The sequence below is a fragment of the Streptomyces sp. NPDC020983 genome (assembly GCF_044333485.1).
GTDB lineage: Bacteria > Actinomycetota > Actinomycetes > Streptomycetales > Streptomycetaceae > Actinacidiphila.
Genome location: NZ_JBIRRA010000002.1, coordinates 1 through 56,713 on the forward strand (window position 1 = coordinate 1; position 56,713 = coordinate 56,713).

Sequence of the window (56,713 nt, forward strand, 5' to 3'; positions counted from 1 at the left end):
CACCGCCCTCATCGCCGGCGCAGCAGCCCTCCTCGCCATCGGCGGCGGAGCGGTCTACTTCACCCGCCGCCGCAAGACCGGCAACCACAGCTAACCCGCACCACCCAGCACCACCCAGCACCACGACAGCGGCCGCCCGCACCGGACCACCGGAACGGGCGGCCGCCGCCGTACCGGCCCGAGCCGGCCGCGGACGTCAGTTGCGCCAGGTGTCGTTGAGCGTGACGCTGCCGGAAGCGGGCACGGTGGCCGTGCGGTTGGCGCCGGACTCCCACGTCACATTGCCGCTGCCGTCCTTGCGGAGGTACTTGTACTGGAAGGACGTCCCGGCCGGGAGGCTCACGTCGAGCTTCCAGACGGGGTAGGCGGAGGAGGACATCGGCAGCGCGGCGGAGGTGCTCCAGCCGCCGAGCGCGGGGACGTCGCCGACGACGTAGACGTTCTGCCCCCACGTGGTGGTGGCGTTCACCGCGAAGGACGCCCCGGCCGCCGGGTTCGTGCCCCCGGTGGTGCTCCCGGTCGTGCCCCCGGTGGTCGACTGGCCGCCCGAACCCGCGCCTGCCGCGCAGGAACCGGCGTAGAGGGCCACGGCGTCGTCCGCACCGACCGTCGCCGTGAAGGTGCCGTTCGAGGCGACGGTGTACGGGGCGCCGCCGTGCTGGACGTCGCAGTACGTGCCCGCGGGCAGCGACGTGCTGAAGGTGCGCGTCAGGGCGCTGCCCTCGTGGTTGATCGCGACGAAGCCCTTGCTGCCGCGGCCGAAGGCGATCGCGTTGTTGCCGTTGTCCCACCAGTTGGTGACGGCCGTGCCCGAGACCGCGTTGCGGAAGCCGACCATGTTCGCGATCTGCGGCCAGGCGTGCTGGCACTTCCAGCCGTCGGTGTAGCAGGAGTTGACCTGGCCGCCGTTGGGCGGGCCCGCGTCGTTGTCGGAGAACTCGTAGCCGGAGTAGACGTTCGGTGAACCGTACGGCCAGGACAGCACGAAGACGTTGGCAAGCGTGTAGGCCGCGTTGCTCTTGTAGGTGAGGGTGGAGCCGTTGCGCTCGGTGTCCCAGTTGTCGACGAAGGTGCGGGCCTTGTCGCCGGCGAGGTAGCCCGCGCCCCACGAGGCGCCCCACTGGCTGAGGGAGGACAGCTTCCCGCCGCCGAAGATCCGCTTGAGGTCGAACGCGCCCTGGAACTCGTCGACATCGCCCGTGCCGGTGTACTCGCCCGGCTGCACGGCCTCGCCGGAGCCGTAGATCACCTCCTGCGCCCAGTAGACGCCCGGGTTGCTCAGCTTGGACTTGATCGCGGCCAGGTCGCTCGCCGCGATGTGCTTGGCGGCGTCGATGCGGAAGCCGTCGACCCCGAGCGCCAGCAGGTGGTTCAGGTAGGCGGCGACGGTGGAGCGGACGTAGTCGCTGCCGGTGTCGAGGTCGGCCAGGCCGACGAGCTCGCAGTTCTGGACGTTGGAACGGTCGGCGTAGTTGGAGATGTTCGTCCGGCAGGTGTGGAAGTCCTGGTCCTGGTAGTAACCCGGGTAGGTGTACTTGCTGTACGCCGTGCCGCCGGTGCCCGTGCCGGAGCCCGAGGACATGTGGTTGATCACCGCGTCGGCGACGACCTTCACGCCCGCGCTGTGGCAGGTGCCGACCATGGACCGGAACTCGGCCTCACTGCCGAGGCGGTTCTGCAGCTTGTAGCTGACCGGCTGGTAGGACGTCCACCACTGCGCGCCCTGGATGTTCTCGGTGGCCGGCGAGACCTCGACGTAGCCGTAACCGGCCGGGCCGAGCTGGTCGGTGCAGGCCTTGGCGACCGAGTTCCAGTTCCACTGGAACAGCGTGGCGGTGACGTCCCTGCTGCCGGGCGGTGTCGCGCCCGCCTGCTGCTGCGAGGCGGCGGCGACCAGTCCCGCGGCGGCGACCACCGCGGCGACGGCGCCGTTGAGGACCCTTGATCTCATGGGCGGCTCCTTCAGTCGAGGGCGTCGGTGGGCGCACCGGTGCCCTGTGAAGGCGGCCACGCGCCAGGCCGCCGTACGAGAGCGGAACCCGGTCCCGTCGGGTTCCGGCAGGAGCTTCCTGCCGCGCTGGTGGACACGTCAATCACTCGGACAAAAAAACTTTCTGTGAGTTGCTGAAAGAACTTGCAGTCGGCTTCCCCGGGAACTGCCTCACGGACGCGCCCACGGGACGCACAATGCAGGCATGCCGAACGACGACGCGGCGCCGGTCGCCGCCGTACGGGCCCGCGACGTGGACGCCGCGGAGGCGCTGCTGGCCGCGGGGGCGGCGCCCGACGCGCGGGACGGGGACGGGTACACGCTGCTCGGTATCGCCGCTGTCCAGGCCGACACCGCGATGTGCGAGCTGCTCGTCCGCAGCGGCGCGCACCCCGACCTGCGGTGCCCCGGCGGGCGGACGCCGGTGATGCCGGCGGCCGACGGCGGCGCGCTCGGGGCCTTTCATGCGCTGCTCAAGGGCAAGCCGGATCTCCTGCTCCGCGACGAGCAGGGCCGGGACGCGGCCGGCCTCGCCCGCGCCTGGCTCGGCGCCGACCCGGCCGCCGAGCTGCTCCGGCGGCTGGGCGCGGCCGACGGCGACGGCGCCGTGATCACCCGCGGCATCGCACCGTACGAGGACCTCGGCCCCTACGAGACCGTCCGCGTCACCACGCCGGCCGGTACGGCGAGCGTGCAGACCGGCCACGCCGCGATCCTGACCTGCGTGGAAGAGATGCTGGGCATACGCGTCCCCTACGGCGAACTGGCCGACCGCGCCCTCGCGTTCGCCCCCGGCCACGCGTGCCGCTTCACCGTCTCCCACACCCTCTGCGCGCGCATGGACGACGAGACGCTCGCGCTGGCCGCGCAGGACCTGGAGGGCGCCGCCGACCCCGGGCGGCGCAGGTTCGCCGCGGAGGTGCTGCAGCTGTACGGCATGCCCGTGCTGCCCGGTGAGGACGGCGAGGACGGTGAGGGCGGCGAGGCGGCCGATCGGCTGGAGGCCGCGGCCACCGAGGTGCTGTCCCGCCGGGTGACGGTGGAGGAGGACCCGGGGGCGCTCGCCGGGATCGTCCACGCCCTCGGGCTGCACTACGCACCAGGCGCCGTCCCCGACATCGTGCGGCACGCCGGCCATCCGGACCGTGAGGTCCGGCTCGGCGTCGCCGGCGCCCTGCAGGGGATGATCGAGCCCGGCGACACGGCCGCGCTGCGAGCGATCAGCGCCCTGGCGCAGGACGCGGATCCGGAGGTGCGCACCCTCGCCACGATCACCCTCTCGGACGTCCAGGCCGACACGCCCGCCGTCCGCGTCCTGCTGGTCCACGCGATGGCCGACGCCGATCCGGACATCGCCGTGCAGGGCGCCCGCGGCCTCGGCCTGCTGGGCGACCCGCGCGCCGACATCCCCCTCGTCCGGTCCTTCCTCGGCCGCGGCGAGGACGCCATCGCCGAGTGCCACCCCGCGTACGACGCGATCCGGCGGATGTCCGGGGAGCGGTTCGCCGCGGCCCGCGCCGCCGTCGAGGGCCGGGACGCCGCCGCCGCGCGACCCGGCTGAAGCACGCTGTCCCGCCCCCGCGGGAGGCGGCGGGCTGGGACCATGGGGGCGGCGCAACCGTCTGCCGGCAGGGCGGCCCGGCGGACGCGGAAGAGCGCACGAGCGGAAGAGGGGACGGGGGCGGGCGTATGGGCGAGGTCAGGGTCGAGACGGTGGCGCTGGACGCCGCGGGGGGCCGGCAGATCGCGTCGCGGACGCGGACGTCCGCGGTGCTGGGGGACCGGGCCGCGGAGGTGGAGGAGGCCATCGTGCAGGCCTCGGCGATCGCGCAGCAGTCGCTGGCGCAGGTGCCGGAGCGGGACGGCTGGCAGGTGACGTCCATGGAGGTCACCTTCAATCTGACGCTCGCCGCCGAGGCCGGCGTCATCCTCTCCAAGGCCTCAGCGGAGGCCTCCTTCGAGGTGACCCTCACCGTGGAGCGCTCCCCGGAGCGGCAGTCGGACCGGTCGTGACCGCCGGTGCGGGCACGGGCGCGGACTACTGGGTCGAGCTGTTCCAGGGGGAGCGGCGGCTCGGCGCGGGCTTCCTGCTGACCCGGCGGTTCGCCGTCACCGCGCTGCACTGCCTGCGCGGCACGGCCGACGGTGGGGCCGAGGTGACCTTGTCGCTGGCGGACGGCACGCGCGTGCCGGGGCGGGTGAGCCGCCAGGACAAGGAGGCGGATCTCGCGCTGATCGAGATCTCCGCGGCACACCGCGTCGCGCAGCCCGTGCCCGTGGCCGGGGTCGCGCGGGGCGGCGAACGCTGGCGCGGGCCCTACCGGCCCACCGCGAACGACGTCGAGCTGACCGGCCGGGTCGCCGGTGGGGCGATCCCGTACGACTGTGAGGGCGGCGGCCGCATCGAGGCCCTGCAACTCACCGCGGACCAGCTGCTCGGCGACTACTCCGGCTACTCGGGCGGCCCGGTCGAGGGCGCCGACGAAGGGCGGGAGCCGGCGGTCGTCGGCATCCTGCTGGAGCAGGCGCCGGACCGCGCGGACGCGGGCCGCAGCGCCAACGTGCTCTTCGCCGCGACCATCCGCGAGGTGATGCGGCGCTTCGACCACTTCGACGTCGGCCACCTCGTGGACGTCCTGCGTCCGCCGCCGCAGCCGGAGCCGGAGTTGGTGCAGGCGGCGCCCCGGCCGAGCCCGGCCGCCCGCGTCGACACGCTGCTCGGTTTCTTCCAGCAGATGGCCGACCAGGCCGTCCTGGACCCCGCCGACGTCTCCGAGTTGCGCTACCTCGCCCTCAAGCGGGTCTTCGAGGCGCAGGAGCGCGGCAGGGGCGGGGGCGGCGTGTGAGCGAGGCCTGGGAGGAGGCGGTCGCAGCCGCCCGGAGCGCTCTGCGCGATCCGGACGGGCCGCGGTCCAGCTGGCTGCTGTCGGCCGTCGAAGCTCTGTGCGCGGAGGGGGAGTTGCCGTACCGCCCGGAGCTGGGCCGGGACATCCCGGAGCTGGTCGCGCTGCTCGACGGGCTCGGCCTGCCCGAGACCGCCGACACGCTGCTGGAGCACGTGGCCGCGTGCCTGCGGCGGCAGCCCGGCCTGCTGGTCACGCTCGCACCCGCGCTCGACCGGCTCGCCGTCGCGCTCGCCGCGCACGGCCGGTACGAGGCCGCGGCGCAGGTCACCGCCGCGTCGGTGGAAAGCGCCACGGAACGTGCGGCGGCCCCGGCCAACTTCGCCCGCCTGGCGCTGCGCCGGGGCGACACCGTCGGCGCGGCCGAGCTCGCGGTGGAGGCGCGCCGGCTCGCGGCCCGTTCGCCCGGTGAGCGGGAGGCGCTGGACGTCGCGGTCCTGGAGACGGCGGTCTTCGCCGAAGTGGCCCGCCGGGAGGGCCTGCACGCCGAGGCCGACGAGCTGGTCGACGAACTCGCCGGGTACGTACGGCGCCTGGCCCGGCTGGCCGGCGACGACGACCCCGCCACCCAGTCGGCCCTGGCCGCCCTCGCCTGGGCCGAGTTCGCGTCGGCCGAGGCTGCGGGCGACCGGGCGCGCATGGAGCGGGCCGTCGACGTCCTCGCTGTCGTCGCCCAGCGGATGTCCGCGACGCTGGGTGGCCGGCACCCGCGGGCGCTCTCCGTGCTGCGGAGCCTCGCGACCGCGGAGTACGCAGCCGCCCGGACGTCCGGCGACCGGCGCCGGCTCGCGGGTGCGGAGACGCTGGTGGCGGCGGTCGTACGGCGGACGGAAGGCCGGCAGGCCGGGTTCGGGCGGCGCGGACCGGACGGCACCGCTCTGGCGGAGTCGCTGATCAGCCACCTGGAACCCCTCCTGGCCGGGGAGCAGTCCAGGCCCGCCGTTCCGCTCGACGCCAGGCGGCAACTGCATGCCCTTCAGGCGCAGTTGAGCCGTGCCCGGGCCTGCGTGGACGACCGGCCGGGCACCGCGTACGCGCTCGCCCTCGACGCCCTCCACCAGCTGGACGAGCTGGCCCGCGCGCTGGACCAGGCCGAGGAGCGGCCCTGATCCCGCGGAGGCTCAACTCCCCCCGGCGGCCATCTCCGTGACCGCCTCCGCCAGCCGTTCGGCGTAGGCGGCGGTCAGGGACGGGGGGTCGAAGAGCAGCCGGTACCACATGGGGCCGTAGACCAGGTCGACGAGGAAGTCGGCCTCGGCGTCGCCGAGTTCGCGGGGGGCGCGGGCGCGGGTGAGGATCGTGCGGACGGCCTCGCGGCGGGGGAGGATCAGCCGTTCCCACACCGTGCGGGCGAAGTCGTCGTCGCCGATGGACTCGGCGACCAGTGCGCGGTTGAGCGCGCCGCGGATGCCCTGCTGGGCCGCGAAGGTCGCGGTGAGCAGCTGGGCGAGGTCGCGGCGTGGGGACGCCGTGTCGGGGGCGGGTAGGTTGCCCGCCGCGTAGGCGGCGAGGGCGTCGAGGATCACCTCGCCCTTGCTGCGGTAGCGCCGGTAGACGGTCTGCTTCGAGACGCCGGCGCGGGCCGCGATGCCCTCGATGCTGGCCGCCCGGTAGCCCTTCTCCTCGACGAGTTCCATGGTCGCGCGCAGGATCGCGTCGTCGACGCCGGGGTCTCTGGGTCGTCCGCTCATGGGGTCCTCCTCATGGGCCCACCCTACCCCACTTGACATACGGACCGGACCGTATTTGAATGCCATTACGAACCGCACCGCACCGTATTGAAAGTGAGGGTCCGATGATCTCTCGTCGCCCCGGACCGGCCCTGTGGGCCCTGGCCCTCGGTTACTTCTCCTTCGGCACGTCGTCGCTGGCCGTCGTCGGCCTCGGCCACCCGATCGGCGCCGACCTGCACGTCAGCCAGTCGCAGGTGGGCCTGCTGGTCACCGTGTTCGCCCTGACCTTCGCGCTCACCGCGCCGCTCGCCCCGGTGCTGCTCGGCCGCCTCGGGCGCAAGACCGTGTTGCTGTCCGGGCTCGCGGTCATGGCCGCCGGCGGGGTCGCCGCCGCGCTGGCCCCCACCTACGGGGCGCTGTCCGCCGCCCGGGTGCTCACCGCGCTCGGCGGGGCCGCCTTCGGGCCGGCCGCCTCGGTCGCCGGCTCGCTGCTGGTGCCCGCCGAGCGCCGGGCCCGCGCCCTGGCGACCGTCTTCGCCGGCATGACGGCCGCGGCCGTCCTCGGCGTACCGCTCAGCACCAGCCTCGGCCAGAGCATCGGATGGCGCTGGACCACCGTCGGCATCGCGGGGCTGACGCTGCTCGCCCTCGGTCTCGTCGCCGCCTTCGTGCCGGCCCTGGAGCGCGGCGCCCCGGCCACCCTCGCCGCCTTCCGGCCGGTCCTGCGCACCGCGGGGGTCGTTCCGGCCGTCACCACCACCTTCGCCTTCATGGCCGCGCAGTTCACCGTCTACGGCGTGATGGGCGCCTACCTCGCCGACCGCTTCGGCTCCGGCACCGGGCAGGTCGCCGCGCTGCTGCTGGTCTTCGGCGTCGCCGGTGTCGTGGGCAACGGGCTCGCCGGGCGGGTCTTCGAGCGGCTCGGCGGCCCGGCCACCATCACCGTCTCCATGGCCGGGTTCGGCGTCGCCTTCGCGGCCCTGCTGCTCGCCCCCGCCGATCCCGCCGCGGCGGTCGCCGCCATCGTCGTCTGGGCCGTCTTCAGCCAGCTCTTCCAGGCCCCGCAGCAGGCCCGCCTGGTGGCCCTCGTGCCCGACCAGCGCGCGCTGGGGCTCGCGCTCAACGCCTCGTCGCTCTACCTCGGGATGAGCCTCGGCAGCCTGCTCGGCAGCAGCCTGCTCCCCGCGCTCGGCGCCTCGTGGCTGCCGGCCGCCGGGCTCGCCCCGCTGGCCCTCGGGGCCGCCGCGCACCGCGCCTCGGGCCGGCACCACGCCCTACGGGAGACCGCGGCCACCGCCGCCCCCGCGCCGGCCGCGCCCGCCGCTCCCGCACACAGCCACTGACATGACGCACCACACCGCACCCCGACCGCACCGATCCGCAGCATCGAAGGAGCTCACCATGACCGTTCAGAACGCCACCGCCGCCCCCACCACCGCCGAGCAGAACACCGCCCTCGTCCGGGACTTCATGGAGACCGTCTGGAACGAGGGGCGCACGCAGGCCGCCGCCCGCTTCGTCGCCGCCGGTCTCGCGCAGCACAACCCCGCCCTCCCCGACGGCCTCGCCGCCCTGACCGCGCTGGTCGACAGCCTGCACGCCCAGCTGCCGGAGCTGCGCTTCGACATCCGGCGCACCGTCGCCGAGGGTGAACTGGTCGTCGTGCACAGCCTGTTCACCCCGGCGCCCGGGGCGGACGCGCAGGCCGTCGTCGACATCTTCCGGATCGAGGACGGGCTGATCGCCGAGCACTGGGACGTCCACCAGGAGCTGCCCGCCACCACGGCGAGCGGGCGCCCCGCCGTCTGACCCGCCGGGCCGCCCGGGCCCGGACACCGCGGTCCACCGCCGGCACGTCGCCGGCGGTGGCCGCGGGCGTCCCTCCCCGGCACGTCCAGGACCGGGGCGGCGCCCACCGGTCCTTCACCGCCCTGCCGGGCGTGCCCGAGGGCGGCAACCCCTCCTGCTGACCCCCCGCCCCACCCCGCGGCAGGGCGGGGCGCCTTCCCTTCCGGCACCCCTGTCCGCCGGAGGAGCGGCCTGCCGGACGTCCGGCGCCGGTGACCCGGCCCTAGGGCGTGTCCGCAAAGTCCCGCCTGGCACACGGCGCCTGGCATGCACGCTCGCTACGTTGCCGGGCTCGTCCGAGTAGGCCCACTACGAGGACGACCCTCCGCCTTGCGATCGCACGCACCAGACACCGTCTGCCCCGCCCTCCGGGCGGACGACGGGACTTTGCGGACACGCCCTAGTATGTGTACGCGCCAACGTGTTCTCGGGCACGCCCTCCCACTGGCCGCCGACCCGCTCCGTCCGACCCACCGCCCGAAGGACCACCCGTGGCCGTTCCCGCCTCCCCGTCACCGGCGCGTTTCCGCGCCCTCCTCGCAGCCGCCGGAACCGCGGGGGCGCTCCTGCTGGCCGTCGGCTGCGGCGCGTCGGGCGGCGACGCGGCGGGTACGGGCGGGACCACGGCGCAGTCCACCGCGGACACCGCCGCGCCGGAGGCCGTGGCCTCGACGTCCGTGCCCGCCTCACCTTCCGCCCCGGCCAGCGCGTCCGCCTCCGCCTCCGCGTCGGCCACCCCGACGCCGTCGCATACGGCGTCCGCGTCGCCGGGCAGGAGCACGGGCACGAAGGCGCCCTCCGCCTCCCCGTCCGGCACGAAGGCGGCCGGCTCCTCCGGGACGGGGAGCGGCTCCTCCGCCGGCGCGACCGCGCCGCACTTCCCCGTTCCCGTCCAGATCGGCGACGCCACGCAGGTGATCACCGTCGAGGCGCGCGGCTCGTACGCCACCGTGACGGCGTGGGCGAAGGGACCGGCGGGCTGGAAGGCGGAGTTCAGCACCACCGCGGGCCGGGTCGGCTCCGCCGGGGTCGTCGACGGGTCGACGCGCAGGCAGAACACGTCCACCACCCCCTCGGGGACGTACACCCTCACCGAAGGCTTCGGTGTCGCCGCGAGCGGCACCGCGATGCCCTACCACCGGGTCGTCGCCGACGACTGGTGGGTCGAGGACCCCGAGTCCGCGTACTACAACTCCCGCCACAGCGCCCAGGGAGCGGACTTCCCCCTCACCGAGGCGGGCGACCGCGGCAGCGAGCACCTGATCGACCACCCGACGCAGTACGCCGAGGCGCTCGTCATCGACTACAACCGCCGGCCCGCGGTCCCCGGCCGCGGTGCGGGCATCTTCCTGCACGTCAACGGCTCCGGGGCGACGGCCGGTTGCGTGTCCGTGCCGCGCGCGACGATGGACCGCGTCATGAGCTGGGCCAAGCCCTCCGCCCACCCCCGTATCGCCATCGCCGCCGCCTGAAGCGGGCCGGGCGCAGGAAATCCGCTGTCGCCCCGCGCCGCCCACGGCTAGCCTCGCCACGGAGCGACGCACCAGGCGAGGAGCGAGGACATGGTCGGTCGTACGAGCACGCGTTGACGTCCCAGGCCGCCACCGGCCCGTCATCGCGTGCCGCCCTTGAGGTTGTTGCGGCACAGCGAGCTTCCCAGCCCTGCCCGGACCGCCGGCCGCACGTCCGCGTGCCCGGCGGCGGGCCTCGCCGCCGCACCCCCAGGGACCGCCGTGCCGTGCGCAGCCACCCCCGCCCCGCCCGACGCCGAACACCCCGCCGCCCCGCGGCTGTTGCGGGACCCCGACTTCCGCCGGCTGTGGGCGGGGCAGACCGCCTCCCAGCTCGGCGAGCACGCGACGCTCGTCGTCCTCCCCCTCTTCGCCGTCCTGGCGCTGCGCGCCGGCCCCGCCGAACTGGGCGTCCTGCGCGCGGTGGGGCAGGCCCCGGCACTGCTGCTCTCGCTCCTCGCCGGGGCGTGGACGGACCGGTGGCGGACGCGGACGGTGATGGTGCTCGCGGACGCCGGCCGTGCCCTGCTGCTGGGCGCCGCCGCCCTGGCGGCCCTGCTGGGCGGGCCCGGCCTTCCGGCCCTCCTCGTGCTCGCCTTCGCGGTCGGCGCGCTGTCCGTCCTCTTCGACGTCGCCTACCAGACCTCGCTCGTCCGGCTGGTGGAACGCGATCTGCTGGTGCGCGGCAACAGCGCGCTGGAGGCGAGCCGTTCGGCGGCGCAGACCGGCGGTCCCGCGCTCGGCGGGGCCCTGGTGTCCGCGGTGTCCGCGCCCGTCGCCGCGGCCTGCGGCGGGCTGCTGTTCGCGCTCTCCTTCCTGTCGATCCGGCGCATCCGGCGGTCCGAGCACGTCGCTCCGCGCCCGGCCGACGGGCCCGGTGCCCGGCGGCAGATCCGCGAGGGCGTGCGGTTCGTGGCCGGCCAGCCGTGGCTGCGGGCCGTGTGCCTGGCCTCGGCCGCCTTCCAGCTCTCCTTCGCGGCCATGACGACCGTCTACCTGCTCTTCCTGCCGCAGGAGCTGCACCTGTCCGGCGCCGCCGTCGGTGGCGCCCTCGCCGTGGCGGGCCCGGGCGCGCTGCTCGGCTCGGTGCTGGCCGCGCGCCTGCCGCGCCGCTTCGGCTACGGCGCGGTCATCGTGGCCGCGGCGGCCCTGGGCGACGGGGCGTTCCTGTGCGTGCCCGCGCTGCACGGCCCCCCGCGGGTGACCGTTCCCGTCCTCCTCGCGGCCGGCCTGCTGTTCGGCTGCGGCGGCCAGCTGGTCAACGTCGCCGTCACGGCCGTCCGGCAGGCCGTCACCCCGGCCGCGATGCAGGGCCGCGCGGCCGCGACGATCACCTTCGCGGGCATGGGCACCGCCCCGCTCGGCTCCCTCCTCGGCGGCGTCCTCGCGGACGGACTCGGCCTGCGCGCGGGCCTGTTCGCCACGGCCGCCGCGATGCTGCTGTCCCCGGCGGTCCTGGCCCTCTCCCCGCTGGGACGGCTGGGCCGGGAGCTGCCGGAGGCCGCACCGGAGCGCAATCCGTAGCCGTCACCGGCAGGAACCCCCCTACGCTCGCGGCATGTGCTTCTACGCCGTCGCCCACTACAAGACGCACTTCGTGTGCGTCCGCTGCCGGGTGAGCTTCAAGCGGCACTGGTCCGGGGAGCGCGAGCAGCACTGCCCGAACTGCGGGCGGCCGATGGCCTGCGCCGGGCACGACTTCGCCGCGCCGCGCCGCCGGGACGTACGCGGCTGGTCCGTGGTGGAGGTGGTGCTGCGCGCGGGGCTGCGGTACGAGGGGCTGTCGGGCTGCGGGTGCAGCAAGGAGCCGGAGTACCGGCCGCGGACGCGGGCGCAGGTGCGGGCGCGCAGGGCCGTCGCCGCCCGTGAGGGGGCGCCGCTCGCGGAGGTCCTGGCCCGCCCGGAGCCGGGTGTGCCGGTGCCGCCGCGGCCCCGCTGACCGCGCGGCGGGGGTACGGTCGTCCGGCGGGCCGGGGGAGGGCGGGCGGATGCGCGGGCGGGTGTGGGTGCTGGGACTGGCCGGCGCGGCCGGGGTCGCCGGCGGGGTGCTGCTGATCCTCGGGCCGCTGTCGTGGCTGGTCGCCGGGGGCAGTGTGCGGGGCCTGCACGGCAAGGACCGGGCCGACGCGCTGAACGCCGTACGGCAGACGGTGCTCGCGGCCTTCGCCGGGGCCACCGTCCTCGCGAGCCTCGCGTACACCGCGCGCACGTACGTCCTGACCCGGCGCGGTCAGGTGACCGAGCGCTTCCGGGCCGCCGTCGAGCAGCTCGCCTCCCCGCACACCGAGGTGCGGCTCGGCGGCATCTACAGCCTGGAGCACGTACTCGCCGAGTCGGAGCAGGACCACGACGCGGTGGTGGGCGTGCTCGCCGCGTACGTACGCAACCGCGCCGGCGCGGCGTTCGACCCGTCGACCGATCTGCCCGCCGTGCGCAACGCCGGGCGGCCCGTGCCGGAGTGGGGGACGCAGCCCGCGCAGGACGTGCAGGCCGCGGTCGACGTGCTGGCGCGCCGCCCGCGGCGCCCGGAGGTCCGCCGGGTGGACCTGCGGGGGGCGGTGCTGGCGGGGCTGAGCCTGCGCGCCTTCGAATTCGCCGCGCCGCCGCGGCTGTCGCCGGCGTTCCTGACCTCCGCGGACCTGCGGCGGGCCGATCTGCGGGGGGCGGACTTCCACCGCTCGATCCTGAACCACGCCGATCTGCGCCTGGCCGTGCTCGCCGGCGCCCGGCTCGCGGGCGTGCCCCTGGCGGGCGCCGACCTGCGCGACGCGCACCTGGCGGGCGCGGACCTGCGCGGCGCCGACCTCGGCCGGGCGGACCTGCGCGGCGCCGACCTCGGCCGGGCGGACCTGCGCGGCGCCTCCGGGCTCACCGCCGAGCAGCTCGCCGGCGCCCGCCTCGACGTGGAGACCGTGCTGCCACCCGGGCTGGCCGCCGACCCGTGGGTGGCCGCGAGGCTGGCCGACTGCGCCGCCTGGGCGCCGTCCGGCGCGGTGGACGGCCCGCCGCCCACGCCCCGCCCGCGGTGACTACTCCGGCGGCGCCGGCGGGGCGTCCGGTACGGACTCGCGCAGTTTCGCGAGCAGTTCCAGGAGCAGCGCGCGCTGTTCCCGGCCCAGGCTCGCGGTCGCCGTCGCGAGCGCGGCGCGGTCGATGTCCTCGGCCCGCGCGTGCGTCGTACGCCCGAGGTCGGTGAGCTTCAGCAGGAAGGCGCGCCGGTCGGTGGGGTGTCGGCGGCGCTCGACCAGGCCCTCCCGCTCCAGGGCGTCGACCAGCGAGGTCACGGTGCGGGCGGCGACCCCGAGCGCGTCGCCGAGGTCGCGCATGCGCAGCGGCTCCTCGGTGGTGGACAGGGCTCTGAGCAGCCGCAGCCGGGACACGGACAGGCCGTGGCAGTGCAGTTGCGCGTCGACGTACGTGCGCAGCCGCACGGTCGTCCTGAAGAGGTCGTCGACCAGTACGTCGCTGCTCCGGATGTCCACCACTGGGTCCCGTCTCGCTCCTTCCGCGCCCCGGGCGAAGGGCGCGTCCGTGTGTTGTGTGTCGACTCATAGTGAGTAGACTCAGCATATCGGGCGCGGCTCGATCCGCTCGTGCGCCCGCACAGGCCCGCACCCCTACGTACACCCGTAAGCGGTTACGGTTCACCTCGCCGTTCCGCTGCCCCTGCCGTCTTTCCGCGGCCACCGACCCACCCCGCACGCACGCCCCGGGCCCCCGGGGGAGGAGGACCATGCCCGGCCGACGCCTCAACCAGCGCCTGGTCGTACCCACCATGTTCGTCGCCACGTTCTTCCTCGTGGTGATGGACGGGGCGATCACGACCGTCGCGCTGCCCTCGATCGCCCGCCAGTTCGGCGTGACGGCGGCCGGGGCGGACAGCGTCGCCGTGGTCTACCCGGTGTGCGTCGGCATCACCATCCCCGTCTCCGGCTGGCTCGGCGACCGCTTCGGCGGCAAGCCCGTGCTGCTGTCGGCGATGGGCCTGTTCACGGTGGCCAGCGCGCTGTGCGGGATGGCCGACAGCCTCGGCCAGCTCGTCGTCTTCCGGGGCCTGCAGGGCATGTCGGGCGGCCTGCTCACCCCGGTCGCGGCGGCGATGCTCTTCCGCACCTTCAGCCCCGCCGAGCGGGTCCGCGCTTCCCGCGTCATGATCATCCCGCAGCAGATGGCCCCCGCGATCGCACCCATGCTCGGCGGCGTCCTCGTCGACAGCATCTCCTGGCGCTGGGTCTTCTACGTCAACCTCCCCTTCGGCATCGCCGCCCTCCTCTTCGGCCTGCTCTTCCTCGACAACCCGCGGCACGGCGACCCCGGACGCCTCGACGTGCCCGGCCTGCTGCTGTCCGCGGGCGCGCTGTCGCTGGTCATGTACGGGGTCTCCGAGGGCGCCGAGCGCGGCTGGGGCAGCCCCCTCATCGCCGGCAGCCTCGCCGCCGGCGCGGCCCTGCTCGTCGCGACCGTCGTCGTCGAACTCCGCAAGCCCGCCCCCGCGCTGCGGCTGCGGCTGTTCAAGGACGCCCTCTTCCGCGACACCAAGATCCTCGGCCTCATCGGCGTCATCCCCTTCATGGGCGCGATGTACGCGGCGCCGCTCTTCCTCCAGGAGGCACGCGGCGCGAGCGCCCTGGAGTCGGGCAGCGCGACCTTCACCGAGGCCTTCGGCGTGCTGCTGACCGTGCAGCTCGCCGCGCGCGTCTTCGACCGCTTCGGGCCGCGGCTGATCATCGCGGGCGGCCTCTCCTGCGTCGCCGCCGTCCTGGCCGTGATGACGGCGACGGTCGGCCCGGACACCGGGCCCTGGTCCTTCCGGATCTACATGTTCCTGCTGGGCCTGGGCATGGGCGCGGTCTTCATGCCGCTCACCGTCGCCTCCTTCGCGACGATCGGCAAGGAGGACATGGGCCAGGCGTCGACGCTCGGCAGCGTCATCAGCCAGCTGTCCATGGCCCTGGCCCCGGCCCTGGTCGCCACCCTGCTCATCACCAACACCGCCACCGCCGGGCACGTCGCCCCGCCCTCCGCCTACCACACCGTCTACCTCGTGCTGACGGTCATGGCGTTCGCGTCCGTCCTGTTCACCCTCACCATCCGCGACGCCCCGGCACGCCACTCCCCCCCGCCGCCGCGCGGTGCGCGGGCCCCGCGCCCGGCCTTCCGCCGCCGCGCGGGTGTTACCTCCGGCGGCGGCTCCTCGTCGAAGGAGTGAACGTCACTTCCGACGAGGACAGGGAGGGCCCATGGGACCCCGGATCAACGCACTCGCCACGGAGACCGGCCAGAAGCTCGTGAAGCACATGGTGGGCTGCGACCGCGCCCTGCGGGGCACGGAGCTGCCCGCCCACCTGCGCGACCTGGTGAACATCCGCGCGAGCCAGCTCAACGGCTGCGGCGGCTGCCTCGACATGCACGTCAAGGAGGCCGTGGCGGCGGGCGAGACGGCCGTGCGCCTCAGCCTCGTCGCCGCCTGGCGCGAGACCACCGTCTTCACCGAGGCCGAACGCGCCGCTCTCGAACTGACCGAGTACGGCACCCGCCTCGCCGACTCGGCAGGCGTCCCGGACGAGGTGTGGGCGGCGGTGGCCAAGCACTTCGACGAGGAGCAGCTGACCGCGCTGGTCGGCCAGATCGCCCTGATCAACGCCTTCAACCGGCTGAACGTGATCATCCGCCAGCCGGGCGGCGACTACGTGGCGGGCCAGGTGCCGCACTGAGCCCTGCGGGGCTTCGGTGGGGCGGGATTCCGTGCCGCCGGTGGGGGGGTGCCCGTGTGCGGGCGCCGGGGCGGGTGGTGTGCCCCGGTTGCGCCCGCTGCGGGCGGCGGGTGGGCGGGTGGGCTGCGGTGTACGGCGGCGGGCCGTGGTGCGTGGCGGGCCAGGTGCCGGGCTGAGCCCTGCGGGGCTTCGGTGGGGCGGGATTCCGTGCCGCCGGTGGCGGGCTGCCCCGGGTACGCGCAGGGGCGGGCGAGCGGGGCGCTGCCGGGTGGGCAACGCCCGCTCGCCGGGCGGCGTTACGGGCGGCAGACCGCGAACTGCGTGGCACCGTTGCCGCTGTGGGCCGCCGGATCCGTCGTGACGGTCACGCCGATGTACGGGTGCTTGGTGTCGGTCCTGAAGCTGTAGTTACCGGTGAAGGTGTAACTGCCCACCCCTGCCGGGAGCTTCGCCGTCTGGGACGGGGCCGTCGGGGAACCGCTCCGCGGCCGGACCGCATCGCTGCGCCACCACGTCAGCTTCAGCGTGCCGGACGCGCTGCCGTCGTAGGTGACGACGACCTTCGCGGACGCCTGGCTCGCGGCGCCGCCCTGGCCGAGGGCGCATGTGAGCCCCTCCACCCGCACGCTCGCGACCTGGGGGCCGTCCGGCTTCGCCGGGGCGGCGGGTGCGTGGGTGCTCGGCTCGGGCCTGGCCGGCGCCTTGGTCGCGTGCGGCCTCGGACTCGCGGTGGTGGGCGCGGCGGTGGGGCTCGACGTCGGGCTGCCGGAGGGCGAGGCCGTGGTGGGCGCCGCCGAGGGAGAGGCGCTCGCCGAGGACGGTGCGGGCGCGGTCGTCGGGTCGGCCGACGCGGCGCCGGGGTCGTCGCTGCCGCTGCTGCTCACCACCGCGGTGAGCGCGATCGCACCCGCGACGACGACCGCCGCGGCCGCGATGAGCAGCACGCGTGCCCGCCGCCCGAGCCGTCGCCGACCGGGCTCGCCGCCGTCGCCGTCCGCATCGACGCTGCCGAAGCCCTGCTGCTGAAGGTAGCCGGGCAGGGCGGCGTCGGCAGCGTCGGGAGCGGGGGCTTCCTGCTGTCCGGGGGCGCCGGCGCCGGGCTGCTCCTGGGCGGCTGCCTCAGGCGCGTCGGGCGCGTCGGGCGTGGGGGGCGCCGGCTCCTGGGCGGGGGCGCCGGTGGCCTGCGGGGGCGTCTGCTGGGCGGCCGCTTCCGCGGCGGGGGCGCCGGCCGCATCCGGACCGGGCTGCGGCGCGCCGGTCTGCGCGGCGGCGGCCGCGGCTCCGGCCTCCGCGGCGGGAGCCGCCTTCTTCGCCGCCGTCCGGCGCGCGGGCGCGGACTTCTGCGCGCCGGTCTTCGCCGCTGCCGCCGTACCGGCCGCCGCGGCGGCCTTGCGCGCGGGTGCCTTCTTCGCGCTCTTCGCCGCCTTCGCGGGTGCCGCCTTCGCCGGTGCCGTCTTCTGCGGCCCGCTCCCGTCGGCGGGCGCCGCGTCCTGCGGGGACGCTTCCACGCCGGAGCCGGCCTGCGCGGAAGGCTGCGCGCTCGCGGCCGCCGCCTTCCTGCGGGCGGGCGTCTTCTTCGCCGGGGGCGTGTCGCCCCCCTCGGCCGACGCGCCGGCCGCGGCCGGCTGCGGGGCCTTGGCGGCGGCGGCCTTGCGCGGCACGACGGCGATCTGCATCGTCGGGGCGTCCAGCGGGGCATCCGCCGCGGCGGGCGGCTGCGGCTGGGCGCTCTGCCCTGCGTTCGTGCCGGTGGCGGCGGCCTTGCGTGCGGCGGCCTTGCGCGCGGGCGCGGCTGCGGGCTGCGGCTGGGCGTCCTGCGTACCGGCGGCGGGGGCGGCCGTCTTGCGCCCGGCCGCGGTCTTCCGTGCGGGTGCGGCCGCGGGCTGCGGCGCGGCGGGCGGCGTGCCCGTACCCTCCGCGGGTGCCTGCGCCGGGGCAGCCGGGGGCAGGGGCTGGGGCTCTTGCGGGGTGGTGGGGGCGGCCGGGGTCACCGGGGCGGCGGGCGGCTGCGGGGACTTGGCAGGCGCCGCCTTGCGCGCACCGGCAGCCGTCCTGCGTGCGGCGGCGGACTTCTTCGCCGGCACCGCGTCCGCGGGCGGTTGCGGGCTCTTCGCCGGGGCGGTCTTCCGGGGTGCGGGGGCCTTCTTCGCGGGTGGGGCGGAGGCCTCGGGTCCCGCCGGGGCGGGGGGCTGCTCGCCGGGTATGCCGGTGCCGTCGTGCTGGTCTGCCACGTGATCCGCCCCTCGCGCCGCGCCTTGTGGAGAGGGGACACCCGTCGTACCCCTCGGTGCCCTGTGCCGTACTCGTCGGCGTCCGGCCGGCAGCCGGGCCGGGCTGCCGTGGCCCACGGGCTCGCGGGCAGCGTACGGGACGAGGCCGGGGTACGCAGCGGAGCCGCCGTGAGGGTCATGAGCGTACTGCCCGCGGCGTAGTGGCGCGGACCCGCCTCCCACCGTTCCCCCGGGGAGCCGGGGGAGCGGGGGAGGCGGGCCCGTGTCCGTGCCGCGCCCGTCAGGAGCCGGGCGCGGCCCTCAGTGCTTGTCGGCCGGTACGAGGATGCACAGCAGCGAGCACGCGACGGCCGACGACGGGTCGGTGGTCGTGTACGGCGTGCCGGGCGGCGAGTTGGCGGGGACGAAGCTCGCCGACGCCGTGTTCCTGACCGGCAGGGCGAGCAGGAAGGAGTCGCAGTAGACCTGCCTGCTGTCGCCCGCGGCGAGCGTGAAGCTGCCCGCGGCGTGCGAACACTGCGGTGTCGTCGGGTCGTTGACGGTCACGTCGGCGGCCGCGACGGGCCCGGCGTTGCTGACGGTGATGCGCCAGTGCGCCGTGCCGAGCAGCTGGAGCAGTCCGACGGGGCTGGACTTCACCCATGGCCCTGGCCCGCCCGGCGCGCAGTCATGCGGCGAGGTCGAGCCGCAGATCTCCTTGACGACGGTGACGTGCGGCCGGCACGCCGTTCCCGGCGCGACGGGCACGGTCACGGTGTTGGAGGTCAGCGCGCCCCCGGCGTCGGTGCCGCTCGCGGTGTCCTGGACCTGCGCGGTGGCGCAGTCCGTGGCGACGACTGTCCGGAGGCAGATCTGCGGTGCGTCTCCCTGGAAGCCGACGCTGAGCGACGGGTGCGCGCCGCCGGCGAAGTCGCTGGTGTCGGTGAGGCTGAACCGCAGGGTGACGGTGATCGACGGGTGCTGGGCGGCGGGGATGCCCGACAGGTCGATCGTGCCGTCCGAACCGAGCGCCGGGGTCGCGATGACGGTGCCGTCCGGGTCGGTCACGGCGACGGTGGTGGCGGCCGGGTCGGTGTGGGCGAGGTCGAGTCCGGTGAGCCGGGCCTGCGTGTAGGCGGCGGCGTGGCTCGCCCCGTCGCAGTAGAAGTCGGCGGGGGTGAGGGTCACGGACGCCCCGGTGTGCAGGCAGGGCGAGCCCCCGGTGGCCGGGTCCATCGAGAAGAGGATGCCCGCGTCGCCGAGCCCGTACAGGCAGCGGGTGGTGGCGTCGTAGGCGTACCCGTAGTCGCGCGTGGCACCGCCGTTGACGGCGGGGTGGCCGGCCGCGGCCGGGAATCCGGCGCAGGGCGCGGCGTGCGTCCAGCTGTAGCAGGTGGTGTTGCCGGGCAGCGGGCCGCCCCATTCGGGGAAGTAACTGCGGGTGTCCCCGCCTGCGGTGACGATCTCGGGGTTGAACACGAGCGTCCCGGCCGGGAGTTGGCCGAGTCCGGTGGCGGGGGCGGCGAGGGCGCCGCCGTCGAGGGTGAAGCAGCCGGTGGCCGGGGAGCTGCCCGAGGAGGCGGCGGTGCAGACCCCGTCAGGGGCGCCCGAGGCGTCGTAGGAGACGAAGGCGTTGTACGTGTAGGCGTTGGGGTCGGCCACGGCCGGGTGCGGGGTGGTCCAGCCCGCGCACACCGCGGCGGCGGCCGGGTCGTAGCAGCCCAGCGAGGTCGGCGTGCTGCCGTTCTGCGGCGAGGAGGAGGCGTAGACGCGGCCCGCGGCGACGGTCGTCCCGCCCTGGTAGAGGGAGTGGGTGGCGCCGGGCGTGTCGTGGTTGGGCGGCACGATCGCGGCGAAGGGCTGCCCGGTGCACGGGCTCCTGGACGCCATGTCGAGGCACAGCACCTCGCCGGTGCTGGCCACCCCGTACGCCTTGCCGTCGCCGGTGGTGACGAGGCCGGCCAGGCCGTTGGCGGCGCTGGGCGAGCCGGTCGACGACTCCAGCGCGACGTAGCCGCAGTTGGCGCGGGCGCCGAGGTCGAGGCAGCCCGCGCCGACGGAGTTCGCCGCGACCGCCGGGTAGTAGACGACTCCCGGGCGGTGCGGGTCCTGCACGTACTGCGGGGTGAGGGTGGTGAAGACGTCGCCGGTGCTGCCGCTGCCGAGCGGGCCCTCGGTGGTGTTGAGCGGACGCGGCCAGGGGCCGCCCGCGCAGGGCTGGCCGGAGGAGAGGTCGTTGCAGACCACGAGCGGGTTGGCGGGGCCGGTGTGGTGGTAGATGTTCCAGGCCTCGACGTCGCCGGAGGGCGCGCGGTAGAGGATCGGGCTGAAGCCGTCGCCGCCGGTGGCGCGGGCGGCGGCCTGCACGGGCGGCAGCAGGTCGCCGGTCACGGCGGTGCCGCCGCCGGTGCCGGCGGGGGCGGTGCCGCGCACCGCGGTGGTCGCGGCGCCCTGGTCGGTGCCGGTGAAGGTGCTGCCGTCGGCGGACCAGCCGGGGGTCCAGCCGGGCGGGACGTGCAGCGAGCCGGGCACGAAGGCCTGGCCCGCGCCGATCGGGTCGGTGATCGTCACGGGCGTCCCGGGTGACGGGGTGCCCTTGTAGCTGACGGTCCAGCCGAGCGTGTCGCCGTGCGCGGCCGGGATGCGGCCGGGGCTGGTGACGTTCTGGACGGTCTTGACCAGCGGACCGTCCGGTGGCGGCGGGGTGCCTCCGCCGCCGTGGGCCGTGGCGGGCGTGACGGAGCCGGCCGCCGCCGCGAGCAGGGCCGCCGAAAAGGCGACTCCCGTGCGAACGGCGAACCGGCGGGGTCTGCGGACAGGTGTCCGCGCCGGGGGCGCGGAATTGGAACGTAAGTGCCGGAGCATTGGTGTCCCCATTTCTTCTCGGTGTGCGCGGACGCCCTCGCCGGACCACGCGCGAACACGGTAGAGCAGGGGAAGGTGTGCAGGTCACCCGAACGAGCGAAAGGAAAGGGGACCTGAAAGTAATTCGCCGGGTGCTTTCGGAAAAAGGTGCGGAGCGGTGCCCGCGATGATGATTTCCGACCGCGGATGAATGAACGAGCGGAAAAAGAGCGGAGCGCACGCCGGGCGCGCGCGGGCGCCATTATCTGCTTCGTTTGTATGTTTGACGCAGGCGCCCTATGGTGCGCACAGCGGACCGGCCGTGTGGCTGTCGCGGGCCGGCCGCGGGCTGCCTGAGGAGGTGCGGGCGGGGGAGCGAGCAGGGGTCCGGGAGGCCCGGGGATCGGGCTTGGTACCGGGGGCGCGGCGGGGCGCGGGCGGGTGAACCGGCGGGAACGCCGACCGCCGGCGGACGGCCGCGACGGCCGGAGCGTACCGCCGAACGGTGGATCCCGTTCGGCCACTCGGGTGAATCGCGCGGGTCGGCGTGGGCGCTGGGGCTGATGGGGCATCACCGTGGTGAGTAAGGCGGGTGACCTGCCACTACAGCGCGGGCCCACCTGCCGTAGCGGGAGGTGAGCCATGATCACGAATGGCTTGTGGCGAACGGTGCAGCGGGCCATCGAATCCCCGGAGTTGACGGTCCGGTTGATCGCCATCCTGGTCACCATGGGCACGTGCGCCGCCGTTTTCGCCTGGCTCTGGAGAGCCTGACCCCTCCGTCCCGCCCCGGTCCCGTACGGGCGGTTCCGCCGCCGCCGACCCGGACGCGACCCGTCCGTCCACACCCTGTGGACGACGGTCCGCCCGTACGGGCCCGGGCCGCGGGGCGCAGGGCTCGGGCCTCCGGGTGCCGGTCCGGCGAGCCCGGAGCAGGAGCCGGGCGAGGTGTGCGGACCGGGGATACGGAATCCCCCGGAACCCGCCCGTCACTGCCGCCCGCCCAGCGTGCGGGCTCAACTCCCGTCCCTGTTCAGCGAATTGGAGCCGCCAGAAGCCCCTGGCATAGTCGACCACCATGAACACCGAATCCTTCTGGGCCGTCCTGGAGGAATCGCGGCAGCACGGGTCCGGCGGCGACAGGCGCGACGCCTGGCTGCGCGACAGCCTCGCGCGGCGCACCGGCGACGAGATCGTGGCCTTCCAGGCCTGCCTCGACGAGCTGACCGACCTCGCCCTCACCTGGGACCTGTGGGCCGCCGCCGACCGGATCTTCGGCGGCTGGTGTTCCGACGACACCTTCCGCTCCTTCCAGCACTGGATGATGGGCCTCGGCCGGAGCGTCTTCGAGGCCGCGGTGAACGACCCGGACGTGCTCGGCTACGCCGCGGAGGTGCTGCGGCTGGCCGGCCGGCCCCGTGCCGCCTGGCCCGCCGCCGAGCGGCCCGCGTGGACCTTCCTCGACACGGTCGGCCTCACCGCCTACGAAGTGGCCACCGGCCCCTCCGGGGACTTCGGCGACTCCTTCTACGCCGCCGTCCGGGCCGCCCGCTGTCGTCCGCCCGCCCTGGACGGCGCCCGCCCGGCGGCCGGCGGCCGGGGGCCCGGCACCCCGCCCGTCCCGGCCGACGGGCCCGGCCCCTCCGGGCGCCGCTGGTCCGCCCTCGACGAGGCGGAGGCGGCCCGGCGGCTGCCCCGGCTCAGCGTCCTCTTCCCCCTCGGTGAGCCCTTCCCCCTCGGCCCCCCCGGCGGTGCCGGCGGCCACCCCTCCCCGTAGCGCACCGGCCCGCCCGTCCGTGCGCGGGGCGACGCAGGCCCGTCCGGACCGGGGCGCGCCCGGGGGGCTGGTCAGACGCCGTTGACCAGCCGGATGTAGCGCACCCAGTCCCAGTTGGGGCCCGGGTCGGTGTGGTCGGTGCCGGGCACCTGGGCGTGGCCGATGATGTGGCTGCGGTCCTTGGGGATGCCGTACTTGTCGCAGATCGCCGCCGTCAGCGCCGCGGAGGAGTGGTACATCGCGGTGGTGAAGTAGGACGGCTGGTCGACCCAGCCCTCGTGCTCGATGCCGATGCTGCGGGTGTTGTAGTCCCAGTTGCCCGCGTGCCAGGCGATGTCGTGCTCGCGGACGCACTGGTCGATCGCGCCGTCCGCGGAGCGGACGACGTAGTGGGCGGCGGCCGCGTGCGACGGGTCCTGGAAGAGGGAGATGGTGTCCGCGAAGGTCTCCTGGGTGACGTGGATGACCACCATCTGGATCGGGTAGCTCGTCGGCCGGTTGGAGGCGGTGTAGTTGGAGGTGCTGGCCGGCGCCCAGGCGGCCGACGGGTAGTCGACCGTGGTGGCGGCGGGGGCGGAACCGGGCCACAGGCCGGCGGCCAGGCCCGCGGTGGCGGCGGCACCCAGGCCGATACCACCGCGGAGCAGTGAACGGCGGCTGGGCTCCGCGGAGTCGGGGCGATGCATGGGGGCTCCCTGAGGCGTCATGGTGTGGACGAGTGCATGACAAGAACATCGGGCCCGCCCATCGTGCGGCTCACGCCCCGGGCGTGCCAAGGGATTCGCGAAATGGCACAGGTGCAGACCACTGGAGGGCCTGCGCCGCGCCCGCGCGCGTCCCGGCCCTCCGTGCGCGGGCACCGGCCCCCGCCGCGGCGGGCTCCCCATGCGCCGCCGCCGTCACCAAGCGTTCACCTTGCGTGAACAGCTCTGCTCCTTCCGGTAACAACTGGCGAACACTCACATCACCGCCCGGCCACGCCAGGTGTCCGCTTCCTCCACTCTCCATATGCCCTGCCCGATTGCTTCCCACCCCCAACTCTCCGATTCGGCTTGGAAAACCCGTCCGGCTCTATTAACGTTCGATAACGCAGCGCGGTCGTCACTGCCGCCGACAGGCGGCACCGTGCGCTTGCCGAATCCCGTCCGCGGGAACCGGGGACCCGCCCTTCCGTCACCACGGAAGGGGTCCAATGGGGTGAATCGGGGGGCCGTCAGGCCGTCCGTAGGAGACCTTCCTGCTCCGAACCCGTCAGCTAACCCGGTAGGCGAGAAGGAAGGAAAGGAGTGCGCCCCCGTGGCGTCCAACCAGCCTGCCTACGCTCCGACCCCGGTGGCAGAACCGACCGGGCAGTGGCACTTCGGAGAGCCCGGCGAGCGTTTCTCGCCGGACGCCACCGGATTCTTCCCCGGCGCCCCCGAGGCCCAGGACCTCCAGGCCCTCACCGGCCCCGCCGCCCCCCTCCCGGCACCCGCCGCAGTCCCCGCCCCCGTGGCCCCCGCGCCGGCCGGCTCCCCCCGGCCCGCGGCAGAAGGCCTCCCGGGCGACGGCTCGCGCAGCCAGCCGCGCCTGCCCCGGCAGCGCGGCGGGCTCCCGGGCCTGAGCAGCGCGGCCACCGTCGGCTCGGCCGTGCTCGGCATGGCGGCGATGGCCGCCGTCGGCGCCGGCGGAGTGGCCGCCGCGGCCGAACCGCCCGCCGCCGCCCCGCCGATCGCGGCCCCGGACGCGCCCGCCGCGCCCACGGCCCCGGCCGCCCCCGCCCCCGCCGTTCCGCTGCCGGACGTCGCGGTCGGCACCCCGTCGTACGACCCCGCGGCCGTCACCCGGGCGGCCGCCGCCGCGCCCGCCGCCCCGCGCACCACCGAGGCCCCGGACGCCCCGTGCGCCGAGCCCGCCGCGGAGTCCGCCGACCCCGGCGAGGCGCTGTGCAACCGCATCATCGCCCAGGTCACCCGGCAGCGCGCCGACGCCGAGCGGCACGCCCGCGAGGCCACCGAGCGGATCGCCGCGGAGCAGGCGGCCAAGGAGGCCGCGGCCCGCAAGGTGCGCGAGCAGGCCGCCGCCGCCAAGGCGGAGGCCGAGGCGAAGGCCAGGGCGGCCGCCGAGGCCGCCGCGCAGGCCGAGGCGGAGCGGCTCGCGAAGCTCGCCGCCTCCTACGTCCGGCCGGTCGCCTCGTACACGCTCACCAACGCCTTCGGCGAGTCCGGCAACGCGTGGGCCACGCACACCGGCCAGGACTTCGCCGCCCCCACCGGCACCCCGGTGCACGCCGTCCACACCGGCACGGTCACCTCGGCCGGCTGGGCGGGCTCGTACGGCTACCGCGTGGTGCTGCGGCTCGACGACGGCACCGAGCTCTGGTACTGCCACCTGTCGACGATGGTCGCCACCGGCGGCCGCGTCACCACGGGCGACACGATCGGCCGGGTCGGCGCGACCGGCAACGTGCCGGGCCCGCACCTGCACCTCGAAGTACGCCCCGGCGGCGGCGCCCCCATCGACCCGGTGCCGTGGCTCCACGGCCATGACGTCGCCGTCTGAAATCCGGCGCGAAACGCCGTGTCGAAACGCACTCACGTGCGGATATCCGCGCATAAACTAGGCGGGCAGGAACACGCTCGCCGGAGCCGGGCGGAGGCGGCACGCGGCCGCCTCCCGGCACCGGGGAGCCGCTGAAGACGCACGACGGAAACACGGCAGGAGTACGGTCACGGCACGGGCCCAGCGCCCGTCACGGCCCCCAGGAGCCGCCGCGGCCCCGGCGTTCACCCCCCCCGACGCCGGGGCCGTCGGCATCTCCGGCCCCGGCTCCTCTGCCGCTGCCGGGCGGTCAGGCGCCGCCCGCCGGCGCCGTCTCCCGCCCGCCGTCCTCCGCCGGAGCCGCGAAGCCCGCCGCGAGGCCGACCAGGGCGACGAGGTCGGCCCGGTCCGTGGCGCCGTCCAGGGCGCGGTACTCGACGGCCGCGAGGATCGCCATCCGCTCGTTCAGCCCCCACTGCGGGTAGGGGTCGGCCGCGAGCAGCTCCGCCGCGAGGACGGGCAGCGGGCGGCCCGCCGCGTGCCCGCGGTGGATGACCGCCCGCAGGTCCAGCAGGTAGTCCGCGTAGCGCCGTACGTCCGCGGGCGTCATCACCGGGCCGTGCCCCGGCACGACGACCCGCGGGTCGCACTCCAGGATGCGCATGCACGCGGCGTGCACGGACTCCAGCGGCCCCGCCCAGTGCACCGGGTGGTCCTCGTTGAAGACGACGTCCCCCGCGCACACCACGCCCTCCTGCGGCAGGTGCACGATCAGGTCGCCCGCGGTGTGCGCCGGGCCGACCTCGATCAGCCGCACCGCCACCCCGTCGACGTCCAGGTCCAGTTCGCCGCTGAAGGTGCGGTTCGGGTGCAGCGTCGTGACCCCGCCGAAGTCCCCGTAGCGGGCGAAATGCCGCTGCATGTACGCCCCCAGGGGCGTCGCCGGGTCGCCGGCCGCCACCAGGCCCGCCAGCACGGCGGGCTCCGGCTCCGCGCACAGGTGCTCGCCGTTCGCGGCCGTGGCGATGACGTCGGCGCCCGGGAAGAGCCCGTTGCCGTAGGAGTGGTCGCCGTTGCCGTGGGTGTTGACGACGGTACGGACCACGTAGCCGCCGTCGCCGTCGCCGTCCTGGCCCAGCCCGGCGACGAGCCGCTGCAGCTGCCGCGTCATCCCGGCGGTGTACGGGGTGTCGACCAGCAGCGCGGTGCCGGGGCGGCCGGTGCCCCGCCCGGTGACCACGACGCAGTTGGCCATGCCCCAGGTCGCGTGGCCGTCCGGCAGCCACGCGTGGACATGGGGCGTCAGCGACCGCAGCGCATGCGGAAGAGGAAAGCTCATGGGGCCCAATTGTGCGGCCCAGCAGGGCTTTTCGCCGTATCGGCGGCCTGTCGGCCCCCTTCGGCCGCCACCGTCACCTCCGCCTTCCCAGCCGCCCCAGCCGCATCGGCGCCGGCGAGGCGGCGGCCGCCGCCCACGAGCCCCTCCGGATCCACGGGCGCCGACGCGGGCGCCGTCAGCGCCGGACCGTGCCGCGGCTCCTCCCCCTGGTCGAAGAGGACGAACATCAGCCGCCCGCCGGGCACCCCGAACGGTCCCGCCGTGCACAGCGTCACCCACCCCGGCCCCAGCTCCGCGTGCACCAGCGGCAGCGCGCTCTCCGCGCGCGGCCCTATGTACTCGCCGGTGGGCGCCTCCAGGAACGGCGCGACGACCGGATCGCGCATCGCGTCCGCGTGCAGCTGCGCCAGCGGCCGGTCGTGCGGGTTGGCCACCAGAGCGGCGCGCAACTGCGGCACGAGCCGCGGCAGCCAGCTCTCCGCCCAGTCCCCGAGGACCTCGCGGGCCGCCGGGTCCAGCAGCATCCAGCGCATCGTGTTGCCCGGCACCTCACGGCGCGGGAAGAGCCGCGCGAAGGCCGCGTTGTACGCGACGACGTCCCAGGCCGCGTCGTTGACGTACGCCATCTCGTGCGAGCCGCGCAGCACCCGCTCCCAGGGGCTCGGCACCGCCCTGCCCAGCTCCGGATCCAGCCGGTACGCGGGCGGCACACCTGTCGCGTAGAGGACCAGCGCCTCCCACTCGTGGTCCGACAGGCGCAGTATGCGCGCGACGGGCTCCAGCAGCTCCGCCTCGATCGCGGCCAGCCGGCCGCGCTCCACATAGCCGTACTTGTGCTCCGGCCAGCCCAGCAGCCGCGTCATGTGCTCGTGCGTCAGGCCGGTGACCTTGCGCCCGCGCGGATCGGCGCGTGGCGCGAGTCCGAACTCGCCCGGGTCGACCCGGGCCCGGGCCCGGGCGAGCAGCGTCTGCATCGCCTCGCGGTCGCGCACTTGCCCTCACGGCTCCCTCCCGGTCCGCGCCCCTCACAGGTCGCGCGGGTCGACCTCCCGGGCGAGCTTGTACCCGGCCTCGAAACGGCTTCCCGCGTCCAGCCGTTCCATCAGCGCGGCCATCACCGACTGTACGTCCGGTGTGGTGATACCCAGCTTTCTGGCGATCCTGTCATCGCTGTAGCCATTGGTCATCAACCGGATCACCGCCCGCTCCCGCTCCCCGAGCTGGGCGTGGTGCGGACCCGGCGACATACGCGACAGGGGAGTGCCGCGCCGCCAGTACGACTCGTACACCGCCGCGAAGGACGACCCCAGCAACGCCCCGCTGACCCGCACCAGCGGCGGTTCCTCCGCGCCCGGCACCGCCGCGCGGGCCGCCAGGCACACCGTGTGCCGGTCGAAGACCATCAGATCGTGCGGCAGGTGGTCCAGCACCCGCACGCTCACCCCGGCGTCCGACACCTGCCGCAGCCACGCGGCCTTCTCCGGCTCCGCCAGCAGCGCCCGCGGGTACATCGCCCGCACCCGCACCCCGCGCCCCGACATCGACGCCGCGGCCTCCACCTCCGCCTGCCCCGGCCCGCCCACGAGCATCCCGTCGGCGGTCTCCACGACGGACCCCGCCATCTCCCCGAGCAGGCTCCCGTACTCCTCGCCCGCGGGCCGCTCGTACCGCTCCACGGCCAGCCGCTCCGGGAGCCCCTCCACATCCAGCCGGACCACCGACCCCCACGCCTGCCGCCCACCCCCCGCACCGGCCTGAACCTCTGGCTCCACAGCCCCACCTCTCCTCAACTCACCCCGCCTGACGCCCGGCCGCCCGCCACCCCTCCCCACCGCCACCGGGCGCGCAGGGAGCCGTGCCGTCGCCTGTCGCCCCGTCAGATACAGAGTGTTACAGGGGTGTCACGCGTTTTCCAGGCCGAATCCGTCGAGGAAATGAACCTCCCATACCCATGTGATTGGGGCGAGCCGACCGGGCGGGCGCACCGTCCGGGCGTGCGGCTGCGCGCGGGGACGTCAACCGGCTGCGATCGCCGAGTACGTCCACACGTCGGCCGGCATGCGATGCCGCAGATCCCAGACGATCCCCATCGGCCTGCTTCCGCGGTACTCGACGAACTCCGCCGGGCCGAGCAGCATCCACGGCTGCGGGCCCCCGATGTCCGTGTGCTTGAAGCGTCGGACGAACAGCAGCACGTGGGTGCCGCGTTCGCGGTGCGTGCGGTAGCGGATCCCGGTCGCCGAGGTGTCGGACGTCGTGCTCTGGCTCTCCCAGTGGAATCGGGTCTCGCTCATCGCGAAGTCGCGGTATCGCGTCTGCGGGGAGAAGTCCTTCGCGTCCTTCTCCAGCGTCACGAACAGGGCGTCGGTGGCGATGTCGGGGCACCACCGGACGCCCTCCCGGAAGTTGCTCGGCGTGTAGCCGCCCAAGACCGTCTGGCGGAGCGCCGTGAGTATCTCCTCGCGGTTGTACGAGCCGTGGACGGACAGGGGCAGTCCGGTGTGATCACCGAGGAGCGGGACGGGGACATGCTCTGTGTGGGCAAGGTTGTACGCGAGGAGCTGCCGTACCTCGTCGCGGAACGCCTCCTGTGCGACCAGCGAACGCAGGGCCGTGCCGTAGTCGGTGAAGCCGCCACCGCTGGGCCAGAGGGAGAAGACGAGCATGCGGGCGTAGGCCTGGAGTTGCGGATCGAGGCTCTCGTACCCCGGGGCGCCGTCGGCGAGGAGGCGGGTGTAGGCGTCGATCCGCACGGGGTCGTCGACGTGGTGGAAGGCGGGGGTGCGCTTGAGGAGGCGGTCTTCCCCGGGGGGTGCGTCATCGGGGAGCATCCGGGCGCGTCGCAGGAGGCCCGTCCACGAGTTGCCGCCACGGTAGACCTGCCGTAGGTCGCGGCCGCTTTCCCTGAGGTAGTCGGCCAGCGCCGGCTGGGAGTACTCAGCGATCTCCCGGGCCAGTTGCGGCGCGTTGACGCCGATGCGGTCCCTGATGTTCTTGAGGACGCGCTCCTTGGCCTTGCGTTCGAGGATGATCTGGCAGCCCGAGGGGAGCTGCGGGAAGTCCTGCTCCACGCTGGCGGCGAGTCGGCTCCGGCGGAGGTTGGTCAGAGCGGCGAACTGTGCTTCGAAGGTGAACTCGGCGCGGTGCTGGCCGATGAAGTCAAGGATCGTCACGACGGCTTTGCCCTCGGTTCTCCGCAGGCCGCGGCCGAGTTGCTGGAGGAAGACGGTGGCACTCGACGTCGGCCGCAGGAGGAGCAGCGTGTCGACGTCCGGGATGTCCAACCCCTCGTTGAGCAGGTCGACGGAGAAGATCGCCTGGAGTTCGCCGGTCGCCAACTTCGCCAGCGCGTCGCGCCGGTCGTTCCGCGGGGTCTCTCCGGACAGGGCGACGGCCTTCAGGTTCGCCTCCCGGAAGCAGGCCGCCATGTGGTGGGCGTGATCGACGGAGACGCAGAAGCCGAGGGCCCGCATCGCCGTGGGATCGGCGACCTTGTCCCGCACGGCCCTCAGGACGAGCCGCGCGTGCGCCGTGTCGCCCGTGAGGAGCCTGCTCAGTTCCGTCGCGTCGTAGCCCAGGGAGCTCCGCCGCCAGGTCACCCCCGTGAGGTCCGTGGTGTCGGTGACGCCGAAGTAGTGGAACGGGCTCAGGAGGTCGTTCTCCAGGGCCTCCCACAGGCGCATCTCGGCGGCGATCCTGCCGTCGAAGAACTCGTCCTGGACGCTGGGGCCCTGCATCCGTTCAGGTGTCGCCGTGAGACCCAGGAGCTCGATGGGTGCGAAGTGCTCGATGATCCTGCGGTAGGTCCTCGCCGTCGCATGGTGGAACTCGTCGATCACGATGACGTCGAAGTGGTGCGGGTCGATCTCCTGCAGGCGTTCGGCTCTGAGCGACTGGACGCTGGCGAAGACGTGGTTCCAGTCCTTCGGGATGTCCCCGGTGTGCAGGGCCTCACCGAGGTTGGCGTTCCCCACGACCTCCTGGTAGGTGCGCATCGACTGTTCCAGGATCTCCCGCCGGTGCGCCACGAACAGCAGTCGCAGCTCACGCCCGAGCTTCTTCTGGAGGGAGCGGAAGTCGAGAGCGGCCATGACGGTCTTGCCCGTGCCCGTCGCCGCCACGAGCAGGTTCCGGTGCCGGTCGTGCACCTCACGCTCGACCGCCAGCCGCTCCAGCATCTCCCGCTGGTACGGGTACGGCCGCACGTCGAGGCCGGAGAGGGTCAGCGCCGGGCGGGCGCCGGCCCGCATGCCCCCGGCCGCAACGCCGAGCGCTCGCGTGAGCCGGTCCCCGTCACGGGCCGGGTCGTACGACTCGAAGGCCGGTTCGCTCCAGTAGGAGTCGAAGGTGGCCTCGAACTTCCGCATCACCGCCGGGGTGGCCACCGAGGAGAGCCGTACGTTCCACTCCAGACCGTCGACCAGTGCCGTGCGTGACAGGTTCGAACTCCCCACGTAGGCCGTGTCGAATCCGGACCTGCGGTGGAAGAGCCACGCCTTGGCGTGCAGCCGGGTGGTCCTCGTCTCGTAGTTGACCTTGACCTCGGCTCCGAACTCACGGACCAGGCGGTCGAGAGCGCGCCGCTCGGTCGCGCCGATGTACGTCGTCGTGATGACCCTGATCCTCACCCCGCGCTCGCGGGCGGCTCTGAGCTGCTCTTCGAGGACCCGCAGACCGTGCCACTTCACGAAGGCGCAGAGCAGGTCGATGCTGTCGGCCGTCGCCATCTCCGCGCGCAACTCGAAACCGAGGTTCGGGTCCTCCGGGGAGTTGGTGATGAGTGCCGTCTCCGAGAGCGGTGTCGCCGGACGGTGGATCTCGTAGACCCCGGGTGCCTTCCGCTCGGCGATCGCCAGCAGTTGGCGTGGCCCGTCCACGACCGCGCTGGTCCACTCCTCGCCGCCCGGCAGTGCTCCGAGGGACGTGAGGATCTGGTTGGTGGCCGCCACCTGGTCGGCGGGCGGGAGATCGCGGAGCACCTGGTGGACGGTGGTACCGACATGCCGGGCGAGGACGTGTGCCGAAGACTCCGGGCGCACCTGACCGTCGACCGCGTGGAGCCCGAGGGCGCTCAGCTGGGCCATCCGCTCGGCGACGCTCCGGGTGATCAACTTCTCGTAGATGCCCGTCGCCGGCTCGTCGAGCCCTTCAGCATCTGTGGTGCCCGCCATCGCACATCCCCCAGCCTCGCAGCGTCCGGGTCCTTTCTAACAGCAGGTGCGGACAGGCAGGGCGGTTCAGGACGTCGCCGGGTAGGGGCGCAGCTCGGTTGTCTGGAGAGTCCCGGGGCTCGAACGGGGCCGTCGTCTCCTCGGCGAATACGGCGTAGGGAACGACGAGCACGTCGGGCCGCCGGAGTCTGCCCCGCGCACGCTGTCGGGCGCGTGCTTCGCCGGTTCTTCCGCGACGGCCCGCATGCGTGCCCAATCCATGGGGCCGTTCTCCTACACCTGCCATCCCTGCGGCGGTTTGTACGGCGTGGGGGCGGCGTAAGGGGGCGGGGGGTACGGGGGTGGCCATGGGGTGGAGGGGCGGGGGGCCGGGAAGGGTGGGGGCCAGGGGAGGGGGGTGGAGTGGAGGAGGGCGGGCTGGGCCAGGCGGCGGTGGTGCCAGAGGTGGCGGAGGAGTTCGGACTCGCGGGCGGCGTAGTCGGCGGGCTTGCGGCCGCGGGCCGCGGCGGCGCGGAGGAAGGCCAGGTGGGTGGCGTAGGCGGCGTAGTCGCGCACGGCGCGGGCGCCGGTGTCGCCGTGGTGGCGGCGGGCCAGGTCGCGGGCGTCGCCGCGGATGCTCATGGAGGCCAGGGCGACGGGTTCGCGGGGGGCGAGCCAGCCGGCTGCCGCGTAGGGGGCGAGGTGTTCGCGCACGGTGCGGAACTGGGCCGCCCGGGCCCAGAACGTCAGGGCGACGAGCAGGCCGAAGACCGGGATCATGACGGACACGTAGACGGTCAGGAAGGTCACCGGGGACAGCTGCGAGGAGCCGTTCCACGAGCCGTGCAGCACCATCGCGACGAGCCAGCCGCCGACGGGCGCGATCCAGCGCAGGGGGCTGCGGGCGCGGCTGGTCGCGGCGATGGCGAAGCCGAGGCCGGTCATCGACGTGAAGAGCGGGTGCGCGAAGGGCGTCATGAGCACCCGGACGATGAAGGTGCCCAGGGTGGTGGAGCTGAGGATGCCTGCGCCCACGGCCTTGTCCTCGCCGAAGGCGGTGCCGAGGTAGAGGATGTTCTCGGTGAAGGCGAAGCCGGTCGCGACGAGTCCGGCGAGCACGATGCCGTCGAGGAGCGATTCGAAGTGGCGCCGTCGGAAGGCGTAGAGCAGCAGGATCGCGGCGCCCTTGGCCGTCTCCTCGACGAGCGGGGCGACGAACGTGGCGCCCCACCGGTCGGACTGCGTGGGCGTCGCGGACAGGGTGTTCGCCAGGAGCTTGGCGCCGTACTCGTTGGCGAAGAGGGCGACCAGCGTCGCGGCGCACGAGCCCCAGGCGAAGGCGAACACGACGTTCTGCCAGGGGCTGGGCGCGGCCCGGTCGAGCCACAGGAAGCCCGACACCAGCAGTGGCACGGGCAGTACCGCGAGCGTGGATCCCACCAGGAAGGGTTCGGTCCCTATGTGGTGCCGCACCACCGCGAGGATGACGACCCCGCACACCGCGAGGGCGGTGAACAGCGCACCGGTGCGTACGGCCCGGCTCTCCCAGAAGGGCTTGCGCGGCGCGTAGTGCACGGAGGGCGGCGGGGGCGTCGCGGGCCCGTACGTGTGCTCGCCGGATGAGCCGCCCGGCATTTCCGGATCGGGCGGCGAGGACGAGTACGAGTACGTGGCCACGCGTCGACAGTACGGGGCGGGCGCCCTGCTCCGCGAGGGTACCGGGCAGGTCGTGGCGCCGGGCCGCGGAAGCCGGCGGGCTCAGACGCGCGTGAAGAGGAGGTCGCGCACGACGTGGCCCTTCGCGAGTCCCTGCCGCTCGAACTTCGTCATGGGCCGGAAGTCCGGCCGCGGGGCGAAACCTTCCGCCGGGTGGGAGTTGACCAGTCCCGGCGCGGCGCTGAGGACCTCCAGCATCTGCTCGGCGTACGGCTCCCAGTCCGTCGCGCAGTGCACGACCGCGCCGGGACGCAGCAGCGGGGTGACGAGCGCGAGGAAGGACGGCTGGATCAGCCGCCGCTTGTGGTGCTTGGCCTTGGGCCAGGGGTCGGGGAAGTAGACGCGCAGCCCGGACAGCGAGGCGGGCGCGAGCATGTCGCGCAGCAGGACGATCGCGTCGCCGTTGGCCACCCGGACGTTCGTCAGGCGGGCGCGGTCGGCGAGGGCGAGGAGGTTCCCCTGCCCGGGGGTGTGGACGTCGACGGCGAGGATGCCGGTGCCGGGGTCGGCGGCAGCCATCTGCGCGGTCGCGTCGCCCATCCCGAAGCCGATCTCCAGTACGACGGGCAGGTCGGCGGAGCCGAAGAGGGCGGCGAGGTCCAGGGGGCTGCCGTCGAGCTCGACGCCCCACGTGTCCCAGTGCCGGTCGATCGCGGCGGCCTGCGCCTGGGTGATACGGCCGCGGCGCGCGTGGAAGGACCGGATGCGGTGCTCCTCGCGCGAGCCGGCCGGATCGGCCGCGGGCCCGTCCGGGAAGCGGGCCGCGATCCGGCCCGCCGGACGCGGCGCACCGCCTCCGGGCGCCGTGGCGGGGGAGGCGGGGGCGTGGGGGGCAGGCGCGGGGGCGTGGGGGGCAGCGGATGAGGTGGACACAATGGATCCGATTCTACGGGAGTACGCCCGGAGCTCCGGTGCTGGTCAGAGCGCCGGGACGAGGGCGGCACGGAGCCGGCGGGACCCCCGGGGCCGGGGCCGCGCGCCTGTGCGGGTCGGAGGACGGCCCGGGCCCGGCGCGGGGCGGCGCGCGGGGGACCGGGCGGGTCAGAGGGCGGCGAGGGCGCGGCGGGCGACCTCGCGGCCGATCGGCAGGGCGGCGGTCGCGGCGGGGGAGGGCGCGTTGAGCACGTGGACGAAGGGCGGCGAGCCGGCGAAGCGGAAGTCGTCGACGAGTGTCCCGTCCGGCAGGACGGCCTGGGCGCGTACGCCCGCGGGGGCGGGCCGCAGGTCGCCGGGGCGCAGCGCGGGCAGCAGGCGGCGGGCGTCGGCGGTGAAGGCCCGCTTCGACAGCGAGCGCCGCAGCTCGCCTGCCTCCTGCCGCCAGTGGCGTCGGGCGATCCGCCAGGCGCCGGGGTAGCCGACGGTGTCGGCGAGGTCGCGCGGCCGCACCGTCCACCGGCGGTAGCCCTCCCGGGCGAGGGCGGGCACGGCATTGGGGCCGACGTGGACGCCGCCGCGTACGTCCCGGGTGAAGTGCACGCCCAGGAAGGGGAAGCCGGGGTCGGGTACGGGGTAGACCAGGCCGCGTACGAGCCCGCGGCGGGCCGGCGCCAGCTCGTAGAACTCACCGCGGAAGGGCACGATGCGCAGCCCGGGGTCGTCGCCGGACAGCCGTGCGAGGCGGTCGCTGTACAGGCCCGCGCAGTTGACCAGCACCTTCGTGCGGAGGACCGGCCCGTCCGGCGCCGTGGTGAGGGTGACGGCGCCGCCGTCCGTGCGGCCGACCGCGGTGACGCGCAGCCCGTAGCGCAGGTCGCAGCCCGCCTCCGCGGCCAGCCCCGCGAGGGCGGCGGCGACACCGCCGAAGTCGCAGATGCCGGTGGAGGCGACGTGGATCGCGGCGAGCCCGGCGATCTCCGGCTCCAGGTCCGCGATCTGCGCGGGGCCCAGCTCCCGTACGGCGAGCCCGTGCTCGCGGCCGCGCTGGACCAGGGCGTGCAGCCTCGGCAGCTCACCTTGCGCCGTGGCGACGACGAGCTTGCCGGTGATCTCGTACGGGATGCCGTGGCCGGCGCAGAAACGCGGTGTCTCGGCGGCTCCGGCGAGCGCGTAACGGGCCTTGAGCGACCCGGGCGGGTAGTAGATGCCGCTGTGGATGACGCCGCTGTTGCGCCCCGTCTGGTGCCGGCCCGGCCCGGCCTCCTTCTCGACGACGGCGACCCGCAGGGCGGGCTCGGCGCGCGTCAGGGCGTAGGCGGTGGACAGGCCCACGACGCCGGCACCGACGACCGTCACGTCGTACGGCTCACCGTGAGCCGCGCTCCTCGGGGACAAGGGGACACTCCCTGCGGTTGCGTTGCCGGATGCGGTGGGGGTGCTGGTGATCAACGTACGCGCTGCGCGACGGATCGCGGGCCAAGCCGCCCGCCGGAGGGGGCTCCTGTCGCGCGGCGCGGCCCCCGGGGAGGGCGCGGTCGCGCCGCCGGGCGGGCGTTTCAGGGGGCGGGTGGGGGGTTTCAGGGGCGTGGGGAACCGTGCGCGCGACATCCCACCGGCCGGGTGGTCCGGACACGACAGCGACTGCCCCCTCGGCCGGTGACGCCCCCCCGCCGCCGTGGCCGGTCGCGCGTTTCCCGCGCCCCCTCGGGAACGCGCCCCCGCGGCAGCGCATGACGCGCGCCTGGCGGAGGGCGGCACCCCGCGCAGGGGCCCTACGCGGGAGCGGCCAGGAGCGGCCGCGCGCGTTCGCGGAGTTCCAGCACGCGCGGCTCGTCCGCGTACGGCTCCAGGCGGTGGAGCAGGTCGCGGACGTATTCCGTGGTGCGGGCCGAGGAGATGCGCCCGGCGACCTCGACGGCCTTCGCCCCGACCGCGCAGGCCGCGTCGAGGTTGCCGGATTCGAGCTCGGCGACGGCGGAGACGACGAGCCGCAGCCCGTGCGAGCGGATGAACTCCTCCGTGGGCCGGGCCAGCGCGTGTTCGGTGAAGCGCTGGACCTGCCGCGGGATGCCGAGGTCGCGGTAGCACTCGGCGGCGTCGGCGGCGAGCCGGTCGTAGGAGTAGAAGCCCAGCCAGTGCGGGTCCGCGTCGCCCTCGCGGGCGCGTTCGAGGAGCGCTTCGGCGGCGGCGAGCGAGGCGCCGCAGGCCGCGGCCTCGCCGGCCTTGGCGTGGGCGCGGGCTTCGACGAGGTGGAAGAAGCTCATGGTGCGGGCGGTGGCGAGCCCGCGGTTGCGTTCGAGGGCGGCCTGGGCGAGGTCGACGCCTTCGTCGGCGAAGTTGCGGTAGGTGGCCTGGAGGGACATGGAGGCGAGGACGTAGCCGCCGAGCGGCACGTCGGCGGCGGCGCGGGCGAGCCGCAGCGCCTGGATGTAGTAGCGCTGGGCGGCTTCCTGCTGGCCGGTGTCGAAGGCCATCCAGCCCGCGAGACGGGTCAGTTCGGCCGTGGCGCCGAACAGGGCGCGGCCGACGTCGTCGCTGTAGGAGCCCAGCAGCAGGGGCGCGGCCTCGACGCGCAGGCACTCCGGCACCATGCCGGACCGCCAGTCGCCGCCGCCGTACTTGGAGTCCCAGCGGCGGGCGTCCTCGGCGGCCTCGCGGAGCTTGGCGACGTCGGTGTGGCCGACGTGCGCGGTGCCGGGCGCCGGGGCGTCGCGGGCGACGGTGGCGTCGGCCGGGGTGATGAGCCAGCGGGAGGCCGGCGTGACGTAGGCGCTCACGGCGAAGGAGCCGGCCAGGCTCTGCCAGATCCCGTTGCTGCCGGGGCCGCGGCGGCCGGCCAGGTCGAGCTTCCACAGGTCGGTCGCCGACTTCACCGCCTCGCCGACGTCCCGCGGGAAGGCGAGGCCGACCTCGGGGGCCGGATCGGCGTCGGCGAGGCCTATCTCGTGCAGCGGTACGGGCCGCCCGAGCTTGCCGGCGATGGCCGCGGCGATCAGGTGCGGCGCGGCACCCTGCGGCACCATGCCCTTGGCGACCCAGCGGGCGACGGACGTCTTGTCGTAGCGCAGCGTCAGGCCGCGCTGGGCGCCGAGGTCGTTGACGCGGCGGGCGAGACCGGCGTTGCTTATTCCGGCGAGACCGAGAAGGGCGCCGAGTTTCTCGTTCGGCCCGCGGTGTTCTCTGTTCACTGCGGTTCACCTCGTGATGCCGCTGGGGGCAGGCCGGCGGGCCTGGTGGGTCGGCGGGGTGGCGGGGGTCACCCTCCCCTGGTGCCCGATTCAGCCACCGCGGGGCCCTGTTGGCGGCGAGCGCGGTGCCTGAGCCGGTTGTCCGAGCCGCACGTACGGGTGCGAACCGGATACACCCAGCGTAGTTCGCCGCCTCCCTACCGTTAAGGGTCTCGGGTCGGATGGCGCGAATCCAGCCCCTTACCGGAACGCGGATTTGGTCCGGAAAGCGCCGCCCGTGACCCTCCCCGGCGGCCGGACGGATGCCACCGGGAAGCCGGCCGGGGGCGCGTTCGCACGGGCGCTCCGCGCGTGCTCCCGGTATATGTGGCCGTGCGCCCGGCCGTGCGCTCTGTGCCGTGCCGAACGGCGGTTGTTGCATGGGGAGCCGTGGGTCGGCCCGCGCTTCCGCCAGGCGGCTATGGCGGTGTGTGCGGCGGGCCAGCGAGTTCCGCCGCCACAATCCCCGCGGGTGGCGGACCGGCCCGGGAGGCGTTGAGCCGTCTCCCGGGCCGTGAGTTCCGGGTGCCGAGTGCCCCGGCGCCATCCCGCGCAGGCCGCCCCCGGCCTGCCCCGCCCGCCCTTCGGGCCTGCACGGACCGCGGTGTGCGGCACGGGCGTCGCGGGCGCGGCGGGGCCTTGACGCACCCCCCGCGCCCGCGCCCGGCGCCGTCTCCTAGCAGAGGTGTGCGCCGGCGTGCGCGCGCCACGCCGGTGCGCGGCTGCCGGTGTCGCGGCCGAAGATCGGCGGCGGAAAACGATCGTGCGGAAGACCCCCTGCCGTGCGGCATATCCCGCCCGGCATGTGCCGTTCCCGGTCCGAAAAGTTGGCGCGATTGCGACGTTTCACCTGAGCCGCAAGTTCCGGATTCCGTCGCTGTCCGCAACATCCCGATTACGTACGCGGGTTGCCCGGTGGCCGAGGTGCTCCCGGGGGCCGCCCCGGGGGCACCCGGACCCGTTCGCGAGCCGCCCGGCGGTGCGCATATGCCGCATGGCTGTGTAGGGCGCACGAACCGGCGCACCCGGGAGCACTCATGCGCCTCCTTGCGCGCGTGCTCATGGCAGCATGGACTTTCGGACGTCAGACGTGGCGGCACGGCGGGGCGAGGCGCGCGCGAGTCAGCGGTGGGTCGGATCCTGCCCCGGCTGTCCACAGCCTGTGGAGGCGGCGATGCGGTGGTTGGTGGGGTGGAGCAGTGCCACCGCGGGTCCCGTTCCGGGTGCGAGCGCGCGCACACTGCTGCCGGTCGGCGCCCAACTCCTGTGGGACGGGCCCGATCCGCTGTGGGCGGTGGGTGACTGGCGGCCCGACGAGGTCCGGGTCGTCCACGCGGACCCGGGGGGCACGGGCGGCGGCGCGTACGGCTCCGCCGCGTCCCACGGCGCCTCGTACAGCTCCTACGGCTCCAGCGGCTCGTACGGCGCCACCGGTGCGTACGGCGACGCGTACCCCTACGACGGCGGCTCCCGCACGAACGGGCGCGGCGTCAACGGCACCAGCACCCAGGCCGTCGCGCGGCTCGCGGTCTTCGGGCGCTGCGCCGCCAGCGACGCGGAACTGCGGCTCGGGCTCGTCGCCGCGCGCGGCGGCGCCCTGCGGCACGTCACGGCGTGGCCCGGCAGCTACACCGCCGTCCTGCAACTCGGCCGCCGCATCACCGTGCTGGGCGACCTCGCCGGCGCCCGCCCGGTCTTCCACACCCGCTTCGCGCGCGGCACCGCCTACGCCACCGCCGCCCTCCCGCTCGCCGACCTCGTCGAGGCCGGACTCGACGTCACCCACCTCGCCGCGCTGCTCGCCTGCCCCGACGCACCCGAGGCGCTCGGCGACGGCACCCCCTACCTCGGCGTGCGGCGCGTCCCGCCCGGCCACGCCCTCACCCTGCGCGACGGCGCCCCCGAGATCACCGGCTACGAGCCCACCGCCTCCCTCGCCGTCGGCCACCAGCCCGCCACCGCCGCCGACGCGGACGCCGCCATCGCCGCCATACGCGACGCGCTCGTCGAATCGGTGAAGGCCCGGCTCACACAGGCGCGGTACGTGCCGGAGGCCGCCCTCGCCGGGGACGCCCCCGGCCCCGACGGCCGGCTCGCGGACGCGCCCGCCCCCGGCATCGGCGCCGACCTCTCCGGCGGCTCCGCCTCCGCGACCCTCGCCCTGCTCGCCGCCGGGCTGCCCGGCATGCCCGGCATGCTGCCCGGCGCGCCCGGGACCGCCGCCGGCGAGCGGCTCCTCGCCGTCACCTTCAACGACCTCACCTCCGGCGGACTCGCGCTGCGCGAGAGCGAGATGGCCCGGGCCGGCGAACTCGCCGCCGACCCGCGGCTGCGGCACGTCGTCGTCGCCGGCGGCGAGGAGGCGCTCCCGTACGCCGACCTCACCGGCACCCGGCCGACCGTCCCGCTCACCGACGAGCCCGGGCCCTCCCTCGTCGTCGCCGAACGCCACCGGCGGCGGCTCTCCGCGGGCGGCGCCGACCACCTCATCGGGCTCGGCGCCCGGCAGGTGCTCGACGCGCACCCCGCGCGGCTCGCCGACCTGCTCATGGACCGCCGCCGCCGCCACCTCGTACGGCCCGTCGCCGCCCTCACCCGCGCGGGCGGCGCCACGGCCGGCGGCCCCGCCGTGCTCCTGCCCTTCACCGTGCCGATCACCGTCTACCGCGCCGCCCGGCGGCTCGCCCGCACCCCCTACCAGCAGGGCGTCACCGACGCGGCCGCGCTCCTGCTGCGCTACGCCGCGGGCAACGGCGCCGCCGACGGCGGCCCCGCCGACGGGCCCATCGGCGCGTCGCTCGCCGCCATGGCCTGGGTACGGCCCGGGCCCGCCGCCCGCTGGCTCACCGGCGAAGCGCTCGCCGAGGTCTCCGTACGGCTCCAGGACGCCGCCCGGCGCCCCTGGCCCATCGAACGCCCCGGCGAGCGGCGCGCCCGCGCCGTCCTCGCCCGGCACGCCGCCGACTTCCGCGTCCTGGAGCAGGCAGCCGCCGTCCCCAGCCAGCGGCTCCACGCGCCCTTCCTCGACAACGCCGTGGTACGGGCGGCACGCGCGCTCCCCGGCGCGCTCCGGGTACGCCCCGGGGCCCGCGCGGAGATCCTCCGCGACGTGCTGGGCAGCGCCGGCGTACGGGCGCTGCCCGCCGGCTGGGGCGCCGCCTCCCACTCCTCCGCCTCCGCGGCCGCCGCCGCCCGCGCCGGGATGCGCGCCGCCGTCGACCCGCTGGTCGACCTCTTCCAGGCGCCGCTGCTCGCCGACGCCGGCCTGGTCGACGCCCGCGTGATCCGGGGAGCGCTGCGCGCCGCCGCGATGTCCGGGGCACCCCTGGAGGGGCTCGGCGACATCGTGGCCGTCGAGCTGTGGCTGCGCAGGCTGCTGGCACGGAGGGGGTCGTGCTGGACCGGCACGGACTCGCCTGCGCGGCGGGCGGTGGCGGGTGGGGTGCAGCGGCTGTCGCTGTAGGGGGGTGCGCTTTGCGCTGCCGCGCGGGGTGGGCGGTTCGGGGGTGCCGGGCGCGTTTTGCGCTGCCGCGCGGGGTGGGCGTGGGCGGGTTGCCGGGTGCGTTGTGCGCTGCCGCGCGGGTGGGCGGTTCGGGGGTGCCGGGTGCGTTCTGCGCTGCCGCGCGGGGTGGGCGTGGGCGGGTGTGCCGGGTGCGTTTTGCGCTGCCGCGCGGGTGGCGGTTCGGGGGTGCGGCGGGGGGTGCCGCGTGGGTGGGGGGTGCGGTGCGCTGCTGCGTGGGGTGGGTGGGGGGTGCGGCTTGCGGTGTGGCGTGCGACCTGGTGCCGGTGGGGGCTGGTCGCGCCGTTCCCCGCGCCCCTGGTGTGCCCGGCGGGGCATCGCGGACCTGGTGCGGGGCGGTGCGGTGCGCTGCCGCGTGGGGTGGGTGGGGGTGCGCTGTGGGGTGCGGCTTGCGGTGTGGCGTGCGACCTGCTGCCGGTGGGGGCTGGTCGCGCCGTTCCCCGCGCCCCTGGTGTGCCCGGCGGGGCATCGCGCACTTGGTGCGGGGCGGGGTCGGGTGCCACTCCGGGGGTACCTCCTCGGAATGCGCGTCCGGCGTCATACGTGTCCGCGACGGAGTCGGTGCGCATTCCTGCGGGGGCACCCCCGGATCGTCCCCCTCAGGCCGGAGTGGCGGCTGCGGCCGGGCGGGGGGTGCCGTTCCGGGCGCCGGGGTGTCGGAGGGATGGCGCAGAATGGGCGGCATCGGTGAGAGGAGTGCGCGGTGACGGTGTGGGACGACGTGGTCGGGCAGCCGCATGTCGTGGCCGAGCTGGCCGCGGCCGCGGCGGATGCCGACGCCGTCGTCACGTCGGGGGCGGTGGGGTCGCGGATGACGCACGCGTGGCTCTTCACAGGGCCGCCCGGTGCGGGGCGGGCGACCGCCGCGCGCGCGTTCGCCGCCGCACTGCAGTGCGTGAGCCCGGACCGGGCGCTGGGCGGCGCGCCCGGCTGCGGCTTCTGCGAGGGCTGCCACACCGCGCTGATCGGTACGCACGCGGACGTGGAGTCCGTCCGTACGGACCTGCTCTCGATCGGCGTCAAGGACACCCGTGACCTGGTGCGGCGGGCGTCGATGTCCCCGGCGGGCGGCCGCTGGCAGGTCATCGTCCTGGAGGACGCCGACCGGCTCACCGAGGGCGCGGGCAACGTACTGCTCAAGGCCGTCGAGGAGCCGGCGCCCCGCACGGTGTGGCTGCTGTGTGCGCCCTCCGTCGAGGACGCGCTGCCCACCATCCGCTCGCGCTGCCGGCTGCTGACGCTGCGGACGCCGTCCGCCGAGGCGGTCGCGGACGTCCTGACCCGGCGCGACGGCATCGACCCGGTGCTGGCCGCGCAGGTCGCCCGGGCGACGCAGGGGCACATCGACCGCGCCCGGCGGCTGGCCACCGACGAGGCGGCCCGCGAGCGGCGGGCGGCCGTGCTGCGGCTGCCGCAGCGGATCGGCGACATCGGCGGGTGCCTGCGGGCGGCGCAGGAGCTCGTCGACGCGGCGGCGGAGGACGCCAAGACCGTCGCCGAGGAGGTCGACGCCAAGGAGACCGAGGAGCTGCGGGCCGCCCTCGGGGCGGCGGCCGGGACCGGCGGGCGGATGCCGCGGGGTACGGCCGGTGTGATGAAGGACCTGGCCGACCGGCAGAAGCGCCGTTCCACCCGCACCCAGCGCGACACCCTCGACCTCGCCCTCACCGATCTCGCCGGCTTCTACCGCGACGTCCTCGCCGTCCAGCTCGGCTCGGACGAGCGCATCGCCAACATCGAGGTCGCCGAGGGCATCCGCCGCCTCGCCGCCGACTCCCGCCCGGAGCAGAGCCTGCGCCGTATCGAGGCGGTCCTCGCCTGCCGCGAGGCCCTCGACCGCAACGTCGCCCCTCTCCTCGCCGTCGAGGCCATGACCCTCGCCCTGCGAGCCGGTTGAGCCCCCGGGCGGGCTGCTTGAGCCCCAGGCGGGCTGGTGGGCTGAGTGGTCGGTGGCCGGTGGCCGGTGGCCGGTGGCCGGTGGCCTGGTCGGCCGGTTGCCGGTTGCTGCCGGTGGGGGCTGGTCGCGCCGTTCCCCGCGCCCCTGGTGTGCCCGGCGGGGCATCGCGCACTTGGTGCGGGGCGGGGTCGGGGGCCACTCCGGGGGTACCTCCTCGGAATGCGCGTCCGGCGTCATACGTGTCCGCGACGGAGTCGGTGCGCATTCCTGCGGGGGCACCCCCGGATCGTCCCCCTCAGGCCGGAGTGGCGGCTGCAGCCGGTGGCTGGTGGTCGGGGGGTGGTCGGTGGGCTGGTGGGCTGGTCGGCCGGTGGCCGGTGGCCGGTTGCTGGTGGGCTGGTGGGCCGGTGGCCGGTTGCTGGTGGGCTGGTCGGTCGGTGGGCTGGTGGCCCGTTGGCCGGTGGGTGGGTGACCGGGTGGCCCGTAGGCCGTCGGCCCCTTGCCGTCTGCCGTCTGCCGCCTGCGGACCGGGGGTTGCGGGCGCGCGGGGGGGCCTGACGGGCGTGGCCTCCGGGGAGACCTTCCTGCTCGGCGGACGCATGCCGCCCGGGGTGGCCGCGGCGTCCACCTGCCGCCCCTGGTGTGCGGCGTTCGGGTGATCGCGGGGCGGAGTGCGTGACGGCAGCCGGGGGTCGGGCGGTGGGCGTTGCAAGGTGCAGGCAGTGGTGTGCTGCCTGCCTGCCGTGTCCCCGCGGGGGGCGCCGTCCCGAGGGGGTTGCCGTGGCTGACGTCGTGTGGTCCGTGCTGGTCGTAGCGGCCGGGGCGGCGGCCGTGCTGCTCGGGTGCCGGGCGGTGCGGCACTGGGCGGCGGAGCGGACGGGGCGGCCGTACGAGCTGCCCGTCGACCGCGGCGGCACCGTGATGCGTGCCGGGGCTGCTGCGGCGGCCGCGCTCGTGGCCGGAGTGCTGGCCCTTCCGCTGCTCGGGGGCGGGGGTGGTGCGGCCGGGGGCGGGGGCACGGCCCGTGTGAGCGCGGACGGCGGCAAGGCGTCCGGTACACCCGCGGCCCTGCCCGAGGTGCCGGCGCGTACCCCCCAGCCCGCGCCGCCGCCGCCCGCGGTGCGCACGCTCGGGTATCCGGCCGGCGGGACGCTCGACGAGCTGGCGGACGGCACGCGGGTGTGGCTGCCGCCGTGGTACGCCTCGCGGCGGGGCGTACGCGTCGCCTTCCCCGTCGCCGTCGCCCACCTGCCGGCGGGGCGCGAGGCCGAGCTGTTCGCGGGCTTCGCCCTCGCCGCCCGGAGCGGGCTCGCCGACTCCTTCGTCCTGGTCCTCCCCGCGGACTGCGGCCGTGCGGGCGCCGCCCTCGCCGCGGCGGGGCGGCGCTTCCGCGTCCTGCCGGGGCGCGGTGCCACGGGCGTCATCGGCGTCGGTGCCGGGGCTCCCTGCGCCGTGAACGCGGCGCTCGCCCCCACCGGCCGCTATGGCGCCGCCGCCGGTGTCTCCGGTCTGTACCCACCCCTGGCCGCCTCCTCCCCGGCGCGGTCCGCGCTCCGCAGCGACCCGCCTTCCCTGCTGCTCGCCTCGGCTCCCGGCGACGCCGCGGGCCAGGCCGCCGCCCGGCGGCTGCGCGCAGCCCTCCACCCGCGCCGGGCCGACGACGTACGCCTGGTCGGCGGCGTGCCGGTCAGCCGCGAGCTCTTCGCCCGGATCGCCGGCTACCTCACGGAGAAGCTGGACGGACCCGCCGCCGTGCCGGCCCCGTCCGCTTCCGCAGCGCCCTCGGCCCGCGCCCGCTGATCACCCCCGCCGCACCGGCGCGCAATCGTGCAAACCGCGCCAAAGTCCGTATCCACCCGTAAGGGGGGCGTCTCGGGGCGCGGCTGCGACGGACGCCCGCTACGCTCGCATTCATCCGACAGGAGGACTTGAGCCGCCGATGCATCTCACGCGCCCGCTCCGCCTCCCGGCCGCCGCTCTCGCGGTGGCCGGGCTGCTGCTGTCCACATGCTCGGCGTGCACGGACGGCGGCCACCCGGCCTCCGCCTCCGCCTCGGCGTCCTTCCCGGTGCGGGACACGGCCGCGCCGGCTCCCGGCGCCACGGCGCAGCCCGCGACGGAAGCGACGCTCAGCCCCCTGCCGGCCGCGACGCCCGCGAACCTGAAGCCGTACTACCGGCAGAAGCTCGCCTGGCACTCCTGCGGTGTCCCGGACTTCGACTGCGCCACGATGCGCGTGCCGCTGGACTACGCACACCCCTCCGCCACGACCGACCTGGAGCTGGCCGTCGCCCGCAAGAAGGCCACCGGCCCCGGCAAGCGGCTCGGCTCGCTCCTGGTCAACCCCGGCGGTCCGGGCGGCTCGGCGATCGACTACATGCAGTACGCGGCGCTCGGCTACCCCGCCGCCGTCACCGCCCGCTACGACATGGCGGCCGTCGACCCGCGCGGGGTAGCCCGCAGCGAGCCGGTCAAATGCCTGACCGACCAGCAGATGGACGCCTACACGGCCGTCGACACCACCCCCGACGACGCCGCCGAGCAGGGCAAGCTCGCCACCGCCGACCGCGCCTTCGCCGGCGGCTGCAAGAAGATGTCCGCCACGCTGCTCGGCCACGTCTCCACCGTCGACTCCGCGCGCGACATGGACGTCCTGCGGCAACTGCTCGGCGACGCCAGGCTGAATTACGTGGGCAAGTCGTACGGCACCTTCCTCGGTGCCACCTACGCCGGCCTCTTCCCGCAGCGCGTCGGCCGGCTCGTCCTCGACGGCGCCATGGACCCGTCCGTGGACGCCCTGGAGAGCAGCCGCGCCCAGGCCGGCGGCTTCGAGACGGCCTTCGGCGCCTTCGCCCGCGACTGCGTCAAGCGCTCCGACTGCCCCCTCGGACACACCTCCACCGCCGACGCCGGCAAGCGCATCGACGCCCTCTTCGCCGCCCTCGACAGGCACCCGCTCCCCACCGGCACCCCCCGCCCCCTCACCGAGGCGCTCGGCACCACCGGTGTGATCGCGGCGATGTACGACCAGGAGGCGTGGCCCTCCCTGCGCGGCGCCCTGATCAGCGCGAACAAGGGCGACGGCGCACCGCTCCTGAAGCTCTCCGACAGCTATTACGAGCGCGACGACAACGGCAAGTACAGCAATCTGATGTACGCCAACGCCGCCGTGAACTGCCTCGACCTCCCCCCGGCCTTCCGCTCCCCGGCCGACGTCGACAAGGCGGTGGCCTCCTTCCGCGCCGCCTCCCCGCACTTCGGCACCGCCCTGGCCTGGTCCTCCCTGGTCTGCGGATACTGGCCCCTGCACGCCACCGGCCACCCCGAACGCATCCCCGCGAAGGGCGCCGCCCCGATCCTCGTCGTCGGGACCCTCCGCGACCCGGCCACCCCCTACGCCTGGGCCCGGTCCCTCGCCTCCCAGCTCACCTCCGGCACCCTCCTCACCTACGACGGCGACGGCCACACCGCCTACGCCCGCGGCTCCACCTGCATCGACAGCGCCGTCAACGCCTACCTCCTCTCCGGCACCGTCCCCCCCGCCCACAAGAAGTGCACCTGACCAGCCCCGCCGCCACCCGGTCGGGACCACCCCCCGGAACCCTGTAGACTTTCTCCCGCTGCGCCTGCCAATCTTGGCACTACGCGCGCAGCACGCCGCCTTAGCTCAGTTGGCCAGAGCAACGCACTCGTAATGCGTAGGTCTCGGGTTCGAATCCCGAAGGCGGCTCCACGAAACCCCAGGTCACATAGCCCGTGACCTGGGGTTTTGCTTTTCCTTCCCGCGCCGCGGCTCCCCCGGGACGGCCGGAAAGTCCCCCGGGAGCTCCCGGAGCACTCGGCCGCGCCTCGTCCTGCCGGGTGCCGGGCCGCTCCGAGTGGTGCGGGGCCGGCGCGGGCCGCGTGTTCAGTGCTTCCAGGTGCTCACGTTGGACCACTCGGCGTCGGCGTAGTTGCCCCAGTTGACGTGCATCGCGTGGGCGATGCGGCCCAGGACGCCCTGGGGGCCGAGGAGGCCGTCCGCGGCGAGGTCCCACTCGTTCATCATGTCCTGGTAGTACGTGGCGGCGCTGCTCTGGAGCCACTCCTGCTCCAGGGGGGCGAGGCGGCCCTTGAGGGCGTGCAGCTCCTCGGCGATGGTCGCGGCCATGCCGTTGATGGTGGTGCCGGCCGCGCTCAGGGAGTCGTCGACCTTGATCCGGGCGCTGCCGATGGAGGACGGGTCGGCCATCTGGGGCTCCTCTAGTCGAAGTTCGTGCCGGTGGGCGGGGTGGGGAGGTCCTCGTGGAGGGCGCGGAGGTTGTTGATGTTCTGCGCCTCGGAGTTGATGTAGTTGGCGTACGTGCCCTGGAGGCCGGAGGCGATGTCCGTCAGCGCGTCGTGCAGCATGCGCGCGTAGATGTCGTAGTCCTGCATCAGGACGAGGAAGGTGTCCCGGGCCACACCGCCCCAGGCGCTCTCCAGCTCCTGGACGTAGGACTTGAGCTGGCCCAGCTGCTCTTCGATGCGCTGGGCGGTGTTGAGGGTGTCCGTGCGCGCCTGGGCCAGGTACTCGGGGGTGACCGCGTAGTTGACGCCCCCGACGGTGGCGAAGCCACCGCCCGTCGCGTCCGGTTTGACGCTCTTGTAGAAAACGGGTCCTGCGTCCCCTGCGGGTTGGGGCGGAGGTGTCATAGCTCACCACCAGGTTGTGTTGGCGACATGCCGTGCGTCGGCATCCCGGGGGCCTCGCCGTCGGTGGCCACTCTGCCAACGACGTCGCTGCCGGGAAACCAGTTCCGGATATTCGGCGGGTAATTACCGGTCCCAGACCGGTGGTTGGTGCACCTAAACGAACGAAACGGCTTCCGGATCGGGGTGGAGTTAGGGTACAACTCTCCCCGCTTTTCGGCCTGTTCGTCAGCGCTTCCCCTTCCGTTCCGGCCAGGGGCACACGCATCCGATGGGCGGCGAGCATACGGTACGGCGGTGAACGCCGTTCATCGACACGTGCGCGAAACACCGCGCCTGAGGGAGGGGTTGGCACATGGGTGGGACAACGGAACGGCCGTCGGGGGACGTCCCCGCCGAGCCGGAACTGCGTGATCCGAAGGTGCCCGGATCGGCCGGGGAAGCCTCGCCCGAGCCGGACCCGGAGGAGGCCTCCGCGGCGGGCTCCGGAAGCGGTTCGGCAAGCGGTTCGGCAAGCGCTTCGGCGAGCGGTTCGGCCGGCGTCCCGGCTCGCGGCTCGCTGCGGCGCGGCCAGTGGGCCGCCCGGTCGGGCGCCGCCTCGTCGAGCCCCGGGTCGAGCACCGGCCCGTCGGGCGCGGCCCCGTCGCCTTCCGGTGGGGGCACCGTCCCGCCGGGCGCCGATCCGGACGAGCCGGAGGAGGAGGCGCTCGCCGCCGACGGCCCGGCGGAGCCCCGGCGGCGCCGGAGCGTGTCCACGACCGCCGTCCTGGCCGCCGTCGCGGTGCTGCTGGTCGGCCTCGGTACGGCCGTGGCCGTCCAGGTCCACGGCCACGGCACGCCGTCCGGGAAGAAGAACCTGGCCGACACCGCCGACACCGCCGACACCGGCCCCGTCGCGCCCCGGCAGACCGTCCAGGCGTCGCTGCCCGCGGCGCGCCCGACGAGCGCGGCGCCGAAGAGCGCGACGAAGAAGCCGTCCCCGTCGCGGCAGGCCACCGCGGCCGCGCCCGCCGCCCCGCTCTCGCCGGCGCAGCAGCGCGCCGCGGGCACCGGTGACTCCGTGGTGAAGAACGCCAAGGCCCCGGCGGCGACCGCGGCGACGACCGTCCAGCAACTGGCCGTGGAGGATCCGAGCGGGCGGCACATCTGCTACCGGGTCTACACGGCGGCCCACGGCTGGAGCGCCGTCGCCTGCGACGGCAACGTGGCGGGCACGGTGGGCGGCGCGCCGGTCAGGGCTGTGAACATCGCCGTGGCCGGGACCAAGGGCACGTCCGGCGCGGCCTACGTCCACGACCCCGCGTCGACCAACGGCGAGGGGCACTTCGTCTCCGCGTGGTCGAACGCCGCGGACGGCGTCGACAACTACGTCGGCAGCACCGCGAAGAACGCCCCGTTCATGCTGGGGTTCACGATCAACGTCGACAAGGGCGACATGGCCGTCTGCCAGTCCGGCTACGTGAGCGACGACGGCTGGCTCGACCTGCAGTGCGACACGGTCAACCAGGGATTCACCTTCACCTACGCCGGCACCCACCACAACGACGCGTGGATGGAGGCGGTCGAGCTCAGGGTGTGATCCGCCCGGCCGCGCCGCGCGCCCCCGGCGTCCGTCCGTGCCGCCGGGGGGCGCCCGGTGGGACGGCCCGGACCGGGGCGGCGGTGACACCAGAACTGGGTACTGGGAGACACGCGGTCCGCCCCTCGACAATGGGCCGAGCCCCATTGCGGAACCCCAAGGACATCCTCCCGTGGACGAGCACTGCCGGATCACCGTCGTCGGCGAACGGCGCCAGGTCGACCTGGCCGTACCCGCCGACGCGCCGATCATCACCTACGTCGAGTCCCTGGTCCGGATGTGCGGCCAGCCGCAGGCCGACGTGATGCCCGCCGCGTGGTCGCTGGCCGTCGCCGCCGAGGAGCCGTTCGCCCCCGAACGCTCCCTGGTGCAGGCGGGCGTCGTGGACGGCCAGGTGCTCTACCTGCGCGACGTGACGGCGCACGAGTTCGACGAGCCCGTCGTGCACGACGTGGCCGAGCGGGTCACCGAGGTCGCCGGGGGAGTGCTGGAACGCGGCTGGACCGCCCGCACCCGCGTGGTGTCGGTCGCCGCCGCCGGGATGTGCTGGCTGCTGGCCGTGCTGGTGGTGGCGCTGCTCTGCGGGCGGATGGCCCACAGGGTCGTCGGCGACCTCACCGTGACGGCCGGACTCGTGCTGCCGGCACTGGCGTGGGTGGCGAGCGAGCGGCGGTGGCCGCTGCCGTGGCGGCTGCGTGAGGCCTTCGCGCTCGCCGCGGTGCCGCTGCTGGCCCTCGGCGCCGGGATCGCGGCGGCGGCCGAGTGGGCGCCCGGCGCGGAGGGCCCCGGCGGGGAGCTGACCCGCGGCGGGTTCGTCCTGGGAGCGCTCGCCGTGGGCGCCCTGATCGGCGCGCTGATCGCCTACGTCGCCGCGTTCGGCGTGGTGACCTGCGCGGTCCTCGCCGCCGCCGCGGTCGTCGCGGGGGCCGGCACGCTGCTGGCCCTCGTGGGCGCCGACGGCACCCAGGCCGCCGCCGTGGCGGCCGTGTGCGCGTTCGTGCTGCTCACCTTCAGCGCGCAGACCGCGAGCGGCGTCGTGGGCCACGTCTTCCGGCGGGAGGCGGACCGCCGGCCGGCCGGGTCGGAGAACGAGGGCGAGGACCGGGTGGCCCTCGCGGTCGCCGCGGCCCGCACGCTGCTGGTGGCCTGGACGTGGTTCCTCACCGCGGTCGCGGCCGCCGCGCTGGTCGCCCTGGCGGCCTCGCCGTCCCGCTACGGCGTGGGGCTGGCGGCGTGCCTGGGCGTCGCGCTGCTGCTGCGTGCCGGGGGAGGGCGGCTGGCCGCGGAGGTGGTGGCGGTGGGCGCCGCGGGCGCCGCCGGCCTGTGCATGGTGCTGGTGCTCGGCGCCGGGCGGCTGGGCTGGAACGGATGGACGGCGCCCGGTGCGGCGTGCCTGGTCGCCGCGGGCCTGCTCGTGTACGGCTTCCGCAACCTGATGCGCGGGTCGGGCCCGCTGGAGCGCGCCCGGCACGGCTGGCCGACCAGTGCCGCCTCGCTCCTGGGCGCGGGCGGAATCGCCCTGGCCGTCGCCACGTTCGGCGTCTTCGGGGCCGTCCTCGATCTCGGCCGGCATCTGTGAGCGGCCTGTTCCGCGGCCACCTGCGGCCGGGCGGCGGTTCTGCGTACGGCCCGGGTCACCGGTCAGGCGGCGGCGGGTTTGCGTACGCCCCCGGGGCTCGGGTCGGCGGCCGGGCGCTGCTCCTCCGGGCCGGGGAGCAGGCCGAGTTCGAAGGCCTTGCGGGTCAGCTCGGCCTTGTTGCCGACGCCCAGCTTGTTCCTGATCCGCTTGACGTAGGTGCTGACCGTGGCCTCGGTCAGGGCCATCCGGCGGGCGATCTGGCGGTGCGTCAGGCCGGCGGCCAGCCAGCGCAGTGTCTCGATCTCGCGGCGGGCGAGCGCGGGCGGGTCCGCCGCCCAGGGCTGCCGCAGTTCCGCGTGGAGGTGGCCGGCGAGCGCCGGGTCGACGTGGATGCCGCCGCGCGCCACCGTGTCGACGGCGCCGAGCAGTTCGTCCTCCGCGGACATGCGGCCGACGCATCCGTGGGCCCCGGCCCGCAGTGCGGCGGCGACCGGCCGGCCGTCGGTGAAGTCGGCGACGACCAGGACCCGGCCGAGTCCGCGTGCCTCCTCGACGACCGTGTCGTGGGCCTCGTCGGACCGCGCGGACAGGCCGAGCACGACGACGTCCAGTTGCGGTGCGGCGCCGGCCGGTTCGGCGGGCGTGGCCGCGGCGAGCGCACCGGCCAAGTCGCCGGGCCCGGCCACGGAGGTGGCCACGCGGATCCGGGGGCTCGCGGACAGCAGGCTCATCAGCCCGCGCCGCACAAGGGTGTGCTGTTCGACGATGGCAACGCGCAAAATCCGTGGCATCGGGCTCCTGCCGTTCTCTCTCCACTGCGCGGACCACGAAATATTTCGAAGGGTCAGCCGCGTTGTGGCGGGTCAATAATACCGGCTGCAAAGGCAGTTGTGTTTCCAGCATGTGTAGGCCGACAGGGTTTGCCGGTGGCGGCCGTCACGGGACCGCCGGTGAAATACACGTTTCTGACCGGCATTCGGTTGCGGACCGCCCGCGCTCCCCGGGTTCGCGGGGCGTGACAACGGGGCGGGGACGGCCGGCGGGTGGAGTTGCCCGCACACGTACGGGAAAAGGGCGTTCTGGCGTTCCTGACCGGCGGAACCACCAGTTCATGAGGAGTGCAGGCTGCGTATGAACGACGAGGACTGGCGGGGATTCGCCTCCGCCTTCGACCGCGCGGTGCGGCCCGACGCCCGGCCGGCCCATTCGGGTGCCCGGGTGCTCGCCATCGGCTTCGCGGTGGTCGTCGCCGTGGGCCTGGCCGCCCTGCTGAAGGGCGCGCTGGGCGGCGGCCGGGTGGCGGCGTCGCCGGGCGACGTCAAACCCCTGGCCACGCCCGCCTCCCGCGCGGCCGGCGCGCCCCAGGCCGGCAAGGACTGGACAGCGGTGGCCGGCCCCGGCTGCGCCTCCGACGCCACGAGCGGCTTCACGGCGTACGGCTACTACACCGGGACCAACAGCGACCAGACGACCGGCTGGTCCACGTCGGCCAAGGGCGGTTACAGCGGCGGCAGTTGCACCGGCAGTTACCTGTCCCTGCCGGTCTCCGGGCAGCCGGCGTCCTACGACCAGGACCGTTTCGCGCTGTGGCGGTTCGACTTCGGGGCGACGTACACCAGTGCCTCCTGCACCCTGTCCACCTACGTGCCGGAGGGCGCGCGGACCGCGGTGGGCGGCGACCCGGCGTACTACTACTACTTCCAGACGGACGACGGCTACGGCACCACCGGGGCGCCGCTCGGCGGCTACCGCGTCGACCAGGTCGGCCAGCACGGCCGCTGGGTCACCGGCAGCCCCTTCAAGGTCAGGACCGGCGTGGTGACGGTCAAGCTGGTCGACGCCGGGGCCCGCGACGGCGGCGCGGCGAAGGACGCGCACGTCGCCGCCGCGCAGGTGCGGATCACCTGCCACGCCGTATGAGCACCTCCGGAGCCGGCGGCTTCCCCGGCCGCGGCACCCGGGGGCGGCGGTGAAGACGCTGCGGGTGGGCCCGCGCGGCTGGGGCGGGCACCGTACCGTCACGGCGGCGGTGCGGGCCGCCGAGCCGGGCGCGGTCGTCTCCGTCCAGCCCGGCACGTACACCGGCAGCGTCGTCCTGGACCGCGGCGTCAGCCTGGTCGCCGAGAAGGGCCCGGGCACGGTGCGGCTGATCGGTGGCAACGGGCCCGCCCTCACCGTGCACGGCGCCGGCGGCACCGTACGCGACCTGGTGATCGAGCACCCGCAGGGCGAGCCGGCGGTGTCCGTCACCGCCGGCGACGTCGTGATCGAGGGGTGCGAGATCACCGGCGGCCCGCTGAGCGTCACCGGCACGGCGAGCCCCGTGGTGCGCGACTGCCGGGTGCACCACACCGGCGAGGTCGGACTCCACCTGGGCGGCGACAGCACCGCCCTGATCGAGCGGACCGAGATCACCGACATCGCCTCGGCCGGCGTCTTCGTCGACCACGGGGCCGCCCCCGTCCTGCGGCAGGTCACCGTCGCCGGGACCGGCGGCCACGGGCTGCGCTTCACCGGTTCCTCGCGCGCCGTCGCCGAGGACTGCGAGGTGAGCCGCACGGGCGTCGCTGCCGTGGCCGTCGACGCCACCGCGCTGCCGCGGCTGACGGACTGCCGGATCACGCGCAGCGCCGCCGCCGGAGTCCTCGTCACCGGCCGGGCCGGGGCCTCCGGCCGCGGCCCGGAGCCCGCCGACGGCGGCGCGCGGCCGGGGCGGCCCACCGGCGCGGCCGCGGCCGCCCCCGGCGAGGACGCGGGGGGCGGCGCGTCCGGTGTGGTGCTGCGCGGCTGCCGCATCTCCGACACGGCCACCGACGGTGTGCACGTGACCGGCCAGGCCGTGGCCACGCTGGTGGACTGCCGGATCGCCCAGGCGGGGGCGGCCGGCGTCGTCGCCGCCGGCGACGCGCGGCTGCGGCTGGAGGCCACGGCGATCAGCGACACCGGGGACACCGGCCTGGCGGCCGGCGGCGCCGCGCACGTCGAGGTCCGCCGCGGCGCCGTCCACCGGGCGGGGGCCAACGGCGTGTACGCGGCGGACAGCGCCCGGCTGGAGCTGCACGCGACCGTCGTCGGCGAGGCCGCCTACACGGCCGCGCACGCCGGCGGCACCAGCCGGCTCGCGCTGCACGGATGCGAACTGCGCGGCACCCCGGAGCACGGGGTGCACGGCGTCGAGGACGCGGTCGTCACCGTCGAGGACACCGTCATCGAGGACGTCGGCCTGGCCGGGCTGTGCGTCGACGGGGCCGACCTGGCGGCCCGGCGCTGCCGGATCACCAAGGCCGCCACCGGCATCGCCCTGGCCACCGCGCACCGCCCGCTCGTCGAGGACTGCCGCGTCGAGGGCTGCTCCGGTATCGGGCTCGACGTGGCCGCGGGCACGGCCGCGCTCGTCGTGGGCTCCCAGATCCGCGACACCGGCGGCGCGGGCGTCTACGTGCGGGAGCGCGCCGAACCCTGGCTCGTCGACTGCTCCGTGGCCGGCACGCGCGGCACCGGGCTGGTCGTGCGGGAGGGCGCGGCGCCCCGGGTGCGGGGGCTGTCCGTCACCGGAACCGCCAAGAACGGCGTGTACGTCGCGGACGGCGGCCGGGGCCGCTTCGAGGACTGCGACATCAGCGACGCCGGTTTCCCCGCCGTCTACGTGGGCGCGGGCGCGGCCCCGCTGCTGCGCGGCTGCCTCGTCCACGACACGGAGGAGGCCGTGGAGTGCGCCGAGGGCGCCGCCGCGCGGTTCGTCGGATGCCGGGTCAGGGACGTCCGGACGGGGGAGTTCCCCGAGGGTGCCGAGGGGCCGGAGGGGCCGGAGGGTTCGAAAGGTCCAGCGGGTGCCGGTGCGGCCGGGCCCGGGGCGCCGCTGCCGGTCCCTGCGGGCGCCGGGGCCAAGGGCGCGGAGGCCGCCGGGGTCGCACCGGACGGGGGCGACGGCGGCAGCGACGGGGACGGCGAAGGGAAGGACGGCGGGGCCGAAGAACTCGCCCTCGCGCTTGCGGAGTTGGAGGGCCTGGTCGGCCTGGACGGGGTCAAGCAGGACGTCAGCACCATGGTCAAGGTGATGCAGATGGTCCGGCAGCGCACCGAGGCCGGCCTGGCGTCCCCGCCGCTCAGCCGGCACCTGGTCTTCGCCGGGAACAGCGGCACCGGCAAGACGACCGTGGCCCGCCTCTACGGCCGGATCCTCGCCGCGGTCGGCCTGCTCTCCCGCGGGCACCTGGTCGAGGCGGACCGCGGCTCGCTGGTCGGCGAGTACGTCGGCCACACGGCGCCCAAGACCACCGCGGTGTTCCGGCAGGCCCTCGGCGGCGTGCTGTTCATCGACGAGGCGTACGCGCTCACGCCCGGCGGCCAGGGCGCGGACTTCGGCCGGGAGGCCATCGCCACGCTCGTGAAGCTCATGGAGGACCACCGCGACAACATCGTCGTCATCGTGGCCGGCTACCCGGACGAGATGGAGCGCTTCGTCGGCGTCAACCCGGGCCTGGCCTCGCGGTTCAGCCGCACCCTCATGTTCGAGGACTACCGGGACGCGGAGCTGGTGCGCATCGTCGAGTGGCAGGCGGGCCACCACGAGTACCAGCTGCCCGACCGCACGCGCGAGGCGCTGCTCGGCCACTTCGGCGCGATGGTCCGCGACGACCGGTTCGGCAACGGCCGCACCGCCCGGCAGACCTTCCAGCGGATGACGGAGAACCACGCGCGGCGGGTGGTCGACATGGCCGCGCCGACCACGGAGGACCTGGTGACGCTCCTGCCGGAGGACCTGCCGGGTGCGCCCGCCGTTTCAGGTGCTCCGGGCCCCTCCGGCGGGGCGGAGGCGGGCCAGGTGTATTGACCCGCGTCAACAACGCTGCGGGTCAATGCACCTAGCGGCGTACCGTTCAGGTGCCCGCGTCCTTGAACGCGGAGTTGAGGTCCATCGAGGCGTAGGACTGGCCGGCGTTGTTGAGCAGCGCGTTGAACTGGCCGCACGCCTCGATGACGTTGCCGATGGTGTTCAGCAGGTTCTTCATCTGCGGGATGATCGTGGCGGCGAACTCCACCGACTCCGAGTCGGCCTCGTCGGCCACCCAGTGGCCGCCGTAGTAGCCGGGTTGGCCCGAAGGGGACGTGTTCGCCACCCGCTGCCCGGTCTGCTGCCCGAAGTAGTTGTCGTCGGCGGCCGCCTTGTCGACCGCCTCCTTCAGGGTGCCGTAGCCGGTGACCATCGAGGAGGTCGCGTTGAGGCAGGTCTGCTCGGCGCTGACGAGCGCGGACAGCTGGATGCTGAAACGGCCGGCCTCCATGCCGAGGACCTTGTCGCTGTCCGCGGCCTTCGACCCGGTCGCGACGATGTCCGGCGCCGTCGTGTAGGCCATGCTGAGGTGCGGCTCATTGCCGCTCTTCTCGTGCCGGCCGTCGCCCTTGCCGGAGTCGCCGCTCGCGGTGTTGACCTTGCCGCCGTATACGTCGGTGTAGTCCTTGCCGGCCGCGCTCTGGGTGTGGTCCGACGAGTCCACCGTCGGCTGCCAGGGCTTCGCCTGGTATTTGGACTTGATCGGCTTGACGTGACCCGAGTCGGAGGACACCGGCTGCGCACCCGCTCTCTGTTCGACGTACGGGGCCGTGAACCTCCCGGCTGAGCACGGGGGTTCGCCGGCCGCACTACGGACCACCCTTATCCTCGCCGCCCGCCGGCGCGATGGCGATGTCCCCGTTCCTGGACGCCCCCGCTCACCCCGAAGTGGGCCTTCCGGTCTCCGCGCACCGCTCCGTACGGTGTGAGGGAAGCCTGGAGAAGGAGAGTGGAGCCGCGACGTGACGACACCGCCACCGGGAGACACCGGTTCCTCAGCGGCCGTTCACGAGCAGATGACCGTCGACGGCCACCAGGTGTCCGGGACGCGACAGCCGGACGGCTCCTTCTTCTCCGACGACGGCACGGTCTACGTCGACGCGAAGGGCAAGGTCGAGCACGGGCTGACGGCGCCGGACGGGACGTTTCTTCCGCATGGCGCCACGCATGTGATCGACGGTCACACGGTGTGGGGGACGGTCGGGGACGACGGGTCGTTCCTGTCGGAGGACAGGACCGTCCTGGTCACGGCGTCCGGTCATGTCGAGCACGGCAAGATCGTGGGCGACCGGTTCCTGGTGGAGCGCACGGTCGACGGCAAGGTGCTGTGGGGTG

40 protein-coding genes, 1 tRNA gene, 1 pseudogene and 1 riboswitch are annotated in these 56,713 nt (G+C 75.1%); of the genes and pseudogenes, 24 read left to right on the top strand and 18 right to left on the bottom strand.

Going from position 1 to position 56,713, the window contains the following annotated elements:
* Positions 1-196: 196 nt before the first annotated feature.
* On the bottom strand, positions 197-1,951 hold the full coding sequence (locus ACH4SE_RS03645; RefSeq protein WP_398541634.1) for a carbohydrate-binding module family 20 domain-containing protein: 1,755 nt from the start codon (positions 1,949-1,951) through the stop codon (positions 197-199).
* Positions 1,952-2,195: 244 nt separating this feature from the next.
* Here ACH4SE_RS03645 and ACH4SE_RS03650 point away from each other — a divergent pair, with 244 nt between their 5' ends.
* The 4 genes from ACH4SE_RS03650 to ACH4SE_RS03665 all read left to right on the top strand — a co-directional run bounded on the left by ACH4SE_RS03650 (position 2,196) and on the right by ACH4SE_RS03665 (position 6,002).
* Positions 2,196-3,551, top strand: a complete 1,356-nt coding sequence (locus tag ACH4SE_RS03650) for a HEAT repeat domain-containing protein (RefSeq protein ID WP_398541635.1) — start codon at positions 2,196-2,198, stop codon at positions 3,549-3,551.
* A gap of 128 nt (positions 3,552-3,679) precedes the next feature.
* The gene (locus ACH4SE_RS03655; protein WP_398541636.1) at positions 3,680-4,003 is read left to right on the top strand and encodes a CU044_2847 family protein; all 324 of its coding nucleotides are present in this window, start codon (positions 3,680-3,682) and stop codon (positions 4,001-4,003) included.
* Complete coding sequence (locus ACH4SE_RS03660; RefSeq protein WP_398541637.1) at positions 4,000-4,836, top strand: serine protease; 837 nt, start codon at positions 4,000-4,002, stop codon at positions 4,834-4,836. The genes ACH4SE_RS03655 and ACH4SE_RS03660 overlap by 4 nt, the downstream gene beginning before the upstream one ends.
* Positions 4,833-6,002 carry a hypothetical protein gene (locus ACH4SE_RS03665; RefSeq protein ID WP_398541638.1) on the top strand — a complete coding sequence of 390 codons (1,170 nt, stop codon included), beginning with the start codon at positions 4,833-4,835 and terminating at the stop codon, positions 6,000-6,002. The genes ACH4SE_RS03660 and ACH4SE_RS03665 overlap by 4 nt, the downstream gene beginning before the upstream one ends.
* Positions 6,003-6,014: 12 nt before the next feature.
* Here the strand turns inward: ACH4SE_RS03665 and ACH4SE_RS03670 are convergent, their stop codons facing one another.
* Positions 6,015-6,584 (bottom strand): TetR/AcrR family transcriptional regulator, encoded by a 570-nt coding sequence (locus ACH4SE_RS03670; protein ID WP_398541639.1) that lies wholly within the window; start codon positions 6,582-6,584, stop codon positions 6,015-6,017.
* Positions 6,585-6,688: 104 nt separating this feature from the next.
* On the opposite strand from ACH4SE_RS03670, the gene ACH4SE_RS03675 reads away from it, so the two are divergent.
* From ACH4SE_RS03675 to ACH4SE_RS03700, 6 genes are all read left to right on the top strand, one after another.
* Positions 6,689-7,909, top strand: coding sequence for an MFS transporter (locus ACH4SE_RS03675; protein ID WP_398541640.1), 1,221 nt, complete (start codon positions 6,689-6,691; stop codon positions 7,907-7,909).
* Positions 7,910-7,967: 58 nt separating this feature from the next.
* A complete protein-coding gene (locus ACH4SE_RS03680; RefSeq protein ID WP_398541641.1) occupies positions 7,968-8,375 on the top strand; it encodes a nuclear transport factor 2 family protein in 408 nt (135 codons plus the stop codon).
* Between the two features lie 530 nt (positions 8,376-8,905).
* Complete coding sequence (locus ACH4SE_RS03685) at positions 8,906-9,886, top strand: L,D-transpeptidase (RefSeq protein WP_398541642.1); 981 nt, start codon at positions 8,906-8,908, stop codon at positions 9,884-9,886.
* A gap of 261 nt (positions 9,887-10,147) precedes the next feature.
* Entirely contained in the window at positions 10,148-11,449 is a 1,302-nt protein-coding gene (locus tag ACH4SE_RS03690; RefSeq protein ID WP_398541643.1) for an MFS transporter, read from the top strand.
* A 34-nt stretch (positions 11,450-11,483) separates the two neighbouring features.
* The gene (locus ACH4SE_RS03695) at positions 11,484-11,864 is read left to right on the top strand and encodes a hypothetical protein (protein WP_398541644.1); all 381 of its coding nucleotides are present in this window, start codon (positions 11,484-11,486) and stop codon (positions 11,862-11,864) included.
* 49 nt (positions 11,865-11,913) lie between these two features.
* The gene (locus tag ACH4SE_RS03700; protein ID WP_398541645.1) at positions 11,914-12,954 is read left to right on the top strand and encodes a pentapeptide repeat-containing protein; all 1,041 of its coding nucleotides are present in this window, start codon (positions 11,914-11,916) and stop codon (positions 12,952-12,954) included.
* Here ACH4SE_RS03700 and ACH4SE_RS03705 read toward each other — a convergent pair whose 3' ends face one another.
* On the bottom strand, positions 12,955-13,410 hold the full coding sequence (locus ACH4SE_RS03705; RefSeq protein WP_398541646.1) for a MarR family winged helix-turn-helix transcriptional regulator: 456 nt from the start codon (positions 13,408-13,410) through the stop codon (positions 12,955-12,957).
* A gap of 248 nt (positions 13,411-13,658) precedes the next feature.
* Between ACH4SE_RS03705 and ACH4SE_RS03710 the strand changes: the two genes are divergently transcribed.
* Complete coding sequence (locus ACH4SE_RS03710) at positions 13,659-15,134, top strand: DHA2 family efflux MFS transporter permease subunit (RefSeq protein WP_398541647.1); 1,476 nt, start codon at positions 13,659-13,661, stop codon at positions 15,132-15,134.
* 31 nt (positions 15,135-15,165) lie between these two features.
* Positions 15,166-15,639 (top strand): carboxymuconolactone decarboxylase family protein, encoded by a 474-nt coding sequence (locus tag ACH4SE_RS03715; protein WP_398541648.1) that lies wholly within the window; start codon positions 15,166-15,168, stop codon positions 15,637-15,639.
* Between the two features lie 296 nt (positions 15,640-15,935).
* Here the strand turns inward: ACH4SE_RS03715 and ACH4SE_RS03720 are convergent, their stop codons facing one another.
* Both ACH4SE_RS03720 and ACH4SE_RS03725 read right to left on the bottom strand, forming a co-directional pair.
* Positions 15,936-17,870 carry a hypothetical protein gene (locus ACH4SE_RS03720; RefSeq protein WP_398541649.1) on the bottom strand — a complete coding sequence of 645 codons (1,935 nt, stop codon included), beginning with the start codon at positions 17,868-17,870 and terminating at the stop codon, positions 15,936-15,938.
* Between the two features lie 300 nt (positions 17,871-18,170).
* Positions 18,171-20,714, bottom strand: coding sequence for a hypothetical protein (locus tag ACH4SE_RS03725; RefSeq protein WP_398541650.1), 2,544 nt, complete (start codon positions 20,712-20,714; stop codon positions 18,171-18,173).
* Between the two features lie 1,057 nt (positions 20,715-21,771).
* Here ACH4SE_RS03725 and ACH4SE_RS03730 point away from each other — a divergent pair.
* Entirely contained in the window at positions 21,772-22,470 is a 699-nt protein-coding gene (locus tag ACH4SE_RS03730) for a DUF4240 domain-containing protein (RefSeq protein ID WP_398541651.1), read from the top strand.
* 71 nt (positions 22,471-22,541) lie between these two features.
* On the opposite strand, the gene ACH4SE_RS03735 is transcribed toward ACH4SE_RS03730, so the two are convergent.
* Positions 22,542-23,156: an N-acetylmuramoyl-L-alanine amidase gene (locus tag ACH4SE_RS03735; RefSeq protein ID WP_398541652.1), complete on the bottom strand. Its 615-nt coding sequence runs from the start codon at positions 23,154-23,156 to the stop codon at positions 22,542-22,544.
* A 436-nt stretch (positions 23,157-23,592) separates the two neighbouring features.
* Positions 23,593-23,755: riboswitch (cyclic di-AMP (ydaO/yuaA leader) on the top strand.
* Between the two features lie 47 nt (positions 23,756-23,802).
* On the opposite strand from ACH4SE_RS03735, the gene ACH4SE_RS03740 reads away from it, so the two are divergent.
* A complete protein-coding gene (locus ACH4SE_RS03740; RefSeq protein ID WP_398541653.1) occupies positions 23,803-25,011 on the top strand; it encodes a M23 family metallopeptidase in 1,209 nt (402 codons plus the stop codon).
* A 289-nt stretch (positions 25,012-25,300) separates the two neighbouring features.
* Here the strand turns inward: ACH4SE_RS03740 and ACH4SE_RS03745 are convergent, their stop codons facing one another.
* The 8 genes from ACH4SE_RS03745 to ACH4SE_RS03780 all read right to left on the bottom strand — a co-directional run bounded on the left by ACH4SE_RS03745 (position 25,301) and on the right by ACH4SE_RS03780 (position 37,259).
* On the bottom strand, positions 25,301-26,329 hold the full coding sequence (locus ACH4SE_RS03745; protein WP_398541654.1) for an MBL fold metallo-hydrolase: 1,029 nt from the start codon (positions 26,327-26,329) through the stop codon (positions 25,301-25,303).
* Positions 26,326-27,321: an XRE family transcriptional regulator gene (locus tag ACH4SE_RS03750; protein WP_398541655.1), complete on the bottom strand. Its 996-nt coding sequence runs from the start codon at positions 27,319-27,321 to the stop codon at positions 26,326-26,328. The genes ACH4SE_RS03745 and ACH4SE_RS03750 overlap by 4 nt, the downstream gene beginning before the upstream one ends.
* Positions 27,322-27,354: 33 nt before the next feature.
* The gene (locus ACH4SE_RS03755) at positions 27,355-28,101 is read right to left on the bottom strand and encodes a LuxR C-terminal-related transcriptional regulator (RefSeq protein WP_398541656.1); all 747 of its coding nucleotides are present in this window, start codon (positions 28,099-28,101) and stop codon (positions 27,355-27,357) included.
* A 243-nt stretch (positions 28,102-28,344) separates the two neighbouring features.
* A complete protein-coding gene (locus tag ACH4SE_RS03760; RefSeq protein ID WP_398541657.1) occupies positions 28,345-31,500 on the bottom strand; it encodes a DUF3427 domain-containing protein in 3,156 nt (1,051 codons plus the stop codon).
* Positions 31,501-31,773: 273 nt separating this feature from the next.
* A complete protein-coding gene (locus ACH4SE_RS03765; protein WP_398541658.1) occupies positions 31,774-33,156 on the bottom strand; it encodes a PrsW family intramembrane metalloprotease in 1,383 nt (460 codons plus the stop codon).
* Between the two features lie 81 nt (positions 33,157-33,237).
* Complete coding sequence (trmB, locus tag ACH4SE_RS03770; protein ID WP_398541659.1) at positions 33,238-34,068, bottom strand: tRNA (guanosine(46)-N7)-methyltransferase TrmB; 831 nt, start codon at positions 34,066-34,068, stop codon at positions 33,238-33,240.
* Positions 34,069-34,236: 168 nt separating this feature from the next.
* The gene (gene lhgO / locus ACH4SE_RS03775) at positions 34,237-35,466 is read right to left on the bottom strand and encodes an L-2-hydroxyglutarate oxidase (RefSeq protein ID WP_398541660.1); all 1,230 of its coding nucleotides are present in this window, start codon (positions 35,464-35,466) and stop codon (positions 34,237-34,239) included.
* Positions 35,467-35,843: 377 nt separating this feature from the next.
* Positions 35,844-37,259 carry an MFS transporter gene (locus ACH4SE_RS03780; RefSeq protein ID WP_398541661.1) on the bottom strand — a complete coding sequence of 472 codons (1,416 nt, stop codon included), beginning with the start codon at positions 37,257-37,259 and terminating at the stop codon, positions 35,844-35,846.
* Positions 37,260-38,472: 1,213 nt separating this feature from the next.
* Here ACH4SE_RS03780 and ACH4SE_RS03785 point away from each other — a divergent pair.
* The 5 genes from ACH4SE_RS03785 (at position 38,473) to ACH4SE_RS03805 (ending at position 46,448) form a co-directional block, all read left to right on the top strand.
* The gene (locus ACH4SE_RS03785; RefSeq protein ID WP_398541662.1) at positions 38,473-40,761 is read left to right on the top strand and encodes an asparagine synthase-related protein; all 2,289 of its coding nucleotides are present in this window, start codon (positions 38,473-38,475) and stop codon (positions 40,759-40,761) included.
* Between the two features lie 760 nt (positions 40,762-41,521).
* On the top strand, positions 41,522-42,715 hold the full coding sequence (locus ACH4SE_RS03790) for a DNA polymerase III subunit delta' (RefSeq protein WP_398541663.1): 1,194 nt from the start codon (positions 41,522-41,524) through the stop codon (positions 42,713-42,715).
* A gap of 780 nt (positions 42,716-43,495) precedes the next feature.
* Positions 43,496-44,515 (top strand): hypothetical protein, encoded by a 1,020-nt coding sequence (locus ACH4SE_RS03795; protein WP_398541664.1) that lies wholly within the window; start codon positions 43,496-43,498, stop codon positions 44,513-44,515.
* A 139-nt stretch (positions 44,516-44,654) separates the two neighbouring features.
* On the top strand, positions 44,655-46,277 hold the full coding sequence (locus ACH4SE_RS03800; RefSeq protein ID WP_398541665.1) for an alpha/beta hydrolase: 1,623 nt from the start codon (positions 44,655-44,657) through the stop codon (positions 46,275-46,277).
* A 94-nt stretch (positions 46,278-46,371) separates the two neighbouring features.
* Positions 46,372-46,448 (top strand) — tRNA-Thr (locus ACH4SE_RS03805).
* Between the two features lie 174 nt (positions 46,449-46,622).
* Here the strand turns inward: ACH4SE_RS03805 and ACH4SE_RS03810 are convergent.
* Both ACH4SE_RS03810 and ACH4SE_RS03815 read right to left on the bottom strand, forming a co-directional pair.
* A complete protein-coding gene (locus ACH4SE_RS03810) occupies positions 46,623-46,946 on the bottom strand; it encodes a WXG100 family type VII secretion target (protein ID WP_398541666.1) in 324 nt (107 codons plus the stop codon).
* Between the two features lie 11 nt (positions 46,947-46,957).
* On the bottom strand, positions 46,958-47,389 hold the full coding sequence (locus ACH4SE_RS03815) for a WXG100 family type VII secretion target (protein ID WP_398541667.1): 432 nt from the start codon (positions 47,387-47,389) through the stop codon (positions 46,958-46,960).
* Positions 47,390-47,741: 352 nt separating this feature from the next.
* On the opposite strand from ACH4SE_RS03815, the gene ACH4SE_RS03820 reads away from it, so the two are divergent.
* Both ACH4SE_RS03820 and ACH4SE_RS03825 read left to right on the top strand, forming a co-directional pair.
* Positions 47,742-48,965 (top strand): hypothetical protein, encoded by a 1,224-nt coding sequence (locus ACH4SE_RS03820; RefSeq protein ID WP_398541668.1) that lies wholly within the window; start codon positions 47,742-47,744, stop codon positions 48,963-48,965.
* A gap of 172 nt (positions 48,966-49,137) precedes the next feature.
* On the top strand, positions 49,138-50,544 hold the full coding sequence (locus tag ACH4SE_RS03825) for an EsaB/YukD family protein (RefSeq protein WP_398541669.1): 1,407 nt from the start codon (positions 49,138-49,140) through the stop codon (positions 50,542-50,544).
* A 62-nt stretch (positions 50,545-50,606) separates the two neighbouring features.
* Here ACH4SE_RS03825 and ACH4SE_RS03830 read toward each other — a convergent pair whose 3' ends face one another.
* Complete coding sequence (locus ACH4SE_RS03830) at positions 50,607-51,335, bottom strand: LuxR C-terminal-related transcriptional regulator (RefSeq protein ID WP_398541670.1); 729 nt, start codon at positions 51,333-51,335, stop codon at positions 50,607-50,609.
* Positions 51,336-51,675: 340 nt separating this feature from the next.
* Here ACH4SE_RS03830 and ACH4SE_RS03835 point away from each other — a divergent pair, with 340 nt between their 5' ends.
* Positions 51,676-52,464 (top strand): hypothetical protein, encoded by a 789-nt coding sequence (locus ACH4SE_RS03835; protein WP_398541671.1) that lies wholly within the window; start codon positions 51,676-51,678, stop codon positions 52,462-52,464.
* A gap of 49 nt (positions 52,465-52,513) precedes the next feature.
* A complete protein-coding gene (locus ACH4SE_RS03840; RefSeq protein ID WP_398541672.1) occupies positions 52,514-55,378 on the top strand; it encodes a right-handed parallel beta-helix repeat-containing protein in 2,865 nt (954 codons plus the stop codon).
* Between the two features lie 46 nt (positions 55,379-55,424).
* Here the strand turns inward: ACH4SE_RS03840 and ACH4SE_RS03845 are convergent, their stop codons facing one another.
* A complete protein-coding gene (locus ACH4SE_RS03845) occupies positions 55,425-56,111 on the bottom strand; it encodes a hypothetical protein (RefSeq protein ID WP_398541673.1) in 687 nt (228 codons plus the stop codon).
* A 229-nt stretch (positions 56,112-56,340) separates the two neighbouring features.
* Here ACH4SE_RS03845 and ACH4SE_RS03850 point away from each other — a divergent pair.
* Positions 56,341-56,713 (top strand): annotated as a pseudogene (locus ACH4SE_RS03850) (hypothetical protein); the annotation flags it as partial.

Excerpts from the sequence above, each read along its gene's own strand:
- ACH4SE_RS03735 (WP_398541652.1), bottom strand. The coding sequence starts at position 23,156 with ATGCATCGCCCCGACTCCGCGGAGCCCAGCCGCCGTTCACTGCTCCGC.
- ACH4SE_RS03820 (WP_398541668.1), top strand. The coding sequence starts at position 47,742 with ATGGGTGGGACAACGGAACGGCCGTCGGGGGACGTCCCCGCCGAGCCG.
- ACH4SE_RS03645 (WP_398541634.1), bottom strand. The coding sequence starts at position 1,951 with ATGAGATCAAGGGTCCTCAACGGCGCCGTCGCCGCGGTGGTCGCCGCC.
- ACH4SE_RS03745 (WP_398541654.1), bottom strand. The coding sequence starts at position 26,329 with ATGAGCTTTCCTCTTCCGCATGCGCTGCGGTCGCTGACGCCCCATGTC.
- ACH4SE_RS03830 (WP_398541670.1), bottom strand. The coding sequence starts at position 51,335 with ATGCCACGGATTTTGCGCGTTGCCATCGTCGAACAGCACACCCTTGTG.
- ACH4SE_RS03785 (WP_398541662.1), top strand. The coding sequence starts at position 38,473 with ATGCGGTGGTTGGTGGGGTGGAGCAGTGCCACCGCGGGTCCCGTTCCG.
- ACH4SE_RS03680 (WP_398541641.1), top strand. The coding sequence starts at position 7,968 with ATGACCGTTCAGAACGCCACCGCCGCCCCCACCACCGCCGAGCAGAAC.
- ACH4SE_RS03715 (WP_398541648.1), top strand. The coding sequence starts at position 15,166 with ATGGGACCCCGGATCAACGCACTCGCCACGGAGACCGGCCAGAAGCTC.
- ACH4SE_RS03800 (WP_398541665.1), top strand. The coding sequence starts at position 44,655 with ATGCATCTCACGCGCCCGCTCCGCCTCCCGGCCGCCGCTCTCGCGGTG.
- ACH4SE_RS03725 (WP_398541650.1), bottom strand. The coding sequence starts at position 20,714 with ATGCTCCGGCACTTACGTTCCAATTCCGCGCCCCCGGCGCGGACACCT.
- ACH4SE_RS03675 (WP_398541640.1), top strand. The coding sequence starts at position 6,689 with ATGATCTCTCGTCGCCCCGGACCGGCCCTGTGGGCCCTGGCCCTCGGT.
- ACH4SE_RS03655 (WP_398541636.1), top strand. The coding sequence starts at position 3,680 with ATGGGCGAGGTCAGGGTCGAGACGGTGGCGCTGGACGCCGCGGGGGGC.
- ACH4SE_RS03670 (WP_398541639.1), bottom strand. The coding sequence starts at position 6,584 with ATGAGCGGACGACCCAGAGACCCCGGCGTCGACGACGCGATCCTGCGC.
- ACH4SE_RS03695 (WP_398541644.1), top strand. The coding sequence starts at position 11,484 with ATGTGCTTCTACGCCGTCGCCCACTACAAGACGCACTTCGTGTGCGTC.
- ACH4SE_RS03710 (WP_398541647.1), top strand. The coding sequence starts at position 13,659 with ATGCCCGGCCGACGCCTCAACCAGCGCCTGGTCGTACCCACCATGTTC.
- ACH4SE_RS03835 (WP_398541671.1), top strand. The coding sequence starts at position 51,676 with ATGAACGACGAGGACTGGCGGGGATTCGCCTCCGCCTTCGACCGCGCG.
- ACH4SE_RS03760 (WP_398541657.1), bottom strand. The coding sequence starts at position 31,500 with ATGGCGGGCACCACAGATGCTGAAGGGCTCGACGAGCCGGCGACGGGC.
- ACH4SE_RS03815 (WP_398541667.1), bottom strand. The coding sequence starts at position 47,389 with ATGACACCTCCGCCCCAACCCGCAGGGGACGCAGGACCCGTTTTCTAC.
- ACH4SE_RS03700 (WP_398541645.1), top strand. The coding sequence starts at position 11,914 with ATGCGCGGGCGGGTGTGGGTGCTGGGACTGGCCGGCGCGGCCGGGGTC.
- ACH4SE_RS03650 (WP_398541635.1), top strand. The coding sequence starts at position 2,196 with ATGCCGAACGACGACGCGGCGCCGGTCGCCGCCGTACGGGCCCGCGAC.
- ACH4SE_RS03810 (WP_398541666.1), bottom strand. The coding sequence starts at position 46,946 with ATGGCCGACCCGTCCTCCATCGGCAGCGCCCGGATCAAGGTCGACGAC.
- ACH4SE_RS03730 (WP_398541651.1), top strand. The coding sequence starts at position 21,772 with ATGAACACCGAATCCTTCTGGGCCGTCCTGGAGGAATCGCGGCAGCAC.